Genomic DNA, 57,671 nt, shown 5'->3' with positions numbered 1-57,671 from the left:
CAAGGCTTTCACTAGCAGCTGCTTAGGCGGCTTTTTTTAGTGTTTTTACAGAATAAGTTTGTTAAACAAAGCTTGAATGGGAATAATATACAAAACAATGACGCATGGAGTGACATTAATGCTATATGAGTTTGTTTTAACTTTTATTTTTACATTAGTATTAGTTATTACAATCAACTTTATAGTAAATAAATTCCTACCAAGCAAGTTAACAAGAGAGCGAAATATTAATTTTCTAATGGGACAAATTCTTTTTATCACTACACTACTTACCTGGGTTATTTAGCTTTGTTTAACCTACTTTTTGGAGGTGAAATAATAATTAGCGTACAAGTAAAACTAAGAGATATTATTGAGGAAATGGAGTTGCAGTTCGAAGAGTCACATTCATTCCTAAATAATAAAACGGGTGAAATAGTGCTCATATCATGCGAAGACTTGAGTGCAGCCGAGGATGAAGAACCATTTGAAGATTTACCTGAATGGGAACAAGAAAATAGATTGGTTGCAAATGATGTGGTTGAAAACTTTGATAATTATATAGAGTTACCTACTAAATATGAAGTGAATGAGTATGAAATAATGGAGAACTTTTGCTTATCCGTTAGTGATGATCGTAAGCAAGAATCCTTATTAAGGGCCATTAAGGGTAAAGGTGCTTTTAGAAGGTTTAAGGACAAAATAATTGACCTTGACATGGAGGAACAATGGTACTTATTCCGTGACGACTGTTTTAAGCAAATTGCGATTCAATGGTGCCAGGAACATAAGATAAACTTTATTGAATAGATTAAAACAGAAATTCAAAGTGAAGAAAATGCATATGAGTATAACAGGAAGTAAGATATATGTTCGAATGCAAAAAATGTGGTAATTGCTAGATATTTGGAATGGTATCCAAAAAAATGATACTGGGATTTAAATATCAATATTAGCCCTCAACCAGAAATGTAGGTTTTAACTTCAATTAACTGGGGGCAAGATTGGAAGATCAGAGCTGCCAGAAATGGCAGCTCTCTTCTTGAACTAATGGAAGTTTAGTGAAAGAAGGTAATTTATTTTCAGCGGTCATAAAACAACCACCAAATGTTAGATCAATGAGGTAGAAAATTATTAAGAAAAGACCCTTATCGAAAATTAGAAATTAGTGAGAAATGTACTTACGCAAACGGTGTGACGCTTAAAAGAGATGACACAGTTTTTGCGGATAAATTGGGACACTTTTTTTCAGTATAAAACGTACGTTTTCCAATAGAAAGGCATACATGAAGCCTTGGTTAATCAAACAGACCACCGTTTGGCTGTTTTCGGAAATTGTTTAGGAAGCATGAAGTATAAGGAGGTAGTTGAATTGGAACAACGAGTTGATTATTACAATGTGACACCAGAAGCACTTAAAATAATGATGGAAATGGAGAAGTATACGAAAACAACGGGTATAGACCGTAAAGATTCGTGAACTTATAAAAATTCGGGCTTCTCAAATAAATGGGTGTCATATTGTATTAACATGCATACAGCTGATGCTAGAAAAATGGGAGAAACGGAATAACGTCTATATTGTATTAGTGCTTGGAAAGAGTGCGAATTCTATACAGAAGCAGAAAAAGTAGCTTTAGAGTTAACTGATCATGGGACAATGATTCCGACTAAGCGTGTACCTGATGTATTATATAATCGTGTACGTAGACACTACACAGAAAAAGAATACGTGGACCTAGTTATTCTAATAAACCAAATAAATAGTTGGAACAGGATTTCAATTTCTATGGGAAATATTGCAACTTTAGCGAAATGATATTAATGTCTTTTTAATAAAAATACCCTATCTATGAAGATTGGGTATTTTTATTGTACTAATGTGGATTATGTTAACTTAGATTGATTATTGTTTGACAAACAACGTTATGTGAAGGAATGTACTTAAACTAACGGATACTTTACTTAAAGAAACTGAATTTCCGGACCTAAATGTGGTCTTTTTTTGCTGTTTTCTTTTTTCTTAAAGAATTGTATTTTTTCAAACTTCAAGGTTAGAATAATCATTCTATACCAATTTTTCATTTCGCTCTTTTTTTCATTATCTTTTGATTGCTTGATTTTGCATTTTTTTAGGGATACCTAACCCAAATTGTTTTACCGGTATGATTTACTTAATGTTTGCGTCTTCATCTTAGATTTAGGCTATATTAAATCCTGATGTTGATCTTTACGATAAGAAAACCGCCTCGTTAAAGAGGCAGCTTATTGAGCTATCGTATCCGTCGAATCTGCTTTAGGAGAAAAGGTCATCTAGCCGTCTGGTAAACGAGGGCTATGGCTCCAGAATCAAATGTCTTGTTTTCGATCAGTTTAAGATTGATCTTCTCTTTGAGACCTTGGAATAACGGCAACCCGCTGCCGATCAATACAGGAGAAACCGTAATTTTATACTCATCTATTAAATCAAGCTGCATAAGGTAGTGAGCTAACCTAGGACTGCCGAGGATGACCATATCCTTGCCTGGCTGCAGTTTGAGGTTCTTGATTTCTTCCTCGACATCTTCTTTCACTAGTCTGGAATTGTTCCATTCGACTTTCTCCAACGTTGTGGAAAAAACGACTTTGGGTGTCTTTTCGATCCACTCGGCATGATCCCGTTCGTGCTGCGAAGCAGAAGGGTCAGAAGGCACAGATGTCCAGTAACTGTGCATCATCTGATAAGTCTCACGTCCCCATATGACAGTGTCTGCAGAACTCAGAATTTCTTTCGCGTGTTTCTCCAAGTCAGCATCGTATGAAACCCAGCCAATGTCCATTTCGCCGTTCGGACCTTCTACAAAACCGTCAAGCGATGCGTGCAGAAATAGAACGAGTTTTCTCATTTTTAGTCTCCTTTGTCCATGAGGGATATTTTTTCATACTTCTTTACCTCCAATGTAAGTATAACCAATTTTTTATAAATTTTGGTAAGAAAGTTCTATAAGTAACACTAATTAAAATAAAATGGGACAGTGCCAGCATCAGAATAGGTGTTACCTTTAATTGGTAGCACCTTATTTGAATGACCTGTTCAACTAACTGGGTTCTTTTGTTTAGGATGAGGATCGCTGAGGTGGTCATTTTTTTGTTGAATTAACTGTGCAGGTTAGTTACATATTTCAAGAAAAATAATCTTTCATAAATCGGGAAGAATACTTATTAAAAGGAGAAAGAGGGCGGATGGAACATTGAAGAAAAGAATTAACTTTATTAGTTTAATACTCTGTATTGCTTATTTTGTACCAACTAATGATATAGCCTTTGCCCATCCAAACGATACTCCTCCTTCATTTGAGGAAATGTTCACTCAAGGTGGATATAAATCTGCTGATGTAGCAGTTAAGGAATTTGAAGATCACTTTGAACAAAATGTAAAATTGCCAAAAATCAAGCCTTCAATTCCTTTCACCCATCAATTCGGAAGATTTTATGAAGATAAGAACTATGACACAAATGATTTTCTAACAATCCATTTTGTGAATGAAAAGTCACGCGAAAATAATTATAAAGTTGATATCCGCCCCTTAAAAAATAAAATAAATTTTAAGGATAGAGGCAATCAAAAGGTCTATACACTTGAAAATGGTCAAAAAGCTATTTATATGGATGATGCTCCAATTATGAATTTTCTTGTTTTTGAAAAAGATAATTGGCAATATATGCTCGGGATTGACAAAAAGGTATCAAACAAAGTTACACCCGAAATATTAGTAAAGATCGCTAACTCAACTGATTAAATTTAATAAAAAACAACCGAGCAGGGGCGAGGTTGTCTTTTTTTGTTAGTTAATAAAGATTATTCACTTAAACTAACGGGTGCATGATCCGAAGACGGAATTGCTGCGCCGGTCTTTTTTGTTTACGGGGCAGGTTAGTAAAATTTATTAGATGAATTAATCGTGATATATTAAGAGTTATTACTGATTTTTGGAGGCTTTTAATGTGCAATTTAGTTGGTATCGGTATAGGAGTGTTTTTTGTTTTACTAGGTTGTTTATTTCTATATTTGAATACAAAAGAACACCCTAAGCATTTGAAGTTTCTTTCTCTTATTTCTACTGAAGGAGGAATGGTCCTATTAGGGTTGTTAATAATCCTAATATCTTTCCTTTCATTGTTAGGGATTGGAACAGGAAAGTGTGAAAGCATTTTTGATTTAAAATAGGTTTGAATTACGAAGTGATTGTAAAATATTATACTTAAAGTAACTGGTGGTGCGATATTCAATAAGAACAATTGCACCATTCATTCCACTAACAAGCATGTTATACCGAGTTATTGGTTGTTTTGGATAAATTGGTCAGCCAGAAATATCTGGCTGACCTTATAATACGAAGTGGCAGGTTAGTAGACACTCAATCAAACGGGACTTTAGTAAGAATACATTTCATTCTTTGCATTTATTACAATTTTCCTATTCCTTCTTAAAACAAACCTTTAAATCCTCTACATGGTAACAATTACCACACATAACACTACTAGCTCATCATACCTATAAATTGAAGTAATTCAGATTTTAAGGGGGATTTTATGCAAAGAGAATATTTTTGTTGTGGTTGTGGACTTTTTCATTGGCTTGAAATGGACACTATTAAATCTGAAACAGGTAGAATAAAGCCTGCTTCTATAAAAGGTTGTCCAAACCCAAAATGTAAACGTCAATCTCCATTTCAATCAAATTTTCAAGTATTTGCGATAGACACAGTTGATTGGGTTGACTTCAGTGAAAGTAATCAAGATTTCATAGAAAAAATTAAATGGAGTTCTCCAAAATATGCTCCCGAATTTGCTATAAAAATATACGAAAAACAAGGAATTAGAATTGAAACTTAATGCGTAGACCTAATATTATATGTAATTGAAGTAAAGGGCTTCTTCAACTATCGGGTGCATTAGCTAACTTTGATGATCGCTGCAGCGGTCTATTTTTCTTCTTGAAGTAACGGACAGCATTCCTGTAATGAAGAAATATGAGGTTTGAATATAAACATACTAAGATTAGTTGTGCAGACCAAGGCATTGGTAAGCACAACTATTTTTTTTATATAGTTGAAGTGAAGCATAGGTCGGGGGCTTTTTTGGATCTTAGAATTCGTAACATAAACTGACCTACTTCACTTACCTTATTTGAATCAGGTTTGAGTATGTTGGATCCTTGAGATCGTGTATAAGAAATGGGAATCGATAATTGTAAGGTGAAGACTTCCGAAACAAGTTAGGAGGATAGATTTATTTTGAAACATGTTATAGCGCTTGATGTAAGCATGGGAAAGAGTTATCTCGTGATATATAACGCACTAAAAAAGTGTATTTTTGAAGGTGAAATTTATCCCTCTTTTCCCATCCTTTATTGGAGTGTTGTTGTTTCAGCCAATTGAATATAGTCTTTTTCCAAATCTATATATACAAGACCACTTAGGTGTAGGGATTCTTATGTTTATGATTGCTTTCCCACATTAGGCTGCTATGATCCTTTCTTTTTGGTTATCGGATATTTTTAAAAAGCGATAAATAAAAGATTGAATATCCTGTACGATACTTTAAGAAGAAGGTCGCCATTTTTCCTTTTTCACAAGTAAGATTGTGACTTGTTGTACTTAAACTATCAGACAGTTTAGCTCAATAAGAAAATTTATAAATTAAGCTCTGTTCTTCATATATGCAGACTACTTTATGAATATATTGAGAATTGATGGATAAATTAAGAAAGTATAAATTGTGATATATGGAGTGTAAACTTTTGAAATATCCGACTTTTGAAGATGTCAAAAAGGTAAGAGAAACTCTGAGGGATATTTCAATTAATCACTGGTTCCATGATGACCTATTTACTTGGCAGTGGTGGTTACTGCTGATCTCAGCTACAATACCATGGCTTATATGGATAAGATTTCGTGATAAGGAAAGAACTTTTGAAATCCTCAGTTATGGCTTAATTTGGGCAATTTTCGCTTCGATAACCGATGTAATTGGGGGAGACATGATTTTATGGGGTTATCCAGATAAGTTGTTACCGACAGTACCTCCTTTATTGCCTGCTGATATGACAGTAATTCCAACTTCTTTTATGTTTATGTACCAGTACACGAAAACTTTTAAAACCTACTTGGTTTTCTCCTTTTTACTATCTGGATGTTTTTCATATATAATAGAGCCTCTATTTATAAAAGGGCAGATGTTTGCTTTACATAACTGGACACATACTTACTCATTTATTGGGTTTTTTGTACTCTCCCAAATAGTTTATTTTATAATAAAGAAACTTACTCCAATATAGAAAAATTCTTTTTCAAACTGGGTGGTTTAGTAAAAGAAAAAAGTGAAGAATGCCTATGGGAACAAACAAAGTAAAAAGTTTAAACTAAAATAAGTACGGGGGGTTAAAAAAATATGAAACAATTAGGGACGCTATCCTTTTTCAGTGTGAAAAAAGGAGCTGGAAAATCAACTAAATCTAATGAGAGTTTCTTTGTCCTCTCTCCAATCCTCGACGGTGTAATTTAATTGGTGTATAGTTTTCGGGGGTCTTCACAATCCTTCCCATTAACTCTCTGCCAGAAGGCATAAGGATTCTCGCACTTATCGATGAACTCTCCTGCTTTTGCGATTCTGCTGTCGTGTACAAATGTACACAGCCTTTCAGTCCCCATCTCAGAAGGGAAATCAAAGGAATAACGATCAGAATGAAATAGCGGATATTTTCATTCCTTTTCTTTTTTTGCTTTCTCATTCATAAATTCTTGAAGGAAGTCTCGTTCTCTGTACGGTACATCGGTGGTGATATTCTTTTTCTTTTCCTTGAATTTCATTATTCATCCCCCTAATAAAATCCAAAGGACAGTATAGCAGTATAGCATACTCTCAGAATCGGGTGGAACTTTTTGTTATTCGACTGAGGGGGGCTTTTGTGTAAGTGAAGGTGGTGCTGTGGCAGCATCTTTTCCTTACGTAACTAATGAGGCAGGTTAGTTCAACAAAATATCAATTAATAGAGGATTTTTAGCTTTCATAAAGAAAGAATAAGTAATTAAGTAGTGAGGGGATGAAGGAAATTTGTCAACAAGTAACAATATCATTCAGATAATGCCTTGGGAGGATAATAACCTTGATTTACTTTTTCGTTTAAACGCTCCAGAAATGATGCAGCATCTTGGAGGTTCAGAGAGTAAAGAGCAAATTTTGAAACGACATAAACGCTATCTTGAGCTTGGTAATAGAGGACGTATGTTCAGCATTATATTGTCGCCAAAATTAGAACCAGTAGGTTCTGTGGGTTATTGGCAAACTACTTGGAATAATAAAAGTGTTTATGAAACTGGATGGAGCTTTCTACATTAAAATAATAGGAATTAAATACAACATAATTCTCTATCTTATGTAAATAACCTGCTAAGTTTAAGGAGTTGCAACGCCAACTCTTTTTTTAATTTTAAATAAAGGTAGAAATATTTTTTGTATAAAATGTTTGTAAATGTGAGTATACTTAATGATTTAAAATAGAAGCTGATTATCATGCTGACCCGATTTGGTGCAACGGATGTGGCTGGAACTTAGATTTTCCACTAACGTTGCAGAATAGTTTAAGTTCATTACATTACAAACATGCACTACAGTAGGTAAAAAATACTTTAAAATACTTAAATTTCATTAAACATTCATAATTCTTATCTGAAATGATTAATTATACGTCTGATGGCACTAATAAAAGCAGAAGGAAACTAACCCCTCGATTATAACACCTCAATTATTATCAATTCAGCATGGATACAATAAAATAGGATAAAATAAGCCTTCAAGAGAGCGGTTTTTATTCCCTAAAATATTGAATGGTGATAATTATGAGTGTAATTTCTACCCCGTTATTAATTTCTATAGGAGTAACCTTTTTAATAATTTTTTACATTTTCAAAATAATGAAGGATTCATAATGGAGAAATTAATCTCCCCATAATTTAGATATATGAAGTGGAACATGTTCATTACCCTTTATTTGTTTGTGAATTAATGGATTTTTAAAAGGGTCATAATTTTTATTGTCTAGATTTTTATGACGTGCCCGTACATCAACCCCCAAGATACTTTCAACTTTTTTATAAATTGTCATTTTAAGCAACTCCTATTTTAAATTATAAATTTATTATGTAGATTTTTTTGCCAATAATTCAAATTTAAAAAGAAAACTTTTTAGGAAAGGTACCTAATTTCAAAACCTGTGTATTATATAGGGCGAATACCTATTCTTGGAGGTAATCAAATGAAGATAGAAAAATTGATTGCAGACGAGTTACAATGTATGTTTCTTGAAGAGAAACTAATTGATATTAATGAGAGATATATAAATCTTATCACCAAGCAATTAAGGACTGGGGAAATTAAATTAATGGAATTAACAAGGGATGATTTTGATTTGAAGGAAAAAGTGTTAGAGGCTTTACTTCGGATCTTAAACAAAAACTTTAAGCGACACATTTACGATAGTCTGTCATAGCTGTAAGCAGAAATGGCAGGTTGATTGGTTTGATGGTGGGTGTTACACCGCTAAGTATGGCTAAAGAAAAATAAAACTATTCTAGTGTAAGGCTTCCCTAGTGGGGAGTCTTTTTTGTCCTAAAAAAGTTCCCACCAGGCTTTTTTCAAAGTTAAAAAATAACCGATAGCAGATAATTTACCGAGAAAAGGGGAATCTATACTTTAAGAAGGGGTGATGAAACTATGACAATAAAAATTCAACGATTAGTTAATGTTGTTATGGTTTTACTATCATGGTTAACACTACCCTTATTAGGGTCACGCAACATAAAAAAATTTCTACCTGCATCCATCCTTATTTTAATCGTAGAAATGCTTCATGCACGATATGGGAAAAAACAAAGGTGGTGGGTCTTCTTTAATAAACCTAAATCCACTCTCTTTGGGGAATTTCCATTCCAAATTGGTCCATTTTTAGCAGTCTCTATGTGGTCTTTGAAATGGGCAAACGGATATTTTATATGGTTTATTTTAATCAATGGAATTATTAATGCTACCTTTGCTTATCCAATCACATATTTTTCAAGAAAATTTAGGTATTATACATTGGTTCGATTTAATAACTTTCAATTTTTCCTTTATTTCTTTTCTAAGGCATTTTTACTGTATTGGTTTCAATACCTTTTTGAATTAAAGGGTAAAAGAAAATTTTAAACTATTGCATTGGTAAAGGAATCATAATGGTTCCTTTTTTGTTGCACTAACGGGTCAGGTTTGTTAACAAGGAATAGTTTATGAATTGACTTAAAGTGCATTATAATAAATAAAGACCTCCATAGAGGTCAGCTGGTTAACTGCTTATTTTTAAACTCAACTTTTCGGGGTTGCCTTATTCTTACTCCTAAATGAATGGGTGTTGCTTTTTTCAAAATTCTTACGGGTTCATTTGGTTTGATTATTTTTTATAAAGAATGTGTCTTGTTCAAATTACTTTAAAGGTATCTCTTTAAAGTTTCTTGTAATGTGCCTCTAGTTTCAGCATCTTGTTGAAATCTTATTCCAGAATGAACCATTTTCTTCACAAGGTCAGGTCTGATTCCAGTAAGTATAGCTTTACATCCCATCATAGAAATACCAGCTAATATTTTTTCAAAGTAACCTATGACATCCCTTTCCATCATGGCTATTCCTGAAAGGTCGATAACAAGTGTCTGGATTCTAGATTTAGCTATATCATTTAAAATTTTTTCCTCAATTATTTTAATCCTGTACGAGTCAATGGTACCAATCAAAGGCAAAACAGAAAGCATTGAATTTACAGGAATAATCGGAACTGACAAATGTTCTACCATTTCTCTTTGCTGAAGGATCATTTCATCTTTGTAATCTGAATAACTAAGGAAAAAATTGTTTAGGAATTGATCGACTCTGTCATTTATTAGTTTTTCAAGTATTGAATATTCCGTTTTCCCTGTTATTATTGCCTGTTTTTCATCTATTGAATTTATAATCTGCCATACCGTTCTTCTAATTACAGATAACATATACCCTTTTTGTGATATTCTAAACCTAGTAGAATATAAAAGGTTTAATTTTTTGTTGATTAACTGAAGAAAAATATTAGAGAAAGTTCCAATTCGGCTAACGGTGCAGGTTAATAGAAAAACGCTTTAAGACGTACCAACAATATTTCCGAAATTTTGTCCGCTACGCAGAGTTCAACCCAAAAAAGTCGATTCCTCCTCACGATTAAGGAATAGACTTTTTTAAATTTGTAGAATATTTATAAATCAATTGTATTTTTAAATAATAATTGATTATAGATTAGAAACATTGATACAAAGATGTCTTTTTTACTTTAATGATAGGATTTAAACAATAGTGGATTGTATTTCTTTTTTTCACACATATCAGTGATATAAGTTGCTAATTGTTGAATACCGAGATGTATCTTATCTTCATTTACTTGTGAAATGCTTAGTCGAATGGCTTGTTGTTTATTTTCAGGTAAGTACATTCTAGAAGCGTTGTCTACATAAATATGTTTTTCATGTAATAAGTAAATCAATTTATTGACATCTATATGTGAAGGCAAAAAGAGGGTGAGATAAAAACCACATTTTGGTTTTGTAAAATGAACATAGTTCGGTAAATACAATGAACAGGCTTTTAATAATGTTTTCATTTTTTTTAGGTACAATTTCTTTACGCTTTCTAAATGATATTGAAACATACCATTTTTTAAGTAGATTTCTAATGCTCCTTGTGAAAGGGTCGATGAAGTGAAATCTGTGCTAAATTTATAGCTTACGAAGGTGGGAATCATTTTTTCAGGGAGCACAACAGTGGCAATGCGTAGCCCTGGCAAAAATACCTTCGAAAAACTCTTTACATAAATGACCCTTCCGTTCGGTTCATACGCAAACAAAGGGTCTGCTTTTAAATCAGGATCTAACTCTGCTAAGAAATCATCCTCTACAATGTATACATCGTATTTTTCTGCAAGAGCAACGATTTTTTTCTTTTCTTCATTTGTATAATGATGCCCAAGTGGATTATGGCATCTTGGAATGATGTAAAAGAATTTAATATCATTGGTTCGAAATAAGTTCTCAAGCCTTTCAAAATCAATACCCTCCATTGTTAATTCAATTCCCAACGTTGTAATCCTATTTAACTGTAAGGTATCTATCATACCAAAGTAAGTAGGCTGCTCAATTAATACATTCTTTTTCCCATTTGGAAACGGCATGATGGATAGAATGTGAAGCGCTTGTTGTGAGCCAGAAGTAATAACAAGTCGTTCAGGTTTCGTGAATACTTGTAAATGTTGTAAATACGTTGCAAGCTCCTTTCGTAAAGAAAAAAGTCCTTGTTGCTCACTATAAGTAAATAATTGTTCTTTATAATGGTCAATTGCCTGATTCATACAATGCTGAAAATCCTCATAAGGCATGATACGTTTATCCGGACCAGCAGATAAAAAATCAATATCATTTTCTTGTGGACTAGGTGTTTGGTAATAATCAACAACGTAATAGCCACTTTTCGGTTTAGCATAGATAATATGTTGTTGTTCCAATTCAAGTAATGCCTTTACAACAGTATTTTTACTACATTTAAATTGTTCAGCGAGCAGCCGAATAGAAGGTAATTTATCACCTGTTTTTAACTGCTTATCCTTTATTTGTTGCATCATCCATTCTAAAATACCTCTATATTTTGTAGTCATATAGATTCTCCTTCGTATCTGTACCATGACAGATGTGGAATTTTACTGTATTAAAAAGAGTCGATACCCATTACAATCATGTTTAATAAGCTTATTAAACATGATTATGGAATACATTTGAATGTTTGTGAAGGGGGAATTTGAATGGAAAACAATATTAAAAGGGGAATGCTGATCGGCTTTATTGGCATAGTTTGTTTTAGTCTCACATTACCAGCTACACGTATTGCTGTCCCTTATTTCGGTGAGACAATTGTTGGGTTGGGTAGGACAGTTATTGCGGCAATAATCGTATGTTTCATTTTTATTATAAAAAAAGAATCATTACCTAATAAAAAACAATTGAAAAGTTTAGGAATTGTCGCCGCCGGTGCTGTACTTGCCTTTCCGTTATTAACAACATTTGCAATGAAATCACTGCCCGTTTCGCATGGTGCAGTTGAACTGGCTCTACTACCACTTGCGACAGCTGGTTTTGCTATGTGGCGTGGAGGAGAGCGCCCATCGAAACGCTATTGGATTTCGAGTATTATTGGTGCAATAGCAGTGCTTCTTTATGCCGTGTATTTAGGTTTAGGTCAATTACAAAATGGAGATGTTGCACTCATTGTAGCTGTTTTAATACTTGGATTAAGTTATGCAGAAGGCGGAAAACTATCAAAAGAGCTTGGTAGTTGGCAAGTCATCGCTTGGGCTATATTAATTGGAGCCTCGTTTTTTATATTTCCTGTTTGCTTAAGCATATCAGTCGATATGTTACAAGCACCAATCGAAGCTTGGATAAGTTTGTTCTATTTAGCTGTTGTAAGCCAATTTTTAGCATATGTCGCTTGGTACGGTGGAATGTCCTTGGGAGGGATTGCAAGAGTTGGACAGATTCAATATTTACAGCCCTTTTTAATGATTGGATTTTCTGTATTTTTCTTAGGAGAATCGATTAAATGGCTTACGATTGTTTTAGCGATTGTTGTTGTAATATGCGTAATAATTGGAAAAAATGAAGCTGTGATAAAGAAGGAGTCACATGATAATAATAGTGCTTTTCATGATAAAGGTAAAATTTTGTGAATAAATATACTTAAGCTAACGGGTGCTTTTACACAATAAGGAATCCTATTTAAGTGCTTAAAAAATAGGTGACAGGGAAAAGGGCAGTTATTTTTTTCGTACATTCATTGGCTAATAGCACAAGCAGAACATGCCGTCTGTTTTCAGTCTAAAGATGGAAAACAGACGGCATGTGATTTTTTTATAAACGTTCGATGATAAACCCAAAAATCAGATCCAATAATTCCTGACTCCAGAAAGTACCCTCATGCGGTCCATGATCAACCTCAATCATTTGGGCATCTGCTCCACAGTCACACAATTTATGGAACATCATAAGACTCTGCTCATATGGGACCGGCTCATCGTTATTTCCTTGTACCAGCAAAAATGGCGGATACGTCATTCCTTCCTTTACTTTGTAAATGGGACTCATATCCTTAAAAACATCCAAATTTTCTTTTGGATTTCCTCCCGCCAGAGCAATATCGACGGGAGTAGGATTTTCAAGCCGAGCTTCCCGCTTTAGCAAATCTGCAGGACCAAAGCAATCCACGACCAGCTTAACTCCATCCGAATAATCGGCATATTCCTCCGTTCGATAGGCAGGATCATCAGCTGTAAGCCCAGCCAGCAAAGCCATATTTCCCCCGGAGGAAGTACCCCAAATCCCAATTCGCTCAGAATCGATATGATATTCCGCGCTCTTTGCTCTCATGAATCGGATTGCTGTTTTTACATCCTCAAAGCAGGCCGGCCAAGAATTTCCTTCCAAACTGTTCCGGTGAGTAATGGTGGCAATCACATAGCCTTTTGCAGCAAGTTGGGAGAGCTGTGGAATTTGATAATACATATTGGGATAAGTCCAGCCACTGCCTTGCACGAAGACAATACATGGGTACTTTTCCTGTGAGTCTTCGGGAAACTGCGGCGATATAATCGTCATCTTCGTACCTTTTGGTTGGGAGAGTGAATAAATAATATCTGGGAATATGTGTGCCAAGCCTTTCAAAGACGGATTGTAATCAATTTTCTTAATTACTGGATATGTCATATTCAAATCACCTCTATTAATATTTCGTTGCATTTTGTATTTCCTTACAAATCCTTGATTGCCATTTCCAGATTGATCGTTCAGCCATCACTTTTCCGGTGCTAAGAAACCCGCAGAAAGGGGACGGAAGCCTACACTAGTACATCTGTCTGGATTAGATTTAGGATCTGTACATTTTCAGCATCTTTATCTAATTGGAAGTTTACTTTTTTATCTCCACAAACCAGCTCATAATCACCAAGGAATCCTTCAAAGGAAACCATTCCGTTGTCATCTGTCTTGCAGCACACTTTTGTCGACCAGTCTTCTTTGATTAGTTTCTGCAGGACTTTGTAAGACGGTTTTAAACTATTATCTTTTCTGATGAAGCCTGAAGGAGCACCAATCCAGGCCCCATCATCACTGAACTGCCACGATGAAATGGCTTCAACTCGTGGATGTTTAAACAAAATCGAATACATTTCTTCTACTTCTTTTGCCTGGCGTTCTTCGTCTTCTGGGGTAGAGGGCCAATCTGGAATCTGGTAATCATTCAGGTCGCCAATTTCAGACGGCATAAGATGCCCGGATAACAATGAGTTTTCCGTAAAGTGAATCGGAAGACCAAAGCGGGAGAAACGGTCTAGTACATCTTCTAATTTCTCACGTCCCCAATAACCCTGATGTTGATGAGACTGAATTCCAATCGCATCAATTGGAACCCCAGCTTGTAAACATCCATCAATTAAGATTTCATAGTTAATCGATGTATTAAAATCATTTAATAATAGAGTCGAGCCGGGATTAGATTCACGTGTTTTCGCAAACATTTCTTTAATCATGCCAACACGGCCAAGCTCTTTGCAAATCCGGGTAATGCCGTTGTCATATTTATCATAGATGGGCATGATCACTACTTCATTGATGACATCCCACATATCAATTAAGCCTTTGAAGCCGGTTACTTCACGTTCAATTCTCACCAGCAGTGCTTTCAAGATTTCCTCATTGCTCATATCAAGAAGCCATGGAGCCGTTGCGGTGTGCCAGACAAGAGGATGTCCTTTCACGGTTACGTTTCTTTCTTTTAACCATTGTGCAGCAGCCTTTAATTCGTTTGTCCGCGGTTTTCCTTTATCAGGCTCAAACCCACCCCAATAGTCAGGAAAAACTCCCCAATAGAAGGGCAGGGTGGCAAAATTAAAAACATCTAAGAATTTATCCAACTTATCTTCCAAAAAGGCAAGTCTGTCTGCTGTTACACTTTTATTTGCTACTTCGATCGTATCAAAAATACCGCAGCCAAATAAAAACTGATGGTTTACTAGTCTTAGTGAGACATCCTTTCCTTTAACAGGATTTCCTGATTCATCCACAAGTTTAATGGTCTTGCGTGCCATTCGGTGTGCAAATTCATTTGTCTGGCCCATTCTATCCCTCCAATAGTTCATCCATGTTTCGCATAGCCTGCTAGAGAAAACGCTTTCGTATTTCTATTAAATTTTACCAGACTTACTTTATCCAGTAAACTAAGTATCTAGAAATATAGTTAATTTTTTCACTTTTTTGCCTTCCATATGAATAATTGATGAGGATCTAGCTCTTCCATTCAAAAACTCATAAATAAGGCTTTTTTCGCATACATTGTTGATGAATTTGTGATCGTGACTTATTTTCTACATTGATTACCCGAGCCAACCAAAGGGGAGTGTTTAAATGCCTAATTCATCTCAAATTAACTACTTGGATTTGTTTAAAGAACATACTGTCAGTTCCCATGATGGGACCACGATTGGTTACAGAAGTTTGGGGGAGGGGCCTGGAATTCTCATTATACATGGTGCATTTAGCGATTCAGAAGATTATACGGAATTGGCAAAGCATCTGGCCCAAAACTTTTTGGTGCACATCATGGACCGAAGGGGACGGGGAATGAGTGGGGCACAAGGAGAAAATTATGGGATAGGCAAAGAACTTGAGGATATTCAGGCCGTTCGAAATAAAACGAAGGCCAATTTTATCGTGGGGCATAGCTACGGTGGATTGGTCGCACTCGAGGCTGCACGACAAGACCCTGCCATTGAGAAAATAGCTCTCTATGAGCCAGGTGTTTTCATTGACCCACAGCAATGGCAGTGGTTGACCGATTACGAACTGGCCATAAAAAATAAAGATGATCGAGAGGCCTTCGCCCATTTTGTTCGAGGGATTGGACATACACCACCCCTAACAAAGCTGCCGAAATGGTATGTGAAAGGTTTATTAAAACTAATGGTACGCGGACAACGCTGGGAAAGAATAGTATCCTTGCTTCCAGAAAATTTAAATGAACATCGAGAAGTGATGCGGCTTTCGGGCACTTATAGAAATTACCAGGGCGTAGAGGTCGATACACTTTTAATGGTGGGAGGCAAAAGTTCTCCCCGCATAAAACAAATGATTCTAGAACTCGAAAGAACAATTTCAAAATGCCGCACTTTGACCATTCCTAAAACAGATCATTTTGGACCGGATAACCATCATGTGCCTAAGGAGAATAGCAAGCCATCTTCATTCATTTTTTGCCTATAAATAAGAAAAATTCTCTTTATTTCACATTGCGACTCCTTTTATTTTCAAACTTTTTAAAAAATAATGATAATAATTATGTAAGCAATTAGTTGATTTAGTAAACAAACTATCATAAGGAAGAGATTTGATAAAAAAGCTAAAAAACTAATAAACTCTAAGCCAGATCTACTAGGTTGTGAATAGATACTGATTCCACTCTCTGTATATCAATTTAATCAGTAAAAAACATAGTTCCTACATAAAAATTTAAGAATGAAAATCAATGGAATTTCGTATTTAGGGAAGTCGGGTTTAGCTTTGGCGGAAAACGAAGGCTGGGGCGAGTCCTGGAGCAATTATACTAATGAATCTACTTGGCAAGTCTTAGAGACGTTATATGCGGTGGCGAAGGAAGCGGAAAAAACGCCGGCTCAAGCGGCCATTAACTGGCTATTAAATCAACCAGCTGTAACATCTCCAATTATTGGTGCAAGAACGATGGAACAACTGGAAGCAAACCTAGGTGCATCCGGATGGTCCTTAACGAAGGAGCAAATCGTCCGATTGAACAAAGCCAGTGATTTATATGTTACCTACCATTTAATGAGGATGCTATAAACCAACGAAATGAAGGCAGAGAGTAACTTGAAAATAGGATACACTAATTTCTAATTCTACTAATAGCAGGAGAATGATGGGATGGAATATCGTAATCTAGGATGGGTTCTTACCAATCTGGTAAGCATGAATTCTTTATCGGGATCAGAATGAAAATATTCCGATCGAAGTGGAACTTTATTTTCTGAATTAGGAAGCAATTTTATCGGAATAAACTTGCCAATAGCTGTTTGGGTTCATTCATTTTATCCCTTCTGTGTAGAGATTATAAATCCTGCATTGGAGGGATAATTTCACCTTCTCCCAGTACAGGTTCATCTAAATTTTATTTCCTCCAACCAGTGAATAAAAGGTTGAAATATCTCTCCAGGATTTTTCTCATAAAGGAATCTCCGAAAAAAAGAGAACTTCGTCTCCTTAACCACTCTAATCCATTTTCAATAGTGGAAGCCACATGATAAAAGCACTCCTAATGTAAGAAGAAACAGTACCAAGGCTTATTCCCCCATGATTTGTTTATATGGAGAATTGAACAGCTTAGTATCATTGAACCTTGTTGAACCTTGTTGACAAATTGTCAACAAAATAATATAGTTTACTAGCTGAGTATATACTCTAGTATATGAGGCCCCAAGTTATACCCCAAAACGTGATGAGGCGTAACAGGTGTAGTACGTCCCGTCATATAAAGGTCCTCCCCTTACATAACAACTCATTAATGCTTGGTTTAATGTGCTGTACTGATGATTCTTCATAGAAGATATAATGTCAAACTTATTAATATCAGTCTTTTTGTTGTTCATGGCTTTCTATTTTACATCTAAAGAAATAGAAGCGATCAACGCAACTGATTGAGGTGATGAAATGTTTATTGAACGGATTAGAAAGACAGATTATTTATTAGTTTTGACGATTATTTGTATTTGTTTTTTTGGCATGCTTATGGTTTATAGTGCAAGTTATCCATACGCAGCCATGAATTATGATGATCCTAAATATTTTTTCCATAAACAATTCCACTCGTTATGCATCGGATTGGTATTAATGGCCATTACATCCGTTATTCCTTATCGTCTTTATGGAAGACTTAGTCCAATCTTAGTGGTACTTTCCATTTTGGCCTTGCTAATGGTCTTGACTCCAGGGGTGGGGGTTGAAAGAAATAACTCGCAAAGATGGCTCAGCGCAGGTCCGTTGATTGTTCAGCCTACAGAAGCGGTGAAACTTGCCATGATTATTTATTTCGCCTATATCTACTCCAAAAAACAAGACTATTTAGATCACTTTTGGAAAGGTGTCATGCCTCCACTTTTTATACTAGGCTTAGTGTTTTTCCTCATCTTAAAACAGCCTGATTTAGGAACAGCTACTTCGATTCTATTACCCTGTGGTTTCATTTTACTTTGTACAGGAGTAAGAGTGATCCACTTAGTGCTTTTAGGCAGTATCTCAATAGGAGGAATTGGCTATTTAGCGATTTCAGCTCCCTATCGTTTGAGAAGGATTATGACTTTCCTAAATCCTTTTGAGGATCCGGATGGTGAAGGGTTTCAATTAATAAATTCGTATGAAGCAATCGCTTCCGGTGGTGTATGGGGGAGAGGATTTGGACATAGTGTTCAAAAATTGGGGTATCTTCCTGAAGCACATACTGATTTCATTATGGCAATTATTTTAGAGGAATTTGGGGTGTTTGGTTTGTTGTTTATTACCCTATCTTACCTCGTAATTATGTATTGTGGTGTACGCATTGCACTCAAAACCTATCAACCATTTGGCAAGTTATTAGCGATAGGACTAACATTACAAATGATCGTACAAGCGGTATTTAACTTAGGTGCAGTTTCGTGCCTTCTACCCGTTACAGGAATACCGCTCCCTTTTGTAAGCTATGGAGGATCTTCGTTAATATTCATGTTAATTTCTTCAGGGATATTATTAAATTTATCATGGGATGAAAAGACCAATATACATAAGAAGCCCAGCTAAAAATAAGATTTTAATAGTTCTAGTATGAAAGGGTCTAATCAAAAAACTGCATTCAACAAACTAAAATACCATTCAAAACAGGAGATAGGAATATGAATAGAACAGAAAGAATGAAGAAAAAACAAAAAACATGGAGAAACATTCTATTAAGTTGTTTTTTACTATTGGGGTTAATAGTTGGTTATTGCATTTTTCAATATAGGTATGGACTATTGGAAGCAAGTGTTGGTCCCTATACGGAGGATCAAAGTTTAAATGCTGACTTCCAGGGTGCTGAACCTAAATTTGGAGAGATCAATATTTTATTAATTGGGAGTGATTCAAGAGGCGAAGATCATGCCCGTTCTGATTCATTGATGATCGCTCATTATAACCAACACACTCATGATTTTAGAATTGCGTCCATTATGAGAGACACTTATGTGAATGTTCCCGGTCACGGCAAACAAAAAATAAATGCTGCTTTTGCCTATGGCGGACCAGAGCTAATGAGGAAAACGATAAAAGAGAATTTTAATGTAGATGTCAACTACTATGCAATGATTGATTTTGAAGGATTTTCAAAATTGGTTGACATGGTTGCCCCGGAGGGAATTGAGGTTGATATTCCATATGAAATGTCTTATGGAATTGGGATGACCCTAATGCCCGGCAAACAAATGTTACACGGTGATAAGCTGTTAGGATACGTCCGTTTTCGTCACGATCGGTTAAGTGATTTCGGCAGGGTTGATAGACAGCAGGAAGTAGTTTCTAAGCTTAAGGAAGAAGCAGTCAGTGTTCAAAATTTCCTTCAGATTCCAAGAATTCTTGGAATGGCCGACCCTTACATTGTTACAAATGTAGACACACCGACACTGCTCTCCGTCGGCAAAGGTCTGTTTGAGGCGAAATCAAAACCAATCGAAACCATCCGAATACCTATCCAAGGGTCATATAGTAATGAGACGGTTAATGTCGGAGCTGTGTTAAAAATAGACATAGAAAAAAATAAACAGACCTTAATAGATTTCTTATCTGCCAACGGAGAAGAAACAAAATAAATCAAAGAAGTGAGTGGGATCTATGAATTATCAATGGTTTCAATCCATTAACCAATTTGCAGGCAATCATCCTTTTGTAGACCAGCTGATGATGTTTTCTACTGAAAAGGCAGTGTTTATTTATGCTGTAGTGCTTGCTATGATGTGGATTTTTGGAAAGGAAAGGGATAGATTCACCGTGTTTCTAGCAGCTATTACTGGTGCATTTGGTTTATTCATCAACTTTGTTATTGGACATATTTATTTCGAGCCGCGTCCCTTTGTAACACATAACGTTCATCTATTACTCTCTCATGCAGCCAATGCATCTTTTCCTAGTGACCATACAACCGGTGCTTTTGCACTTTCTATTATCATTTTTTTACGTCAACGGAAAATAGGAACTGGGATGATTTTTTTAGCATTTTTAACAGGAATCTCTCGTGTTTATGTTGGGCACCATTATCCACTGGATATATTCGGAAGCATAGGTGTTGCTATCATCGTTACTATACTCATCTATAAAGCAGATAAGTTTTTAAAAATGTTTTTTACATTGATCCTATCTATTTATAATAAAATTCCATTCACTTCCAATAGGGAGGAGAAGAAAGAACACTACGTTATAGGAGAGATTTAGGACCGTTGATACATACTTGTAGAAGATAGACTTAAGGGCGATTCTGTCACAAGGAAGCATTATGTTAACTAGAATACAACTATTTCATAATCATAAAGTAGGGAAAAGCAGGTGTAAACAATGAATGATATAAAACATGATTGGTTGGAACATACCGGTGAATTAAGAAGAAGATTAATTATTTCAGCTATTGCTTTTCTAGTATTTCTCGGTTTAGCCCTTGTTTATGTGAAGGAAATATATTATTTTCTTATGGGAAATCTGCATGATAAATTAATGGTTTTGGGGCCAAGCGATATTATGTCGATTTATTTTCATATTGCAACTATTGCAGCATTAGCTGGAACTATTCTAATTGCTGCATGGCAAATATGGTTATTTGTAAAACCTGCTTTAAAGTCTTCGGAGAGAAAAATAATGCTGGCTTATATCCCTGCCTTATTCTTGCTTTTTGTAGGAGGGATTACATTTGGTTATTTTTTTATATTTCCGAATGTCCTCACCTTTCTTACCAATATAGGTAACAACCTATTAGTCACGTCGTTTACTGCAGATAAATATTTTAGTTTTTTAATTTATATGACTGTCCCCTTTGGGATTGCGTTTGAATTGCCTCTGGTTTCAATGTTTTTAACGACTATAGGGTTAATGAATCCGTATATTATTGAAAGACTTCGAAAATATGCCTATTTCATTCTCGTAATCATTGCTGCAATGATTTCTCCACCAGAATTTATTTCAAATATTTCAGTTGCTATACCACTGATTCTGTTGTATGAAATTAGTGTTTTATTTTCCAAACTGGTTTATAATCGAAATCAAAAACTTCTGGCACCACTTGATGAAAGGAATCCTGAATAGAGAGTGAGCTTTTTACAATATTATTGACATATTGTCAATGAATGTGTATATTTCTATTAACTCTCATCATATTACAAGGAAACACTTAAAAATACTATACTTAATAATCACCTAACAACTACTATTTTTAATGGAACCATAAAACATAAATAGCTCTGTCAGTATAGGAAGGGATGAACAAAAGAGATGCCAGTTAAAGGAACAGAAACTGATCTTGGTTTGTATTTAAAAAGATTATTAAAAGAACGTTCTCTATCTATGAGAAAGCTAAGTGAACTTACTGATATTGATACAGCAACAATCTCAAGGATTATAAACGGTAAACGTAAGGCTACTCCCGACCACTTACAAAAATTTGCTGAACATCTTGGAGTCCCTTTTTCAGAATTATTTGCCCTTGCTGGTTATCCAATGGAAGAAAAGGTGCAGCAGAGTTCCGAGAAGTTTACGACGGTAGAAAGTATTCAATTCTTATTGGAATCCACCAATTTAATAGATGGAGAATTTAATATTGAAAGTGTGGAACAGCATTTAGCTAAATATGAGCAATATGTACAAACTGAAGAGGGGACAGAAAATATTCTCAAGAACTTTGGAGAAAAGATTAAAAAATTAGGCAGTGTGGGTCCATTTATAAATCAGATCAAGGGTATGTATGAGAAATTCATCACAAAAAATGGGACTCCACGAGAACTTGTCTTGATTGGCAGTGCGCTGATCTATTTTATTATCTCAACTGATGTGATTCCTGATTATTTTTTACCACTAGGTTATATTGATGATGCAATCGCCATTCAAATTGTAATGAAATGGCTATCAATAAAGACCCTTTAAACTACAATAAAAGTTTATTGAAAAGCAGCATTTGCCATTGGAGACCCTGAGTTCGTTCAATCGGGGTCTTGTTCCTATTTATTCAAGGTTCCTTCTACGATTAGGTCTAGAGGCAAGCCCTATAACGGAGAGACGTTTGCAGATGAAGGCTATCAGCAGACATTCGAGTCCACACGAGCCCAACAAGGCAAATCAGGAATTCTTGCTAACTTTACAGGAGGGCAAACGGCTGCCAAACTGTTTGCGTTAACAAATGATAAAATAGAAGAAAGGACTAACGAATTTTTGGACAAGTTAACCCAAGTGTTACCAGGATGTAAAAAGAATTGGAATGGACTAGCCACTGTTGATCACTGGCTTAGCAGCCAATGGACCAAAGGCTCCTATTCCTATTTGAAGGTTGGCCAGCATACAAAATTTGGTGGAGTTTTAGGGGAGAGGGAAGGAAATGTTTTCTTTGCGGGCGAGCACACTTCTACTAATTACCCAGGGTATTTAAATGGAGCAGTGGAGTCTGGAGAAAGAGCTGCACGAGAGATTTTTGAGGACTTTTTTAAAAAATAAATAAGCTGCCAAAGATGAAAGATGGTCCATGAAATAACTATAAATTTATTATAAATAAAAGTACCCGATAGGAGTGACCTTTTTATAGTGTCTACTCTATCGGGTACCGGTTAGGGCAGCATGTTTGCCCTTTTTTAGTTAGCTCAAATTTTATAAGCTTTATTTTTAGGCTCGTTTGATTTTGGCACGAGCAGCATCGAGTTTCTTATTGATATCTACCACGTCTTTATCTGAAAGTGGATAAAGAGCCATAACAATCATCGAAACAATCGCGAGTGCTGCTGGAATCCAGATCGCTGTGATATTGATACCGCAAAGAGCACTAGCTGTTTGTTTAGCCGCATTTCCATCGAAACCGAAAGCAGCAAGGAACCAAAGCGGAATGGCACCACCAAGAGTGAAACCAATCTTAAAGAAAAGACCCATGATCGCGTTGATGATCGCAGCGTTACGTTTTCCAGACTTCATTTCACCATAAGAGACAACCTCAGGAACGAGTGCCCACATGAAACCAGTTGCAGAAGTAAGACCCCATTGCTTAATAAAAGTTGAAACATAAGCAAGGAAAAGTGAATCATGCATGCCATCTAACGACCATACCCAAGTAAGGATTTCACCAACAACAAACATACCAAGGAAGAAATGGAAGAATCCCTTTTTACCAAAGACTTTTCTTAATTTTGGCCAGAAGACTGGGAAAGCGATACCAGGGATAGAGGCGATGAGACCTACTGCACCCATCCAGTCTGAGTGATTGACCGTGTACTGATTAAAGAATCCATTTACTGTGTTCATGAAGAACATAAAGGTGAACGCAAGCATAAAGAAGAACCCAAGAATAATGAGTGGCTTGTTGTTCTTCAATTCAACGAACAGGTCTAAAGCTTTTACTTCTGCAGATTGTTCAGCAGTGGCAACAACACGTTCTTTTGTGAGACGGTAGCAGAAGAACAAAGCCAAAGCGCCAAGTATCATATAAACCATGTAAACCCCAAACCAAGCATGACTTGCAGATGCATCGGTATAAGTACCCATGTTGATCTTGAGACCAAAAAAACCTGTGTCTTTCATGGAGCGGTCTTTTGGGGCTGCCATTTGGACAAACATTGGAAACAGTGTGTAAACCAAGAGATTAGCAATGTTAGCCAGCATCATACGAGTGGTTGTGATTTTATCTACGGATTCAGGGTCACGTGTAAGTGAAGCATTTAATGAACCGTAAGGAATGTTTATGACAGAATAAACCAAGTCGAGCAAAAAGTAAGTGATAAAGGCGATGGGTACTGAACCACGAATGGCTGGAATGGGAACAAAGAGCATCGCTGCTAAGATAACAAGTGGAACACCAGCAATCAAAAGCCAAGGACGATATTTACCGTTTTTGAATGTATGTTTATCGACGTAGGTACCAACCATCGGATCCCAGAATACGTTGACGATTCGGACAAACAAGAAGATGAACCCTGCTGCTGCCGTACCAATGGCATTTACGGTAGTAAGATAGAGAGCCAGGAAACCTCCGACAGTACCAAATACGAGGTTTTGGGCAAAGTCCCCAAGACCGTAACCGATCCGTTCAGAAAGGCTGAGCTTATGGTACTCATTTTGTTGAATGTTTTGTGTGTTTTTGTTCATTTGTTTAACGGTTGATTCCATTAAAGCCATGTCATAAATCTCCTTTACGGTTAAATTTTCAATCGGTTTATCCGCTTACATAATAGACATTTAAAAAAAATCTAGTTGAAAAAATGAGCCAATCGATCCTTTATAGATTCAATAGTAGGGTTAACCGCTTTCACCAATGGTAAAAAATTATAAGTAACTCTACTAAAAGTTGAATACTTTATGAAGTGAACGAGACATTCACTAACTAACTAGAAATCTTTCAATATAAGGAATGAAAAAAATTATTTACCCGCTTAGTTTGTTTGTTTAAATAAACAAAGAAGATACTTTATCTAATCATCCTAAACAATACTTAAAATTCTCTAAAAAGTAAATATGTTGTATTTACTTTCCTGTAAAGCCTTTTTTCACCTCTTTAACTAGTAATTTTAACGTGAAACCTTCACTACTTTAGCACAAAAAAAACAAAATTACTTTTAACTTAGTTTGTCCATCGGATAAACTAAATTGTGTGTCTATACTAACACATCTTTTTTAATTGAACAATATACAAACTTATAAATTTTTACGATATAATAAAAAAATAATCAAATACAGGAATCGGCCGTTAGATTGAAAAGATAAACAGCTAAAGAGATGAGGAGAATAGGTGAAACTAGCAGAACAAAATGATAACAAAATGCATAGTCTAAAAGTTATTTTGAGTACGATTATGAAACACTACCCGATCTCCAGGGCAAACCTCTCGGAAATAACCAATCTGAACAAAGCAACCGTTTCTTTGCAAACGAATACATTGATCGAAAAACAGCTTGTTTCCGAAATTGGGGTGGGAGTGTCAAACGGGGGCCGAAAACCTATATTGCTAGTTTTTAATAAAAATGCCGGCTATGCTATCGGAGTTGAACTTGCTGCCAATTATATTCAAACGATTTTAAGTGATTTAGAGGGGAATTTGCTTTTCTCTGACTTATTTGAATTTGCAAACGAGTCATTGGAAGCGCTTAAATCAATTTTAATTGATCGAATTAGGCTGGTGACGAATCATGCACCGGAATCTCCATATGGCATTATTGGGATCGGGGTAGGGGTACATGGATTTGTGAATGAGAATCAAACGGTCTTATATACTCCCCATTCAAATTGGGACAAAGTTGACATAAAAAATTTGCTCGAAGCCCATTTTACCTTTCCTGTTTTCATTGATAATGAAGCAAATGCCGGAGCTATTGCCGAGAAATTGTATGGTGCCATTAAGAATTCCGATAACAGCATTTATATAAGCGTAGGAACTGGTATTGGCCTGGCCATCATGGTAAACAACCAGCTTTACCGCGGATCAGGTGGAGTTTCGGGAGAAATGGGGCATATGACCATTGAATTCAATGGGAAAAAATGCGGCTGCGGAAACCAAGGCTGTTGGGAGCTGTATGCATCTGAACGTGCATTTTTTACGAATCTCTCCAGAATAAAAAATGGAAGGGAACTGACATTTGAAAAGGCCACTAAGATGATTCAGGAAAACGATGGCGATCTATTGATGGAAATAGAAAAATTTGGGTATTACTTTGGAGTTGGTTTAACGAACTTGATTCATACGTTTAACCCTGACTCGATTGTCTTGAGAAGTAACCTGATTGAGGCGAATCCCATCATTTTAAAGTCGATTAAGAAGACGGTTTCAAGTAGGATATCAAGGCATATACCGCTAAAAAGTGAGATTTTCATCTCCCAGCTCAACAAAAATGCCGCCGTCCTCGGAGCGGCTTCGTTTATGATCAAAAAATTCCTTGAAGATTCCATGATGGTTAAGGACTAGGATGACCAGTTGCAAAATCAGCTAACATATTCGGAATGAAAAACATAGTTTGGGAGCGAAATAGTGGGGAAGGGTTAATGAAAAGGGATACCCATTTTTCGGCAGAAATCTTAGTAAAAAAGACCTTGGAGGCTAATAAAGCTTTTCAAGGTCTTTTTATGTATTTATCGACTTTCCTATGCTTTGTCTGAGTAAGGATCGATGGTTTGAATGGTTCCGTCTGCATTGTATTTTAGTTCGGTATATTTTACACAGCGCTTGTGGTCAACCCCGTCAGACAGGGAACAATCATGATAAAATAAATACCATTTATCCTCGAACTGAACAATTGAATGATGGGTGGTCCAGCCGATGACAGGGGTTAAGATTTTCCCTTTGAAAACGTATGGACCCAGAGGATTTTCGCTGATTCCATAAACAATGGTATGGGTCGTACCCGTAGAGTAAGAAAGATAATACTTTCCATTGTATTTATGAACCCATGGGCCCTCAAAATATCTTCTTTCCTCATCTCCGGCAAGAATTGGCTTGCCATTCTCGTCTACAATTGTAATCTCTTGCGGTTTGTCCTTAAAACGAAGCATGTCCTCAGTTAATTCTGCGGCCATTGGTCCTAACGCCGGCTGTGACGGATCAGGCCCCTCGGCATCAGGAATAAATGTACCCGTCTGCCATTTCTCTAATTGTCCACCCCAAAGTCCGCCAAAATACACATAGGATCGGTTGTCGTCATCCACTAAAACGGCAGGATCAATACTGAAGCTTCCTGGAATAAAATTTTCTTCAGCATTGAAAGGACCCGCAGGATTCGTGCCAGTCGCAACACCGAGTCGAAAGATCCCATCCTTATCTCTTGCTGGGAAAAATAAATAATACTGGTTATTTTTAAAAGCAGCATCTGGTGCCCACATCTGTTTACTAGCCCAAGGAACATCTCGAATATGAAGTGCTTCGCCATGGTCTACACAGGGGGAATGGAAATTATCGATCGACAAAACATGATAATCTTCCATCGCATATTGATCACCACTACCATCATCAATCGTTTTTCCACTATGTTCAATATCATGGGAAGGATAAATATAAAGTTTCCCTTCAAATACATGTGCAGAAGGATCTGCCGTATAAATATGTTCAACCAAAGGTTCATTTGGTTTGACGATTTTATCCATGTTTTATTCTCCTCTGAATACGTAGTTTAATTGGCTCATAAAGTTCATCCATGCAACAACACAATCATCAGTACTATCATGTCCGGGGACAAACGTTGGCATGTATCCAAAAAGACGCAAAATAGATCCTCTGATTAGGTAGTTTTATCAAACCAAGTAATATCACTCTATTATGCTAAGTGCTTTCACTCTGCCTCATTAAAGATATAGTTATTCAAAAAGGTATTGCGAAACTTGCCATTTGGATCATACTTCATAAGCAATTGCAAAAAGGCAGGCATCTTTTCATAAAGTGACTGTATGTTTGCAGGGGAGGTAGTAAACAGTTTTCCCCAATGTGGTTTAGCTTGAAAAGGTTCAAGTTGGGCTTCGATGAGTGGCAGCACCTTCTGAACATCCGCCCAGTTATCCTGCCAAGTAAAGTGAATAGCAACAGAATCCTGCATATAGGATGGGCTTAACCACAGCTTGTCCTGTGCAATGGTCCGCACCTCGCATATTAAAAGATGTGGTGCGATTTGTTCACGGATTTCACTAACTGCACAAAGAGCGTCATAGGCATGCTTACGTGCCAAAATATATTCACTTTGCAGCTCTTGACCTTTACTAGGAGTAAAATCCATTCGGAAGTGTGGCATCCGATCAAGCCAGTCCCCTGGGACCCCTAACTGCGCTGTGCAATTCTCTGCTCCAACCCCCGGTACGGGATGGAGATTTTCTTTGGCCGCTTTTGCTCCATAAAATTCCTCTTCAAACGAAACAGTCTGATCATCCGTCAGTTTCCTCTTCAGCCATACCTGGTTGAACCTTTCATCCTGCCAATCGGTAAACAAACTAACGCTATAGGCACTAGAAAAAATAGTGTCAAAATGTTCATCTAATTGTGCTAACGGAAGGTTCTCGTAAACATCCTGCCTCATTTGATGTGCTGGATGGACATCTAGTGTAAGCTTTGTCACTACACCTAATCCACCTAGGCCAACCACGGCGCCATGTAATTCTTCTTCCGATTGTTCTTTTGAAAAAGTGACAATACTTCCATCAGCAGTGACTACCTCCATCGCGCGGACCGCTGCCGCTAAATTTTGATTGCCATTACCTGAACCATGTGTGGCTGTAGCAATTGCCCCAGCAACCGAAATGTGCGGAAGGGAAGCAAGGTTATGCAAGGCATAGCCATGCTGGTGAAGTACAGGACAAAGTTCTCCATACTTGATTCCTGCTTCCACAGTTACAGTTCGCTTCTCTCGATCAATGGATAATACCTTGTTGAGCTTCTTTAATGAAACCATATTCTCATTCGAATCTGCGATACTATTAAAAGAGTGACGCGATCCGACCACACGCAGCTTTTTTAAACTTGAAACCAATTGTTGAACTTCTTCAACCGTTTCCGGTTCATGCCAGTTATTCGTACTATATTGATAATTACCTGCCCAATTTCTCTTAGCCATGAAAATCCTCCATTTTTACTTTTATCACTATTTGCTTATCTCTTACTATACTTAAAATGAAAGAGTTTTCAACTATTATAGCTATCAACATAGCAGCATGAGTCATAAAGGGATGTAGACGTTTGCTTGCCTACTTTTATCCGTGAGTAAACTAACTATCTTACAATATAGTATTTTTTTATTAATTTTTTGCTCTCCAAAAGAAAATTTTACCGCATCCTAATCGTTTATGTGAATGAATTTATAATTTTAATGATTTCAAAAATTAGGATGTTTTTGCTTAGTTAGTTGGCGCTATTCGGGTGCAACTATTTATTTGTTTCTGTGTTTAAATAGTTATCCAATGGAGAAATATGGTAGGTGTGCTGGAACTTATAGAAAGCAAAGGAGGATGGATAATGTTACTTGTACCTCGTGAGATTGACAAGCTAATGATTGTGGTGGCAGCTGATCTGGCAAAAAGAAGAAGAGATAGAGGCTTGAAACTAAATTATCCCGAAGCAGTGGCCCTTATTACTTATGAAGTGCTCGAAGGGGCAAGAGATGGGAGAACGGTCGCAGAATTAATGGAATATGGCGCAACCATTTTAACACGGGAGGATGTAATGGAAGGAATTGCGGATATCATTGATGATGTTCAGGTCGAAGCCACCTTCCCGGATGGAACAAAACTAGTAACGGTGCATGATCCAATTCGGTAACGACAATGGAGGGATTTCAGGTGGAATGGGAACCAGGGCAATTGTTTTTAAAAGAAGAACCCATTATTTGCAATGAGGGAAGAGACGTTTTAAGGATAAAGGTTACGAATACGGGCGATCGGCCGGTTCAAGTGGGTTCACATTTTCATTTCTATGAAGTGAATGAATCGTTGAAATTTATGAGGGAAGAAGCGTATGGTAGAAGGCTAAATATTCCATCAGGCGCTTCTGTCCGCTTTGAACCAGGGGATGAAAAAGCAGTCGATTTGGTCCCATATGCAGGTGAACGAAAAGTATACGGCTTTAACAACAAAACCGACGGCTCGATCGAAGGAGGGCATCGCAAATGAGTTTTGAAATGCCAAGAAAACAGTATGCCCAGATGTTTGGCCCTACGACAGGAGATTCCATTCGCCTGGCGGATACGGGTTTAATCATTCAAATCGAAAAAGACCATACCACCTATGGTGAGGAAGTCGTTTTTGGGGGCGGGAAGGTGATCCGCGACGGAATGGGCCAAAACCCACTCGTCACACGCGGTGATGGAATACCAGATGTAGTCATTACAAATGCCGTCGTTTTGGATTATACAGGCATTTACAAGGCAGATATCGGAATTCGCGACGGGAAAATATCCGCAATCGGTAAAGCCGGAAATCCATTGGTCATGGATGGAGTCGATATAATCATCGGTGCCTCCACGGAAATCATTGCCGGGGAAGGGATGATTGTGACAGCTGGTGGAATTGACACACATGTGCATTTTATTAATCCTGCACAAGTGGAAGTGGCCTTAACTTCCGGGCTGACCACCTTAATTGGTGGTGGTACCGGTCCTACTGCGGGTTCGAGAGCAACGACGGTTACCCCGGGGGAATGGAATATTCACCGAATGCTTGAGGCAGTAGAGGGGCTTCCCATCAATGTGGGATTAACCGGTAAAGGTCAGGCGGCGGCTGAAGAGCCATTAGCGGAACAAGTTAGAGCAGGGGTTATCGGCTTGAAAGTACATGAAGACTGGGGGGCAACACCTTCAGCCATTGATCATGCCTTACGGGTTGCCGACCAATATGACGTGCAGGTGGCTCTTCATGCCGACACCTTAAATGAAGCAGGTTTTGTTGAGAACACGATGGCAGCCATTAAGGATCGGGTTATTCATATGTACCATACGGAAGGGGCAGGGGGAGGCCATGCGCCTGACTTAATCAAATCAGCCAGCTTTATGAATGTACTGCCATCCTCCACCAATCCAACACTGCCCTATACGATTAATACAGTAGATGAACATTTAGATATGCTCATGGTTTGTCACCATTTAAATCCATCGGTTCCGGAAGATATCGCGTTTGCCGATTCACGGATTCGAAAGGAAACCATTGCGGCAGAAGATGTGCTCCAGGATATGGGGATTTTCAGCATGACCAGTTCGGATGCGCAAGCGATGGGCCGGGTTGGCGAGGTTATTCTCAGGACATGGCAAGTAGCCGATAAAATGAAAAAAGAAAGAGGCTCTCTAAAAGGAGATAGCAAGCTATCCGATAATAATCGGGCTAAACGATACATTGCCAAATATACGATTAATCCTGCGATTACACATGGAATTTCTGACTATGTCGGTTCCATTGAGGTTGGAAAAATCGCGGACCTAGTCATTTGGAATCCAGCATTTTTTGGTGTAAAACCAGAATTAGTTTTAAAAAGTGGATTGATTGTTCATGGAATGATGGGAGACGCCAATGCCTCGATTCCAACACCGCAGCCAGTGGTTAGTCGTCCCATGTATGCGGCGTTTGGTAAAGCCTTGTCAAAAACCTCCATTACGTTTATTTCACAGGCAGCATATGAAGGGAAAGTGCATGAGAAACTTGGCTTGGAGAAAATGATCCTGCCTGTACATGGGATCAGGAAATTAACGAAAAAAGACATGAAACTAAACTCGGAAACACCTGAGTTAACCGTTGACCCGCAAACCTATGAGGTCAGGGTAAATGGGGAGCTTATTACAAGTGCTCCAGCAAAAGAATTGCCGATGGCACAGCGTTATTTTCTATTTTGAGGTGAAAGAGCATGTTAATTGAGAGAATTGAAACAAATATTGAAGAGATGGAAAAGGAAGAAATTATCAAAAGGCATATCGAAAAGGTTTACCTGGAGAGTGATCATTTAGTAAAACGGATTCAACGGGTTACCACAGATCACGGCAGGGAAATCGGCATACGGTTAAAGGACCCGCGCGATCTTATTGCTGGAGATGTCCTGTATATGGACGAAAAAAACATGATTGTCATTGATGTCATTGCGGATGATTTATTGGTGATCACCCCTCGCAGTATCAAAGAAATGGGGACAATTGCTCACCAGTTAGGAAACCGGCATCTTCCGGCCCAATTTGTAGAGGATATGATGATGGTTCAATATGATTATCTTGTGGAAGAACTGTTACAAGAGCTGGAAATTCCCTATAAACGAGATAATCGCAAAGTAAAGCAGGCGTTTCGTCATATTGGACATAGTCATGGATGAAAAAATGCTGGCCCTGTTTCAACTCTGTGATTCCAATTTTCCAACTGGTGCTTTTAGTCATTCCTATGGCCTTGAAAGTTATATTCAAGAGAACACCGTACATAACCAGGAAACCTTTTCGCAATGGCTTCGGGTATATATTGCTGAGCAGCTGATTTATTCTGACGGATTGGCATGCCAAATAGTGTACCAAGCCTTGGTAGAGGAAGACTTCCAAAAGGTTTGGAAGATGGATCGATTGTTGATGGTACAAAACCTGCCTCGTGAAACGCGGGAAGGCGCGACGAGGATGGGGGAACGGATGCTTGAGCTTGTCCAATCCTTATATGAGATCCCGATTCTTTCTTTATATAGGGAACGGATTCAATCGAAACAGTCTTTTGGCCACCCGTCCATTGTTTTCACAATGGTCGCCCATCACCTTGGTGTTCCAAAGTCCACGGGGATCTTATTTTACCTTTATTCCGTGGTATCGAGTATTGTTCAAAATGCCGTAAGAGGCATCCCTTTGGGGCAAACAGCTGGTCAGAAAATCATTCGTGAAGTCCAAAGTACCCTAGTGGAGGCTGCCGGGGAGATTGACAAGTTGGACGAAGAAGATTTTGGTATTGTCTCACCCGGTATTGAGCTGGCACAAATGAGACATGAACGTGTTAATATTCGAATTTTTATGTCGTAAAAGAAGAAAGGAAGTGTTTTTAATGGAACCTATTAAAATTGGAGTAGGTGGACCTGTCGGTGCAGGCAAGACGATGTTGGTTGAAAAATTGACGCGCCGTTTAAATGGTGAAGTGAGTATGGCCGTGGTGACGAACGATATTTATACAAAAGAAGATGCAAAATTTTTAATGAACAATGGGATCCTTCCTGCTGACCGGATTGTTGGCGTGGAAACAGGGGGTTGCCCGCATACTGCCATCCGTGAAGATGCATCGATGAATTTTGCAGCCATTAATGAATTAAAGGAAAAACATCCTGACGTCGAATTGATTTTTGTGGAAAGCGGAGGAGATAACCTCGCTGCTACCTTCAGTCCGGAGTTGGTTGATTTTTCAATCTATATTATTGATGTCGCACAAGGAGAAAAGATTCCGCGGAAAGGCGGCCAGGGAATGATTAAATCCGATTTGTTTGTGATCAATAAAACGGATTTAGCACCGCATGTAGGGGCCAGCCTTGATGTGATGGAATCTGACACAAAAGTATTTCGCGGGGATAAGCCGTTTACCTTCACCAATTTAAAAGAGGAAGAGGGACTCGATAACGTCATCGATTGGTTGAGGCAAAATGCGTTATTAAAAGGACTGGCCTAATATGGGAGAGTGGACAGGTGTTTTACATTTAGACGCAGAAAATAGAAAAGGGAAGACTGTGGCGAAGAACGTTTATTTTCAGGGTGCATTGAAAGTGATGCGCCCTATTTACCATGATGATTCCGGGAGGGCCTGCTATTATTTATTAAATCCCGGCGGCGGCTATTTGGACGGGGACCGTTATCAAATGAAGTTCACTTTGGCGGAGAATGCAAAGCTCACCCTGACAACACAAGGGGCAACAAAGGTCTATAAGACACCAAAAACCTTTGCCTATCAAGAAGCGGAGATCATATTGAAAGCTGGAAGTTACCTCGAGTATTTCCCCGACCCGCTCATCGCCTACCAACATGCCCATTACAAACAAAAAAATGTCATCCGGATGGATCGTACGGCTACTTTGATTTATTCGGACATCATTACTCCAGGCTGGTCACCGCAAGGAGAGCGGTTTTCCTATAAAACCGTCCAATTGCTGAATGAGATCTACATGGATGACGAATTGGTGGTATATGATCACTTGAAATTAAACCCTGCATCTCAAAATCTTGGCGGGCTAGGGTTTTTGGAAGGATTTACTCATTTGGGATCAATGATGGTGGTGGATTCTCAGGTGGATAATTCCTTGCTTGACAGGTTATATACGATTATTGAAAAGAATACATTGGATAGTAAAGTCGGATTGTCTTTACTTCCAGTACCAGGTTTTACGATTCGTGTATTATCAAATTCAACACAGGTCATCGAGAAAATCTTTTCGGAAATTAACCTCATGATCAGTCAAGAATGGTATCAATCCAAACCATTTTTTTTAAGAAAATATTAGTTTTAAAGCCCGGCAGGTTCATTGAAGCTGCCGGGAATAGATAAGAATAAAGAGATGTTTGGGGGAGGACGAAAGATGGAGATTACATTGTTTTCAGTTTTAGCACTGGGGTTTATTTTGGGGATCCGGCATGCCATGGAACCCGACCATATGATTGCGGTCTCTACGATTGCAAGCCAGAGTAAAAAATTATGGCAAGCGTCGCTGGCGGGTGTTTTTTGGGGCATTGGGCATACAGCCACCCTTTTTGTCATTGGGACTATTCTTATCTTGTTGAAAGACGAAATACCGGCGCAATGGTCACTAACGTTGGAATTTTTGGTAGGGATTATGCTGGTTTACCTTGGGATCACTGCGATGTTATCCATTCGGAAAAAACAGAGACAACCTTCACATCACCATCATCATGAAAACGAACAGCATACGTATAAGGCAAATAAAGGTACATATTATAAATCTCTTTTTATCGGTTTGTTCATGGGATTGCCGGCAGCGGCGCCATGGTTTTACTGACGATGAGCACCGTTCAATCTGTATGGCAGGGAGCACTGTATATTTTCATCTTTGGTGCGGGAACGGTTGTGGGAATGTTGATTTTTACAACCATTATCGGGATTCCTTTTATTTTAAGCATGAAAAGAAAGGTTACAGGCAAGTCCTTAATCTTAACGACCGGAGCTGTTAGCACTTTATTTGGAGTTTACTATATGTATAATCTTGGTGTAAACGATGGTTTATTTCGGCTGTGGCTGTAGAACTGCATACTCGTTCATTATATAGGAGAAACTCCTTTTATCAGGAAAGGAGGGGATTAAATGTTTGAAAACTTTGAAATAATCCCTCAATTTGAGGGGACAGCTAGAGAACATCCGCATTTTTCTTTAAGCGTCAATGGCAGCGAATATAAAGGAATGATTCAGCATGATACAGTGCACTGGTACCAGCCCCATCCGAAAGAGACGCTAGCAGAGGAACAGCTTGAGAAAATAGAATCAAAGGTAATCGGCATGATGAGTGAATATAAGGAGCAATAACTAGATGGCTGTCTCAATCATTTTGAGGCAGCCATTAAATTTGGGACATCACTTTTCGAGCCGCTAAGAATATCCATGTACAAACCACAAACGGCAAGGTAAGTGCAGGAAGTCCATAGGGCAAAAGCCAAGTATCAATGCTTGCTGTAATAGGAATGGTTAAACATGCGGCAAAAATACCTGTTACCACGCTATATCGATGGTTTTCCTTGAATACTTCAGATACCGCCAGCATCGTTAAAACCGCATTGTAACCATAAAGTCCGTGGGAGATCAAGGTGTGTTCACCTTTAAGAAAATAGGATGTTAACAATGCGGCAATGGTTCCAACTATCGCATAAATCCCCCATCTCCACCCCGCCAAAAATACGGCAAGGAAAAGCAAGATTCCGGACAATGCATAATCAAGGAAGAAAATTTGCCCCATACTATCCAAAGCTCCAGTAAGCAAATTAATTTGTCCTTTAATATCCGGTGTCCAATGAGATAAAGATTGAGGGATAAGGGCAGAACTGATTTTAAAAGTGACCAGTCGGTACGTAGAAAGCAGTAAAAACCAGGTAATAACAATAAACGGAAAGGTAAGAATGGGAATAGTAGTTTGCCGCATAAAATGCATCATCGCTGCCGTCACAATGGCAGCAATCGCGGCACCGACCGCTGCAATCAGCCATCGGTCATTTCCTGTTAAAAACAAGGAAAGGGCCATTCCCGTTAAAACCGAATTATATCCAAATAAGCCTTGATTAATACTTTCATTGTCCGCACCGCCGATTTTAGCTACTAAGGTCCCCACCATGCTCGAAATCAAAGCGATGATGCCTAAGGGATAGGAAGCAAGAGTGATCGCTATCAACATAATAAATCCGGAAGCAGCATTATCAATGAAAATGACTTGGGAGATTCCCTTAAAGGAAGTGATAAATAGCCACCCCCATTTATTGTTAATAATCGTCAATTCCTCCCTGCTTTATGTTCTAATAGAAAGACATTTATTGCGGATAGCCTCCATCCACGTTTTGATCGATAAAAAGATACTCATATAGTTTTTTTAGGAATTTAGTTCAAGAGTGTATTTTCCGTGTAAGGTCTGATGAATAACGTTATGGCTGTAGTATTCACTTAAATAGGTATTCCAAAACGAAATATAGCAAAGAATTTGAAGATCGAATGGCTGCTGGTACAACGTCAAATGTTCATCTATTTTTGTCGAATAATTTTCATGTCCAATAAATTTCTATTAAGCCGATAGTACAAGTTGTTTCCTTTTCAAAACAGCTCGCATAGTAATAATAATACCAGAGGAGGTGTAGAAAGGTGTGGTAAGTAGGATGAGCAAAAAAATGGCAAGTCCATTGTTTCTTAGAAAAGGAGTGAGTTAATTTGTTAGAAAATGTTTCGATCATTATTCCTTTCCAGACAGACTACGGGCCAAGAGCGGATGCATTTGAATTGGTTAAAGGGTTTTACGCTCATTTTATGCCTGAGACGGAAATATGTTTAGGAATCATAAATGGCGAGGAAATTAATAAAGCAAAAGCCATTAACCTCGCTGCAAAAAAAGCAACAGGAAAAGTGTTAGTAATAGCGGACGCAGATGTGATTTATGACCCCAAACTCATTGTTAAATCCATAGAGTTACTAAATAAAGGAGCATCATGGGTAGTTCCGTTTACTGCTGTTTACGATGTGGGGAAAGAAGGGACAAGAAGATTAATCAAAACAGGACCAGATTCTATTACCATAAGACCTAATGAATGTACGAAATCCGACTGGTTATATGAAGGATTTGCAGGAAAGTTATTTGTGATTCCTAGAGAAAATTTCGAAGCAGTAGGAGGTTTTGATGAAAGGTTCATTGGGTGGGGTGGAGAAGATGATGCTTTTTCACATGCAGTCCGTACTCTTTGTGGAGAAATCGTAAATGTAGAAGGGCGAATATTTCATTTATGGCATCCGAGTGCAAACTACGAAACAAATCCCAATGGTAAAGCAAATGGTGATCTTTTAAATCGGTATAAACGAGCAAGCGGGAATAAGACGGCCATGTTGAAACTGATTAAGGAGAGAAATTCTAATCTAAAAAATGATCGGGACAATAAGATAAATTTATTAAAAAGTGAGGAAAATAGAAAAGCAGAAACACCTAAAAGCAAAATATGTTTTGCTATTCTGGTTCACGAAGATAGAGAGTTAGTCAAGCAACTAATTGATAATGTTCGTTACTACTGCCCCAACAGCGCAATCGTATTATACAATGGCGGAGATGATCCCCTGCTCTGTAAGGATTTAGGTGTTCCCGTCTGTCCTTCTAGTCGTAAGTTGGAGCGGGGATGGACAACCATTTATTTTCTAGATGTAATGGAATGGTTAGAAGAATTGGGACTTGAGTACGAATATTTTATTAATATTGATTCGGATGCATTGTTCATAAAAAAAGGTTATGAAGAATTCATCCAAACTGAAATGGAAGATACGGATTACATGGCCGTTTTGCTTAGAATCCCCGAGGATGATTGGTATATTGGTAACGAACTTAAGAAAGACATTGATAGATGGAAGAAATTTTTTAATGTTAAGCCCTTTTATGGAGTTTTCAACGTTGGACAAGTTATTTCCAGGCCCGTAGTAAAATCATTGATTGATCCAGAAATAAGCCAAAGGTTAAAGAAGGCCTTAGTAAAAACGGTTTCCTTCGGCATGGATGAGGTAGTTTTTGTAAACATGGCAAAGGAACTAGGGTTTAGGTTAAAGAAGTATCCCAATGCTTTGGACTCAAAAATGATCCGTTATCGGCCTTATGCCTCGGTGGAAGAAGTAATTTCCTGGCTTAATAATAAGGAAGGCGGCGGCTTAGTTCATCCTGTAATACGAGAGAGAGATGAACCTGTTAGGAATCTAATTCTTAATATTAATGGTGAAATAAATAAAAAACAGTACCATAGTAAGGAGTTCCCATGGTATAAAAAAAATCCAGATGAATATTCCGTTTCATTGCCAATCAAAAGTACATTTGGTAATTTAGAGCTTATTGTCCAGTCAGATTCTACTTTGACTCACTATTGGCAGCAACCGAAAGGCAAGTGGTACAAAGGCGAAACTTTTGCTAAAGGTGTTACGGGAAATCCATTATTTTTTCAAAGTAAAACAGGACAATTTGGAGTAGTCTGTAAAATGGAAAATGGTCAAATGGGTTTTTGGCTGAGAGACAACAAAGAAGATGGCTTTCCTTGGTATGGGCCAACTATTCAAGATCTTGGGAATGCAGAACCAATACTGGTAAGAAACTTAGATGATGACAAGCATATTATGGTGTTTAGGGAGGATGATCACTACTTTTATGGGTTGATCAATAATAAGGAAATGGAATAAGTTTTCCATCCGTAACCTATTTCTATTTTTCGTCCACTGAAATCTATTAAAGCGATCAAAGACTAACTGCCCCCATGCCCCTACTTTGCTTCATTCGAAAAAACTCTTCATAAATGAGATAGTACAAAAGTCCAAAAATAAATGAAAATAAGGCGCCCCTATACCCCGTAATGTTTCATTCCATACTCTGCGTATGAGCTTGCTGAAGTAAAATCTTATGATTGGCAGCCTTCCTAAAAACTCTAAGTGCATTAGATGATTTAACATCAAATCAAACTGTACACTCATATTCCAAGCTACGAAATCAGCACCAATTTTTTTCAAGAAACACGTCCCGATCATCTATTTAAGGACTGCAGCTATTACTGTGAGGTTGTGACAACCGCTCACCAAATGCCCCGCTCCGTACTCGTCGCCATGCAGAATGCTGTTTCGCGTAAAGGGGTGTCCGTTCTTGTTCTACCTGGGGACGTCGCTGGATATGAAGCAGACGATACCCCCGTACCAGAACATGTCCTTCATTGTCCAGTGTTGGTTGATGTCATTGTTAATTGCCAGGAATTGTCGTTTCCACCGAAAATCACATTTGAACAGGCCCATGGATTTAGCCTTTGGATGATGAAAGCCGTTTTGAACGGGCGCGGTAACGAGCTCTTATTAATCTTGCCAAAACGAATTTTATCCGCTAATAAACCAGGGATAATCTTTATAAGAATATCGGTGATGAAGAGCCTGTGTTGGGTGCTTGAATTCAAGAGAGTAAGGCTGTTGCGGCAGCCTTTTTCCTATTCAACTAACGTTTTATAAGATATACTAAAATGGAAATTAAAACCTTTTTAAAGAGTAATTACACGATTTCATTGTTAGGGGCGAAAGATGAGTATTAGTTTTTGGTTATTTGTAATTGGGACTATACTTGAACTTCTAGGGTTGTGGAACTAAATAAAAGTCTTAAAGAAATTAAAAGGTAAGATTATAATACAAAGACCTGATGATAACTTTTTAGATTAAGAAGAAAAACGATTGTTACAACTAAATGTTTTTGGACATCTTTAGTAGGTTTAGGAACGATATTAGTCCTTATTGCTTACATTCTAAAGAGCTAGTATTTCATAAAACTTTTATATTAGTGCAATATTGTGAAGAAATGTACTTAAAATAACGTGTGAATTACTGGAACAACGGTAATGCTTTTTCTTATGGAAGTAACGGAGCAGAATCGTTTAATGAATCAAAGAAATGATGGAAATGCTATGTAAGTAACTATTACATAAGAAATCAGAAAAAGGGTGGATAATATGAATAAAGAGCAATTAGTGGAAAGTGCACGTAAGACGAAGGAAAGAGCCTATGTACCATATTCTAAATTTCCAGTTGGAGCAGCATTACTACTAATAGATGGTACTGTTATAAATGGAGTTAATGTGGAAAATGTTTCATTAGGTGCAACAAATTGTGCGGAAAGAACATCTATATTTACTGCAATAACAAATGGTTACAAAAAAGGTGATTTTCAAGCTATAGCTGTTGCGGGTGATACGGTAGATTTTCTCCCTCCATGCAGTATTTGCAGACAAGTTCTAGCAGAATTCTGTTTACCAGATATGCCTGTTTATTTAACAAATGAGAACAAAGATATATTAGAATTAACATTAAAAGATTTATTACCTTATGCTTTCACTGATTTAGATATGTAGACTAAAATACTTAATCAAATTAATGAAAAAGAGGGGAAAGTTTGGAAAATCATATTTCGATACTTTCCCCTCTTTTTTCATACAATAAAGCTTTTAAAACAAAATTTTTGTGAAATAATTCACTCTAAACTAACGGGTACGATTGTTCAATAAGAGCAGTCGCTTTTCTAGTTTTGCTAACGCCCAGTTTAGTTTAAATATATTTCCTCACAAATTTAAATGAAAAACGATTTTCCAATTACGGAACTCGGCGGGTTAAGAAGTCTTTCCACTATCAAGAAAGGTGGGGTGTACTAAACCTTGTTCTTAAAATAAGGTTATTTCTATCCACTACATTATTGGATCTTGGATACGTTTATAAATTAGATCAGGAACTTCTTGAAGTGAATCTACTGTTATAAAAAGACTACTATGCTCAACGTCAACATCAACCAGGTTATATTTCCATTCACTTTCTGCTGGAATGTATATTGCATGGATACCCGTTTCCAGTGCCGGGACAATATCCGTTCTTAATGAATTTCCAACCATCCATGTTACATTAGGGTCAGCCTTAATGGTTTTTAAAATATCGGAAAGAGCTGTTGTATCCTTATGTTCCGAAATAAAAATGCGATGTTCAAAATAGGTAGTCAATTCTAACTGGGTAATTTTTCTGTGTTGATTAGCCTCATCTCCTCCAGTATGCAAATATAATTCATGTCCCTCTTCTTTTAAACGTTGTAGAGTTTCATTCATATACGGAATAGGTTCAACAGGAATCTCGAATACCGTAAAACCCAACTCTCTTAAATATTGGATTTCATCTTTTTTCTTTTCCCTTCCAGTTAAGTCACAATAGTATTTATAAGTACCAACAAATGACTCAGGAAACCGATCTGACTTTAGTCCGTGCTCACTAATCGCCGCAACATCAAGTTGAAGCTGCTTCTGTTTTATATCTTCCTCGGTAATCGATTCAAACCACGCCATCATTTGGTCAGCGAACTCATCTATTACTAGGTTAAAATATCTATTACAGTATGATAATGTATCATCAAGGTTAAATAAGATGTTTTGTTTTTGCATTTTTAACTCCTTTTCAAGTATATAGCTTTGACTATTGTTCCACTTTTACTAAGTTAATATTACTGAGATAAGTAAGCAACTAATGGGGCAGTTTAGTTCAATAGGCAGTTAGATTTTTTTTCTGAAATTTGGATAAATTAAAAAAGTATTATTAGGTGAGGTGAAATTTACACATGGTTTCAAAGAGACACAAATTTTTTAATTTATTTATAATACTGATACCTTGGTTAACGATGGTATTCATAGGGAAACGCAGTATCAAACGTTATTCTGTCGCAGGTATTTTTATAGTTATTTTTGAAATTCTAAATCATTTATATGGGCGTAAGAAGAAGTGGTGGAAGTTTTACGATATGCCAAAATCATTTATAAGGGATGAACTTCCGTTTGATATTGGACCTTATATGCCTATGTCTTTGTGGATACTTAAGTATTCGTACGGCAACTTTATAAAGTTTGTGTTACTTAATGTTCTTGCTAATGGATTCTTTGCTTTTCTTTTCTTGCCATTTCTAAAAAAAATTAAAATTGTTCGTCTAAATAGGTTAAACTATTTTCAATTCTTTATATATATACACTACAAAGCGTATATATTGTATGCGGTACAGTATTTTTTTGAAAAAGTGAAAGGATATGACGGTGTAATTGATAAAAGAAGAGAAAGTAATTACTTAACTAACTGGGTGCGTTACTTGAAAATCCGGCTGCCATTAAAGCCCACTCTACTGTATATCTTTAGAAAAAGTTAAGCTGAAAATAGTTTAATAATAATTAAGTTAATATTATGATTTTTTGACATTTTTACACATTAACGCTTTAAACTATTGAAATAATATTCAGAAAATGGTAATATACACACATGTTTAAATTCTTCGGAGTTTAGACCTCCTAATTAGGCTTAGACTAGACCACTAAGCCCCCAATTTACCTTTGATCATTTGGTCAAAGGTCTTTTTTGCATTAAAAAAGAGTGACGTTAAATCACTCTTAATTATCCGAATTTTGGATAGTAACTAAGATACCATCTTCAAAATAAAGATTTTTATAACCAGGATAAACCCACTGTATAAATGAATCCCAAGGCTTCTCTAAACCTTTGAAGTTTTTCGCATTATTTATTGGATTTACGGTAATTGGACCATTTGTTGCAATTTTATTGTCAAGGTTATTTGAGTACCTGCGTGTATGATTCTTCAGGGACTAAGAGTCACCTACTTCTTATTCAAGTAACGGAGAAGGTTAGTTCAAGAACAGAACTTGGATGTTGTCTAGCATTCATATCCTAAAAACTTTCTATTTAAAAGGGTGCATCACTATTGTGATTGCACCATTGTAATGGCTAATCCCAGATACGAATTCTTGGAACGCCTGCTGTTCTTAAATAATCCAATAACTGACCAGTATGAACTGATTCATGATAGGCAACACGTAAAAGCATATCACCCAAATCTCTTATGTACCCTGAATCGGAGCGGTCAATCTTTATATTTACCAAGTCTTCTTCAGTAAAGGACTTGATTGTATCTAAGAATTCATTTCGAAATGGTTCTGCAAATTCCAATTCTGCTTTTACAGAAGTGAATGCTCTATTTTCGAAAGGGGAGTTGAAAACAGATAAACTCCCTCTATTTTTAATCGCCAGGTGGTAATAATGTTCGCTTTCCAATACGTGTCTAATCATTTCTATGCAATTCATAGCTTCATCATCTGGCTTCCATTGGAGTTTTTCTTTAGGAATAGATGTCCAAACCTGTATGCTTCTTCTTCTAACTTCATTAAAGTTTAAAATAATTAAATCAATTGAGTTCAAAATAATTCCTCCTTCGATAGGCATATCATAATTATACACGAATGAATGTTCGTTCTAATATAAAAGAGGAAAATTTTACATATATTTTTGAAACTATGTATTTACGTTGGTTATAAGTTTGGGGGCTAGATCCGAATCGAAGATTCTCACCGTACCCGACAATTCGGGTTTTAACAATTCTAATGGATATGGATTGTTAATTTGGAATAATCCCTTTATAAGTGCATCCTTAACTAAGGGTCCAGTTTAAAGAAGAATTGCCATAATTATTCGCTGGTACCTGTACAATTGGCGCTCAGAAACAACTCAGACAATAGTCATTGTTGTTTCTGAGCAGCCTTTCTAATTACTGTCATTAAAAATCTAACCATTAAGAAAGTAGAAGCAATAGAAAAAAAACTATGTACCGAGGTCCAAGACTTTTTATATCTAATTAATTTTGTGTTTTTCTCTAGCCAATGTTCAGCTAATGCCGATGGAAGACTAAATAATAAGCACTTTAATAAAATCCCTTTAGTTGTTGAATTCTTAGTAACTTGATTGAAATAAATACAAGAAATAGGAAAGATTAAGTAACTAAACAAAGCACTTATATCAAGGGTTTTAAATAAGTTAACTGGATACTTAAAATATCCTTTTTTCACAAGTAGATTATCCAAAATGGATGCAATGTAACTTTTTAACAAAAAAATTATTATCCAATCCTTCATTGGAGGCTTTCTTATTAAATTAAAAAAAGCACCGATTCCAAAGATGAATAAAATTCTTAATGTGTTTTTTTCGAACTTATTAACCATTGCTCCTCCTTTTCCTTACCTTTAGTTTGACCAAAGGAGGAGATTAAATATTTATATAATTGTTATGCTTTAACATTTTCTTCTGGGATCATAGCGTCCGTCTTATTTGTAGTTGTGGTAAGGGAAGCATTCCTGTTTTGAAAACAATGTAAAGGACAAGTTTGTGAGAAAATGTACTTAAGCTAACGGTGCTAGAGTTTAAAATTGGGACTGCTGCGGAAGCCTTTTTTCGTTGTTCCACTACCGGGCAGGTTAGTAAGAGCGACATGAAAAGTTAGTAATCAAGAGGGTTCTGAATAAGTTTCAGAACCCTCTAAATAAATTAACCACCTTGTAAATAAATTAGTATCCTCCACCCATGAAGGATGCTCCAACAATGATTAAAAGGATGAATAGTACAACAATTAAAGCAAAACTTGTGCCCATTCCGCCGCCTTGGTAGCTCATGTAAGCTCACCTCCTTTTTAAGAGGTAATACATTTTATGCTAAAGGGGATAACTTGAAAGGGACAAGCATGTAATTATTCTTAAAAAGTTTTTCCTTTACAGCTGCACCCAATTTATCTGAACCAATTAAAGGTGGGGCAAAATTAGTCGCTGTTGATTTAAAAACCAATACAATTAGAAGTGTATATAACTTTACAGAAGATGTTGTCCTTCCAACAACTTATCTGAATGATGTCCGATTTGATTTTCGTGAAGGAAACGCAGGTTATGCCTATATAACGGATTCTTCTTCCAAAGGACTAGGAGCTATTATCGTCGAAGATCTAGAAAATGGAAACACGTTTAGACGGTTAAATGGAGTTAATTCAACTTCACCCGATCCCTATTTTATACCGAAAGTAGAAGGGAAAGTGTTGATGAATCGAAATAAAGATGGAGGGACTTCTCCATGTTGCTTTTTGTGTAAGTATGAGATTTAATTAGCGGAGAATTTCCGGCTAATGGATTTAGAGGCAGCATAAGAAGCAGATATAAACGGAGATATTCCGATTAACTGCTCAAAATAAGGCAAAATCCAGAGATTTGGGTAAAATAAACGGAAAAACTTCTTTTATTTTTAAGGAAATAGGAGTATTTCTCATTTTAAACGGAATTTTACCGCTTATTTTCAAACACAGTAAATCTACAATGAGTATTAATAGAGTAATTTAAAAAAATGCGCTTGTCCACCGTCATGGGACAGGCGTATTTTTCATAACATGAAATACCGGCCCTAGGGTAGGCACTAAATAAGAATTTACTTGTTAGAGGAAGGAGTTACTAGTGATTATCTGGAAAAATTTTCAAAAAATCTACTATTCATGTGTCATATCTTGTTTTATAGATTCAACCAATCCCACGCAATTTTTCTCCATTAACTCCAGAACAACCTAAATGTCCAAACTAATAAACAGAAGGAATTATAATATGGTATAATTATCCAAACGAGAGGGGGTTAGTTATGTCAGAGAATATTCTTTTTTCAGTATTTCCATTTGTGAGTATCCTATTTTATATTGGTCCTGTTGTGTTTATTATATGGTTCTTAATAAAAATCCTAAAAATACAGCAGGAAAAGAACAATATCTTAAAATCTATTTCTGAAAAACTAGATCATCTAAAAAATTAAAAACTAGGTGTTTGTTCAATCTAATTAAATTAAGGGGTTATATGTATATTTTTCTAACAAGATTTGCAAGAATAGGGGAATATTTTGTTAAGAGTTCTACGTAAGGCTTTATCAATAGTAACTTTTTTATTGGCTTCTTATGGATTAATTACGAAAAATTTTGAGTTTAACTATTTCATGATATTTCTCTTAGGTCTAACAATGTTAATTTTTGGGTTAGAGGAATTTCGAAAAGAGCGAAAAATGTATGGTTGGCTAATGGTTGTTGTTTTCCTATTTTCATTATTCGTATCCATTCAAGGCTTTTTATTGAAATAAGGAAGCTTGAGTTCTTAATTGGGGGCTTTTCTTCAATGTTTGGATAGTCTCTTTTATTAGCAAAGTGAAATGTTTTGAAAAATTGTACTAAAGTAACGGGGTACGTTATTTTAGCAATTGGGCGGGGTCGGCAGTTAGTTGATATGGTAAAATTATACTATGTTTATAATTTATAGGAGGTATATTATGGCTGACATCGTTTGGGGTAGTCCTGCTAGTTTGTTTTGTTTAGGGTTTTTCTTAGCTGGTTTGGGAGTTTTTATTAAACTATCAAGAATGCCAAAGAAATGATAACAGTATTTAACCATAATAGAAATGAGCGGATAGGTTTATTGAAAATAATTTCTTTTTCCAATAAACAAAAAAAGGGACAATACCGCAATCATTAGATGTGGTAGAAATCTTAGAAAAGTCGTTGATTTAAATATAAATTAACTTTATTAATCCGATATAAGGGCCATATTAATGGATACTTAAATGGTTGGAGAAATATTAGAATAAAAAGCAGGGCCAATGAGCCTTGCTTTTTACTAGTACGGAAAAGTACTTATATTTTGTGTCACTATTTCCATGTGTGAGTTATCCTATTTATATTGGTCCTGTTGTGTTTATTATATGGTTTTTAATAAAAATCCTAAAAATCCAGCGGGAAAGAAACAATCTCTTAAAATCTATATCTGAAAAACGAGATCATCTAAAAAATTAAACACGAAGTTATTTTACTGGACCTTTAGTGATCGCAGTAAGTTTAGAATTAATGGCAAAAATCTTTGAGTTTACATCTGTTATTCCAAAATCAGATAATCTTTTAGAATGCATATCCATATATTTTTTAGCTGTTTCTTTTGATTCGAAAATATAAATTCCACCAGCTTCGTTTGTTTCCCGGCTTTCTGTCCATATTTTCCAAGCAAAGCCATCTTCTTCATTAATACTTTTCGCTAAATCGGAAAACGCATCTGCCATTTCATCTCCGAATGGTCCATTCATTTTAAAATCTACTTGTAATACGTAGGCCATTTTTATTCTCCCTTTTTATTTTGTCGTTGTATAATATAATTCACCTAGAATTTCCTTCGCTTTATAACTGTTTGGTGATAGCTCTTTTTCAATAAAAGCGTCAAGTTCCGATTTCTCGACATCGTACATCACTTCAATTTCTTTTGAAAACAGAAGTTTCTCTTTTTTAAGTAAATAGGAAAGGGGTGGTTGTGGTTTTGGTTGTACTTCTTCTAGATTTAGGACTTGCTTTAGCCCCACAACATAGTTTTCTAAAGGGCGGCCACCAACGATTTTAACCCCTTTATTTTCTTCATTCAACAAGATAATCGTAGGAAATCCTCTAGCACCAAGTTTTCTAGTTAGTTCGAAGTCTTCATTTAATAAAACGTGACCAGTTGGTTCGTCAGCTTCTTTTACCATTTCTTCACCATCTAGTTCCATTTCATTACAGATACCTACTAGGACAGATTCCTCACCAATGTTTTTATTGAAAGCAAACAAAGCTTCTCTAGAACGACGCAGGAATTCAAATGCTTTTTCATCACCATGATGTTTTTGAATAATTTTAAAAACACGAGATGATGGGAAAGAGGACTGAACCGGATTGTCAATCATTAGTGAACCATCAATAGGCATGCGATAATGATTGCCTACTTCTCTCCAGTGACCAGCAACGTCAGCAGGTTTATAGATACCATTTGCTGGATCAATGGGTCCATCATGCCATTTTTCCAGCAATCCACCCATAACGGTATGGAAGTTAAAATAATGACTATACTGCTCGACAAAACGGAGAAGAACGGGTTCGAGTGCCCAGCAATGTGAGCATATAGGGTCTGTCACATAATATAAATCCACCGTTTTCTTCGGTTGATTCAAATCAACAATCTCCATATCTTCATCGCCAACTACACCACATAGACCTGTTTCTAAATCACAAATCATGTTATTATTTTTATTCACGTAAGAATCCCCCTAGTGTTTGTTACTTTAAAGGGCAGGCAAAAAGAGCTGCCCATTTAGTTTTGATTTATCAGTTGTTGTACAATTGCATTGTAGTACATAATGAAAAACACGAATACCGATAATTAACTGGATTTATCGTATATACAACACTTTTGAAAAATTGTTGAAAAAGTTGGAGGGACTTTTGAATGACTCAAGAAAAAACGGACCCCCGAATTCTTCGGACACGTAAATTAATCATGGATTCTTTTATTGAACTTTCAGGAAAAAAAGAATTCAAGGATATTACCATTAAAGATATTACAACAGAGGCTATGGTCAACCGTGCGACGTTTTATTATCATTTCGAGGATAAATATGACTTATTAGAAAAAGTATTATCAGAAGTCCTGTTGATCAATTTGGATTCCGATCAGGTTGAGCAAAACGAATTAAATGAAGAAGTGATTGTTAGTATCTTTTTAGCCATTACGAATTTTCAAAATTCCTTATCCAATCGCTGCCATAGAGGTTACGAAGACACCATTGCTCGCATTATTAGGGACCAATTGGAAATTATTTTTTACAAAACGTTGTTAAAAAGACGTTTAATAGAAGAAAGTCAAGCACATAAGAGAATAGCTGTCATGTTAAGTTGGGGAATCTACGGAGCATCCGTAGAATGGAGAAGAAGTAATGGGGAACAACCTGAAGAATTTATCAAATCACTAATTCCTTTTATTATGCATGGGATTGATGGTGAATCTATAATCCAATAGGTACCACCAAAAAAGATTGTGAAAAAATTGTCCTTATAGTAACGGGAATTAAGCTAAACAAGGGATTGCGAAAGTAATTCTTTTTCTATTTGAGCTAACCGTAGCAGAAGGCTTGTTGAAGAAGGATATTTTCTGTTTTAAGCGAACTAGAATTTCAAACAAATAACAGGAATATAGGTGGCATGAGATAGGAAGATCAATCGAATAGATCATGTAAGTATAAACGTAAATGATCTTTCGGAGGCTAAAGCGTTTTTTTTGATTTAGGACTTGAAGTTCAAGCGGAATGGAATTGGATGGAGAACAGTTGGGCTTAAGGATGTTAAAACGGGAGGTGTAGGAATGGGAATGCCTGATGATCAGGCATGGATAGAATTAGTTAAATTTTATACGCTGTCGGATGAAAAAGGAGAATGAATTCGATATGAAATCATCCCCTCAACTAGTTTGATCATGCGTAAAGTGATAGTACTCCTCAAAGACTAGCTAAACGTTTTTCAAAATCCGCCTTAAACAACAAAATAGCATCAATATTTACAGCAAAATCATGGTCACTGATATTAAAATTAGTTATAAACTCATCAGACTTCTCACGAACCATAATGGACGGACGGACATTGGCTTCAATAGCGTCCTGAGTAACGCCACTTCCATAAATATACCAGTTAGTTTCAGTAGGCTCATTTGCTGCATTTTTCGAAAAGTCTTTTTTTATGATTTCGCATAAATCATCCATAAAATCTTCTTTAAGATTAATGGTTTTTCCATATTCACCATCAACAGTTAAATCAGCATCTCCATACCAAATATTCCTGCTTGATCGTTTCCCGTCAGTTGAAGTATAAGTTTCATCAAATAAAATCTTCATTTTTATTACCACCCCGTTAAAATACAATTTATTCACACTATTATACACCAATTAAACTAGTTTCCAATAACTGGTCGCTTTTCTTCTTCTACGAAAGGGCCAGGTTACTTCAAGAAGGATTTTCTAAACAGTGTATAGAAGTGATGTAACAGGGAGTGATTTTATGAACTAAGAATATAAAGAGAAAGAAAAGAAAAATGGTCTATATGTTTCAATTAGGGATAAAGGTGAGAATTCATTATTAGAAGTAGAAAGAAAAGGGAATCAGGTAGAAATAGTAACATATGTACGTAACGACAAAACGACCAAATTTACAATCTCTGTGAAATGTCCAAAGGATTAATACAGAATTGACGCAATGTATATTGCTTTATCAGGGTTGTGACCGCTTGAAAGACATGACACAGTTTTTGCTTGAAAAATTGATACACATTTTTCCAGTTAGTGTCTAGCATTTTTTACATGATTTGTAAGTTCTAAGCATTTTAATTATGTAGGTCTTTGCAGTACAATACTCAAGAAAAAAAGTATATATGCTAATATTTATGGGGATTTGGCTTGTTTCACTAACTGACAGCTTAGTTGAAAAGAAAAAATTGAAAGATGACCATTTGATGCAAAGGTTGACAAAAAAAAATAAACCGAGTATCTTTTGGCTTATTTCAAGAAATGTTCTATAAGGTTGTATAACCATCTAATTCTCTTCTTCTCCCAAGACTTCACACGCTTCAATTAATAATTTTATATCACTTTGAATCGTTTCTTTGACTTGCGAAATATCGCATTTTGAATAATCATTTTTTAATCGTTCAAGTTCACGGAGAAAGATAGGAATTAGGTTCATTACAAATAATCATCCTCGGTAAAAAATTAGCCAAGAGCTTCAATCCCCTGACCAATTTTAATTGTAACACGCAAACTCTCCCCATTGTAAATATTACTAATAATATATGGAAAAGAAATAGGAACTAATCATTTAAGTATATATTCAACTAACCAAGAGCTGAAGATTTGGGACGACTGCTGGATCCCCTTTTTTATTGACTTCAGGGGAGAATAATTGAATATCGAAACAGAAAAGGAGAAGCTACAAGTTCCGAAGTTGTAATAGGAATACAATTGAAAAAATTCTTAAGAAATTGATAGAATTGTTTTATTCTTTGGGTATGTATTATTAACAGGATTTAAATATGCTTTTTCTAGGCGGTGATTTTTATACATGGCTGCTCCAACACAAAAATTAATGGAAATAAGCAGTTTTGTTAGTAAATTATTAAGACAAAACTTTGGTAAGGGTCCACTTTCCTGCTATCCTTTCTCTAGAAGTCGTTTTCTTATTTTCTACATACGAGGGTTTCTATCACCAATTGAAAATGTTCTAATTGAGAACCAAGACATAGACAATGCTAAAATTTCACGAAATGTTGTTATGAAAACAATCCTTACAGAGTTGAAGGGAATTCTCGAATTAGAATTTCAACAGGATGTCCAAAGCCTTTATCATGACTGGAACTATCTTAATAATACTGGCATGATCACTGCTGTTTTTGAAAAAGAAATCCCTTCCTTTAAATCAGTTGAACAATTTCCAGAGTATAAGGATTTTATTGGTGAGGTTGAACGTATAAGTATTTTAGTACAAAAAAAACCAGATAAAATCGAAGCTTTTCAAATAACTCCGAAGCTGTATCTGGTAAAACGTTATGGAATATTAGTTCCGATTGAAAAAGCACTGATTGAAAACGGTTATGAACAAGCACTTCTAGTAACAAAGGATAAGTTGGAAAAAAAATATTTCTACCAACATGGACATTTTGATGAAATTTTTAAAAAGCCAGTTACAGATATTTTTGTGGATTGGAATTTAAAAGACGATAGAAGTCTAACTTATTTTTTTCTTCACTAACTGGATGTATTGTTCTATAAGAGCAGGGCTTTTCTTGTTCCGCTAACGTGGCAGGATAGTTTAAGAAGGGATTTATTTTTTTAGGTCGTATTTAACACAAATTGTGTAACAACGGGGTCGTTCAGTATGTGTCACCACGATTTTGAATTACTGGACGAAAAAGAAACAGTTTTAATTTGTATGGTTTCTGAGAAGAACAAAACAGATGGTAAGTCGTAACACAAACAAAGGCAGGCTTCTAGATCCGCGTTGAGGTGAAGAGGGGGAGTTTGGTGAGTGACTTTCGAGGCTGTTACCCAGGTTACAATCCATAAATAATTGTTAGTACAGATTCAAGGTTATGATAATGTTGGATATTTTGAGTCTTGAGATAGGTTATTTCATATTCATTATTTTTAAAGCACACAGACAAGATTGGGGTTTGATCTTCTTTTTTGAAAGTTAAGTAAATCTCAGTATTATAGTATTGTCTCAAGGTCTCTAACAAAAGTTTCGTATGGGCTAAAGTCAAATTCTTACAGCCTCTTTTCCTTAATAGGGAGGAAACTAAGAAAAGTCGAAAAATTCCCAATAATTTTATTGTAATTTAATCATAACATGGAAAATGTTGTATTTATATAGGGAATTAGAAGCGTTTATTTCGAATTTGAAAAAATCACCCGTTACTTGAACAACGTACCTATTAGTTTTTTCTCTTGTTCACCTAAACAATTCGTGGACAATGTGTTGTTCAAAATCTTGTGGCTTATCCAACAACAGTATTCCTCTAGAAGCAGGTTAATTCAATAAAATAAAGGCGGGAGAAAAATGAAACGAGGAATCAGTTTTGAAATTCCCAATGAATACGGAAGGTTTCTTTGGGAGGTATTAACACCCGTTGAACTCACTAAATTCATTTGGCGAAGTGGGGGAGAGGAATCATATTTAATCGAGGATAATGAGTTAGGAAAACCACTTTTCACAGATGAGGTAAACTGGATAGATTGCTTATCCCTTAAAGAACATTTAGAACATAATTTATATTATCTTATTTTTGTGGACTTAAAAGCCTACTCAAAAGGAATAAATCCATCAGTAATTGAGACGTATAGCGATTTTTTGAATAGCGATTGTGAACTCGTATTATTAGTCGTTGATTCTGACTTTGTGACAATTTATTGTAAGGACAGTGAAAAACTTGAAAAATTATATAGTAATGCAAAGACAAAAGGGTTTGAAAATCTCCATTACATTACAGATAAGAATGACACAAGAACAAACTTATCAGCTTGGTAATGGTTGATTTATAACTTTACCTTTTTATTCCACTAACGGGATTTCAAAATGATGATATTGAAAATAAGAAACTCTTACCCATAGCTTATAATTTCGAGAACCTCCTTCAAATGATGAAATCCGATACTGACGAAGATTTGGAAGACTATGAAGTAGAAGAAGTATGGGTTGACCCTGAATTTTTAGCCGAAATGAAAAAGAATAGATTATTGAAGTAACAGGTGCGATGCTTCAACAGTGAAGGATCGCCTTTCCTGTTTAAAAAATATCCAAGATAGGTGGCGTAATCACTGTGATGGATTGGCGGTGGACTGAAGTTGATATACTAGAAAGCCAAGGCAAATGGAATGAAGCAAAAACTATCCTGATAAAAAGTTGGACCCAAAATCGTGATGACTTAAAAACTGTTATTCGCCTTGGGTTCTTTTGCTGGTATGTACTAGCAGAAGAAGGTCCCTTGGATATAAAAGGTGTAGATTTTGATGAATTAGAGACAGTGTTACGTCAGGTTACGGATTTTGGATTGGATAATTTTATGACAAACGAGGATTTTCTTTGGTGTTTTGGTTATATGATTTCACTTTTCCCATATTATTTTGGTGACTACGGACATTGGGAAGAAATAGGTAATTTAATGTTAAAGAGGGCATATGAACTTTGTCCCGATGATCCTGTTTATAAATATTCTTACTTGGGGTCCCTTCCCAATACTTACGGCAAACTTAAAGATGAATATAAGCAGGTTCAAGCTGTTCTTGAGGACAGATTTCAAGGAGAAGGGGTATTATCGGGATATTTCAAAAGTGTTTGGCATCGTTTGAACGGAAATTGAATTGGAAAAACGGGCTGCATCAAAGGTCATTTTCTTCTTCAGCTAACGAAGCAGGATAGTTTAAGAACTGTATGCTAAAATACCAATAATAAACGAAAATTAGGAGTAGTTGTATTGAAGGATGTAATATGTTCCTTATTAGTTTTAATTATAGGTGGTATCTTTCTGTGGGTAGGTTAAGGGAAAACTGAATGAAGACATCTTAGATGATTACGATATAATTTCTGACTTAACGGCTATGGATGTTCGAGATAAGTTTGGTCAAGAATATGATATTTGGGAAATTACTAAAGAAGATTTTGATAGCAAAGTAAAGCCAAAAATTGAATAATGTGTCAATAACCTTATTAATCTTACGGGTGCATTAGGATAACAAGGATAGAAAAGGAGTAGTGAGTTTTTATGACAGAGGGAGAAGAATATTTAAAAATGTATCTCCAACTTAGAAAATGGATTAATCAATGTGTTGCTTGTCAGGATATTGGTTATAAACCTGAATTACCCTTTGAACTATCTACTTATGGTAATGAAACTTCTGCTGCCGCTAAAAATCTAAGAAAGTATTTCAAGCCACTAGCTTTAAACGAAAGTGGTCTTTGTGAAGTTTGTAGAAAATTTATTTAGATTAAACAATGATTGTTCTTCAACTAACGGGTGATTAGCTAACTTTGATGAACGCTGCGGCGATCTTTTTTCTTGTTGAGCTAACGGGGCAGGTTAGTTCAATAACAACAGGAATTTCCTTTGAAGAGAACTATTATTGTATTAACTTAAATATTAATTATGAACCTTATTAATTCCATTATGGAATTAAAATGGTGGTTATTATTTATTAGAACAATAAAATCTTAAATGGTAAGATTAATTTATTGAAAATTGCAATAAGTTCAGGGAAGGGGAATCATGTTTGGATACAAAAATGGCTCGAAATCGTGCTGAATTATCTGGAAAGTTAACAAATGTATTAGATTCCAGAACATTAAAAAACTCACACAAAAGGCTTGCAGAAATTATTACAGAAGGCATGGCAATTCTGGATGTTGGATGTGGAACAGGGGCAATTACTAGAGGTATAGCAGAAGCTGTGGGTCCAAATGGACGTGTAGTGGGAATTGACAGTAATCCAGCCTTAATTGAAAAAGCACGTCAATCATATAGTGAAATACCAGGATTATCATTTGAAACAGGTGACATTTATAATCTTCCTTATGAACAACAGTTTGACATTGTTACCTGTTCACGGGTTTTAATATGGTTATCCGACCCATTAAAAGGATTGAAAATGATGACATCTGCTGCAAAAATTGGCGGTCGCATTTTAATAACGGATTATAACCATGATAAGATTTCATGGAATCCCCTGCCACCTTCAAGTATGCTCAACTTTTACGCTGCCTATTTGAATTGGCGTGCAGAAGCAGGTATGGATAATAAAATTGCAGATAACCTTCCTGGACTTTTTCGAAAAGTTGGTATAGAAGATATTACTATAACGCCCATTCATGAGGTAACTAACAGAAGGGACCCTGATTTTCAAACTCGCATTGGGATATGGGCTGATACTGCTTCAAGTAGAGGTGTACAAATGGCGAGAGACGGTTTTATTTGTGAGCAGGATTATGTGAGAGCTGAAAACGATTATCGAGAATGGATGATTCGTGATGCTGAATCTTTAAGGATGTATATGTTAGCAGTTGAAGGAGTACGGCTCTGTTAACCCCCACTCAAAACTAACAACTATTACATACTTATACTATGTTGTTAATTAATTATTGAGAGCATTACTTGAACAACGGTAATGCTTTTTCTTGTTCCACTAACGGGGCAGGTTAGTTCAACAAGAAAATGGAAATTTTTTATATTAATACCTTGCATTATATAGTATTTATATTTATAATCAGTAACAAGAGGTGGACAAAATTGGAAGTAAATAAAGAGGTTTTAAAAGGTCATATTGATACGTTAATTCTCTCGCTATTGAACAACAGGGATATGTATGGATATGAGTTAGCAAAATATGTTCGAGAAAAAAGTGAACAACAGTTTGAATTAAAAGAAGGTACACTTTATTTGTCATTAAAGCGATTAGAAAAAAATAAATGGATTGAATCTTACTGGGGTGATGAACAAGGTCCTGGGGGAAGAAGAAAATATTATAAACTTACGCCTTTAGGTGAAGAAGGCTTTGAAGAAAAGCGTTCGGAGTGGCAATTTGTTAAAAACATTATTGATTCATTTTTAGAAGGGGGAAAAAGTAGTGAAACAAATAGATGAATTTGTTAATTCGATTTATTCCGATGTTAAAGGAAAAGAAGCGAAAGAGTTAAAACAGGAAATGCGTTCCCATTTATTAGAAGCTGTTTCAGAACTAAAAGCAGAGGGGAAATCAGAAAAAGAAGCGATAGATATTGCCATTAGTCGCTTTGGAGATGAAAAACAAATTACAAAAGGATTATTCACTTTATTTAAAGCCCAAAACAATGTCATTAGAAACTTATTTCGAACATCTATGGCTGCATTCGTTTTAGGTTTAATTGTTTTGATAGGATTGATATCGTTTGAAAATAACAATCAAAACAAACTTCATAAGATTGACCAAACAGTAAATAGCGTTTTTGAAAAATTGGCTGATGGTACATTTTCAGAAGAGAAGAATAAAGAAATACTTTCTCTTGTTAAAGCAACAAAAGAAATTGAATACTTTGTTATATATAAAAATCCTGAACCAGGGAAAGGCGTGCCAAAGCAAGAAATAATGAAAAAGTGGGATGTAGCCGTTGAATCTGGAGATTCATCAATCAAAGGTTCTACTGAATACGTTTGGAGAGACATAAAAGACCCATATGAAAACTATTATATGGTTGCTGGTTATCATCCAATTTCAACTTTGGACAACTTTTATTCGATTCCTATCGGTCTATTTATTGCTTTTGCTGTGCTTGGGTTAACTTCATTTTTCTTAAAAAATAATACAAATAGAAAAATGTTAAATGCTTTTATTAAATGATTAGACTAAAGGGTTCAATCTAAAACAATTATTTAATTTCTTCTTGAACTAACGGGTGCGATTCTTCAATAACGGGAGGATCGCATTTCCATTATTGAAGTAACGGAGCAGGTTACTTCAACAAGACCTCTGCTTAGTTTGCATATTTACTTAGCAGGTTATTTACATAAGATAACGAATAATATTGAATATAAATATTTCTTGGGGGACTCTTATGTTAATCAGAGAGATAAAACCTAATGATGCTGAAAACTTAGTGAATTTAATTAAGCAAGTTGAAAGTGAGTCCCAATATATGCTTTTTGAATCAGGTGAAAGAACCATTGGAACTGAACAACAAGAAAAAAGAATAAAAGCTATGAAAAAAGAGGGTAATTCGACTATTTTTGTAGCCGAAGAAATGAGGAATTAATCGGATACCTAATTGCTATGGGTGGCAATGCCAATAGAAACAAACATTCTGTATATCTTGTTATTGGTATCTTAACTCAATATAGAGGGCTTGGGATAGGAACAAAACTATTTAAACAATTAGAGGAGTGGGCAACTGAACATAGTGTCCATCGATTAGAATTATCTGTAGTAACTCGTAATGAAGCTGGATTTCGGTTATATAAAAAAATGGGATTTGATATTGAAGGAACAAAAAGACATTCGCTTTACATTGACGGCGAATTTGTTGATGAGTACTATATGTCTAAACTTTTATAAAAATATCTTGTGAAGCTAACGGGTGCGATACTTAAAGAAGAAGGTCGCCTTTTTTCTTTTTCAATAAATTAGATTGTAAAATGTTGTACTTAAACTATCGGGCAGCATTCCTGTAATGAAGAAATATGAGGTTGAATATAAAAAGCCCCTTGGTAAGATATGAGTGTCCAAAGCTTGGCGGCAAAAAGGACACAAATATAAAACCAGGAGGCTATTTAAATGAATTATAACCAAAATGAAAAGATTGCTCAAATTACTTCTCAAACATTAATTATAGGTGTTGATATTGCCAAATACAAGCATGTGGCAAGAGCACAG

General features: G+C 36.2%; 55 protein-coding genes and 5 pseudogenes. 42 read left to right on the top strand and 18 right to left on the bottom strand.

Annotated elements, in window-relative coordinates; genetic code table 11:
- Positions 1-288: 288 nt before the first annotated feature.
- Both J7E81_RS11535 and J7E81_RS11530 read left to right on the top strand, forming a co-directional pair.
- Positions 289-789, top strand: a complete 501-nt coding sequence (locus tag J7E81_RS11535; RefSeq protein WP_251028599.1) for a UPF0158 family protein — start codon at positions 289-291, stop codon at positions 787-789.
- Between the two features lie 562 nt (positions 790-1,351).
- A pseudogene (locus tag J7E81_RS11530) lies at positions 1,352-1,798 on the top strand (carboxymuconolactone decarboxylase family protein).
- 490 nt (positions 1,799-2,288) lie between these two features.
- Here the strand turns inward: J7E81_RS11530 and J7E81_RS11525 are convergent.
- Positions 2,289-2,864 carry a dihydrofolate reductase family protein gene (locus tag J7E81_RS11525; protein WP_215042343.1) on the bottom strand — a complete coding sequence of 192 codons (576 nt, stop codon included), beginning with the start codon at positions 2,862-2,864 and terminating at the stop codon, positions 2,289-2,291.
- A 345-nt stretch (positions 2,865-3,209) separates the two neighbouring features.
- Here J7E81_RS11525 and J7E81_RS11520 point away from each other — a divergent pair, with 345 nt between their 5' ends.
- The 5 genes and pseudogenes from J7E81_RS11520 (at position 3,210) to J7E81_RS11505 (ending at position 7,359) form a co-directional block, all read left to right on the top strand.
- On the top strand, positions 3,210-3,758 hold the full coding sequence (locus J7E81_RS11520) for a DUF4367 domain-containing protein (RefSeq protein ID WP_251028598.1): 549 nt from the start codon (positions 3,210-3,212) through the stop codon (positions 3,756-3,758).
- Between the two features lie 793 nt (positions 3,759-4,551).
- On the top strand, positions 4,552-4,854 hold the full coding sequence (locus J7E81_RS11515; RefSeq protein ID WP_215042342.1) for a hypothetical protein: 303 nt from the start codon (positions 4,552-4,554) through the stop codon (positions 4,852-4,854).
- A 401-nt stretch (positions 4,855-5,255) separates the two neighbouring features.
- Positions 5,256-5,348, top strand: a pseudogene (locus J7E81_RS30535) (transposase); the annotation flags it as partial.
- A gap of 413 nt (positions 5,349-5,761) precedes the next feature.
- On the top strand, positions 5,762-6,298 hold the full coding sequence (locus J7E81_RS11510) for a CBO0543 family protein (RefSeq protein ID WP_251028597.1): 537 nt from the start codon (positions 5,762-5,764) through the stop codon (positions 6,296-6,298).
- A 776-nt stretch (positions 6,299-7,074) separates the two neighbouring features.
- Positions 7,075-7,359 carry a hypothetical protein gene (locus J7E81_RS11505; RefSeq protein ID WP_251028596.1) on the top strand — a complete coding sequence of 95 codons (285 nt, stop codon included), beginning with the start codon at positions 7,075-7,077 and terminating at the stop codon, positions 7,357-7,359.
- Positions 7,360-7,957: 598 nt separating this feature from the next.
- Here J7E81_RS11505 and J7E81_RS11500 read toward each other — a convergent pair.
- Positions 7,958-8,125 (bottom strand): hypothetical protein, encoded by a 168-nt coding sequence (locus tag J7E81_RS11500; protein ID WP_215042339.1) that lies wholly within the window; start codon positions 8,123-8,125, stop codon positions 7,958-7,960.
- A 150-nt stretch (positions 8,126-8,275) separates the two neighbouring features.
- Here J7E81_RS11500 and J7E81_RS11495 point away from each other — a divergent pair, with 150 nt between their 5' ends.
- Positions 8,276-8,509 carry a hypothetical protein gene (locus J7E81_RS11495; RefSeq protein WP_215042338.1) on the top strand — a complete coding sequence of 78 codons (234 nt, stop codon included), beginning with the start codon at positions 8,276-8,278 and terminating at the stop codon, positions 8,507-8,509.
- A gap of 973 nt (positions 8,510-9,482) precedes the next feature.
- Here the strand turns inward: J7E81_RS11495 and J7E81_RS11490 are convergent.
- Both J7E81_RS11490 and J7E81_RS11485 read right to left on the bottom strand, forming a co-directional pair.
- On the bottom strand, positions 9,483-10,034 hold the full coding sequence (locus tag J7E81_RS11490) for an STAS domain-containing protein (RefSeq protein ID WP_215042337.1): 552 nt from the start codon (positions 10,032-10,034) through the stop codon (positions 9,483-9,485).
- Between the two features lie 314 nt (positions 10,035-10,348).
- Positions 10,349-11,722, bottom strand: a complete 1,374-nt coding sequence (locus J7E81_RS11485; RefSeq protein WP_215042336.1) for an aminotransferase-like domain-containing protein — start codon at positions 11,720-11,722, stop codon at positions 10,349-10,351.
- A gap of 144 nt (positions 11,723-11,866) precedes the next feature.
- Here J7E81_RS11485 and J7E81_RS11480 point away from each other — a divergent pair, with 144 nt between their 5' ends.
- Entirely contained in the window at positions 11,867-12,790 is a 924-nt protein-coding gene (locus tag J7E81_RS11480; protein ID WP_215042335.1) for a DMT family transporter, read from the top strand.
- 181 nt (positions 12,791-12,971) lie between these two features.
- Here J7E81_RS11480 and J7E81_RS11475 read toward each other — a convergent pair whose 3' ends face one another.
- Positions 12,972-13,823, bottom strand: coding sequence for a prolyl oligopeptidase family serine peptidase (locus J7E81_RS11475; protein WP_215042334.1), 852 nt, complete (start codon positions 13,821-13,823; stop codon positions 12,972-12,974).
- A 131-nt stretch (positions 13,824-13,954) separates the two neighbouring features.
- A complete protein-coding gene (locus J7E81_RS11470) occupies positions 13,955-15,232 on the bottom strand; it encodes an endo-1,4-beta-xylanase (protein ID WP_215042333.1) in 1,278 nt (425 codons plus the stop codon).
- A gap of 286 nt (positions 15,233-15,518) precedes the next feature.
- Between J7E81_RS11470 and J7E81_RS11465 the strand changes: the two genes are divergently transcribed.
- The 8 genes from J7E81_RS11465 to J7E81_RS11430 all read left to right on the top strand — a co-directional run bounded on the left by J7E81_RS11465 (position 15,519) and on the right by J7E81_RS11430 (position 22,880).
- Positions 15,519-16,373, top strand: coding sequence for an alpha/beta fold hydrolase (locus tag J7E81_RS11465; RefSeq protein WP_215042332.1), 855 nt, complete (start codon positions 15,519-15,521; stop codon positions 16,371-16,373).
- Positions 16,374-16,670: 297 nt separating this feature from the next.
- Positions 16,671-16,970, top strand: a complete 300-nt coding sequence (locus J7E81_RS11460) for an aldo/keto reductase (protein ID WP_215042331.1) — start codon at positions 16,671-16,673, stop codon at positions 16,968-16,970.
- 864 nt (positions 16,971-17,834) lie between these two features.
- A complete protein-coding gene (ftsW, locus tag J7E81_RS11455) occupies positions 17,835-18,959 on the top strand; it encodes a putative lipid II flippase FtsW (RefSeq protein WP_215042330.1) in 1,125 nt (374 codons plus the stop codon).
- Between the two features lie 92 nt (positions 18,960-19,051).
- Positions 19,052-20,002 (top strand): LCP family protein, encoded by a 951-nt coding sequence (locus J7E81_RS11450; RefSeq protein ID WP_215042329.1) that lies wholly within the window; start codon positions 19,052-19,054, stop codon positions 20,000-20,002.
- 22 nt (positions 20,003-20,024) lie between these two features.
- Entirely contained in the window at positions 20,025-20,621 is a 597-nt protein-coding gene (locus J7E81_RS11445) for an undecaprenyl-diphosphatase (protein ID WP_215042328.1), read from the top strand.
- A 120-nt stretch (positions 20,622-20,741) separates the two neighbouring features.
- Positions 20,742-21,482: a twin-arginine translocase subunit TatC gene (gene tatC / locus J7E81_RS11440; RefSeq protein WP_215042327.1), complete on the top strand. Its 741-nt coding sequence runs from the start codon at positions 20,742-20,744 to the stop codon at positions 21,480-21,482.
- A gap of 186 nt (positions 21,483-21,668) precedes the next feature.
- The gene (locus tag J7E81_RS11435) at positions 21,669-22,316 is read left to right on the top strand and encodes a helix-turn-helix domain-containing protein (protein WP_215042326.1); all 648 of its coding nucleotides are present in this window, start codon (positions 21,669-21,671) and stop codon (positions 22,314-22,316) included.
- Positions 22,317-22,352: 36 nt separating this feature from the next.
- A complete protein-coding gene (locus J7E81_RS11430) occupies positions 22,353-22,880 on the top strand; it encodes a flavin monoamine oxidase family protein (RefSeq protein WP_215042361.1) in 528 nt (175 codons plus the stop codon).
- A 165-nt stretch (positions 22,881-23,045) separates the two neighbouring features.
- On the opposite strand, the gene J7E81_RS11425 is transcribed toward J7E81_RS11430, so the two are convergent.
- A complete protein-coding gene (locus J7E81_RS11425; protein WP_215042325.1) occupies positions 23,046-24,545 on the bottom strand; it encodes an MFS transporter in 1,500 nt (499 codons plus the stop codon).
- Between the two features lie 610 nt (positions 24,546-25,155).
- Here J7E81_RS11425 and J7E81_RS11420 point away from each other — a divergent pair.
- Positions 25,156-26,325 carry an ROK family protein gene (locus tag J7E81_RS11420; RefSeq protein WP_215042324.1) on the top strand — a complete coding sequence of 390 codons (1,170 nt, stop codon included), beginning with the start codon at positions 25,156-25,158 and terminating at the stop codon, positions 26,323-26,325.
- A 176-nt stretch (positions 26,326-26,501) separates the two neighbouring features.
- On the opposite strand, the gene J7E81_RS11415 is transcribed toward J7E81_RS11420, so the two are convergent.
- Positions 26,502-27,497: a glycoside hydrolase family 43 protein gene (locus J7E81_RS11415; protein ID WP_215042323.1), complete on the bottom strand. Its 996-nt coding sequence runs from the start codon at positions 27,495-27,497 to the stop codon at positions 26,502-26,504.
- Positions 27,498-27,682: 185 nt separating this feature from the next.
- On the bottom strand, positions 27,683-28,951 hold the full coding sequence (locus J7E81_RS11410; protein WP_215042322.1) for an FAD-binding protein: 1,269 nt from the start codon (positions 28,949-28,951) through the stop codon (positions 27,683-27,685).
- Between the two features lie 398 nt (positions 28,952-29,349).
- On the opposite strand from J7E81_RS11410, the gene J7E81_RS11405 reads away from it, so the two are divergent.
- The 9 genes and pseudogenes from J7E81_RS11405 (at position 29,350) to J7E81_RS11365 (ending at position 35,351) form a co-directional block, all read left to right on the top strand.
- The gene (locus J7E81_RS11405; RefSeq protein WP_215042321.1) at positions 29,350-29,652 is read left to right on the top strand and encodes an urease subunit gamma; all 303 of its coding nucleotides are present in this window, start codon (positions 29,350-29,352) and stop codon (positions 29,650-29,652) included.
- Between the two features lie 20 nt (positions 29,653-29,672).
- Positions 29,673-30,002 (top strand): urease subunit beta, encoded by a 330-nt coding sequence (gene ureB, locus J7E81_RS11400; protein WP_308162201.1) that lies wholly within the window; start codon positions 29,673-29,675, stop codon positions 30,000-30,002.
- On the top strand, positions 29,999-31,711 hold the full coding sequence (ureC, locus tag J7E81_RS11395) for an urease subunit alpha (protein ID WP_215042319.1): 1,713 nt from the start codon (positions 29,999-30,001) through the stop codon (positions 31,709-31,711). The genes ureB and ureC overlap by 4 nt, the downstream gene beginning before the upstream one ends.
- A gap of 11 nt (positions 31,712-31,722) precedes the next feature.
- On the top strand, positions 31,723-32,178 hold the full coding sequence (gene ureE / locus J7E81_RS11390; RefSeq protein ID WP_215042318.1) for an urease accessory protein UreE: 456 nt from the start codon (positions 31,723-31,725) through the stop codon (positions 32,176-32,178).
- Positions 32,171-32,857, top strand: coding sequence for an urease accessory protein UreF (locus J7E81_RS11385; protein WP_215042360.1), 687 nt, complete (start codon positions 32,171-32,173; stop codon positions 32,855-32,857). Before ureE ends, J7E81_RS11385 begins: the two co-directional genes overlap by 8 nt.
- Positions 32,858-32,879: 22 nt before the next feature.
- Positions 32,880-33,491: an urease accessory protein UreG gene (ureG, locus tag J7E81_RS11380; protein ID WP_215042317.1), complete on the top strand. Its 612-nt coding sequence runs from the start codon at positions 32,880-32,882 to the stop codon at positions 33,489-33,491.
- A 1-nt stretch (position 33,492) separates the two neighbouring features.
- Positions 33,493-34,317 carry an urease accessory protein UreD gene (locus J7E81_RS11375; protein ID WP_215042316.1) on the top strand — a complete coding sequence of 275 codons (825 nt, stop codon included), beginning with the start codon at positions 33,493-33,495 and terminating at the stop codon, positions 34,315-34,317.
- Positions 34,318-34,392: 75 nt separating this feature from the next.
- A pseudogene (locus J7E81_RS11370) lies at positions 34,393-35,072 on the top strand (urease accessory protein UreH domain-containing protein).
- A gap of 60 nt (positions 35,073-35,132) precedes the next feature.
- Entirely contained in the window at positions 35,133-35,351 is a 219-nt protein-coding gene (locus J7E81_RS11365; RefSeq protein ID WP_215042315.1) for a hypothetical protein, read from the top strand.
- 34 nt (positions 35,352-35,385) lie between these two features.
- On the opposite strand, the gene J7E81_RS11360 is transcribed toward J7E81_RS11365, so the two are convergent.
- Entirely contained in the window at positions 35,386-36,309 is a 924-nt protein-coding gene (locus J7E81_RS11360) for an urea transporter (protein WP_215042314.1), read from the bottom strand.
- A 425-nt stretch (positions 36,310-36,734) separates the two neighbouring features.
- Here J7E81_RS11360 and J7E81_RS11355 point away from each other — a divergent pair, with 425 nt between their 5' ends.
- From J7E81_RS11355 to J7E81_RS11345, 3 genes are all read left to right on the top strand, one after another.
- The gene (locus J7E81_RS11355) at positions 36,735-38,723 is read left to right on the top strand and encodes a galactosyltransferase-related protein (RefSeq protein WP_215042313.1); all 1,989 of its coding nucleotides are present in this window, start codon (positions 36,735-36,737) and stop codon (positions 38,721-38,723) included.
- Positions 38,724-39,098: 375 nt separating this feature from the next.
- Entirely contained in the window at positions 39,099-39,530 is a 432-nt protein-coding gene (locus J7E81_RS11350; RefSeq protein WP_215042312.1) for a hypothetical protein, read from the top strand.
- 491 nt (positions 39,531-40,021) lie between these two features.
- Positions 40,022-40,420: a cytidine deaminase gene (locus J7E81_RS11345; protein ID WP_215042311.1), complete on the top strand. Its 399-nt coding sequence runs from the start codon at positions 40,022-40,024 to the stop codon at positions 40,418-40,420.
- A gap of 330 nt (positions 40,421-40,750) precedes the next feature.
- On the opposite strand, the gene J7E81_RS11340 is transcribed toward J7E81_RS11345, so the two are convergent.
- On the bottom strand, positions 40,751-41,488 hold the full coding sequence (locus J7E81_RS11340) for an HAD family hydrolase (RefSeq protein ID WP_215042310.1): 738 nt from the start codon (positions 41,486-41,488) through the stop codon (positions 40,751-40,753).
- Positions 41,489-41,661: 173 nt separating this feature from the next.
- Between J7E81_RS11340 and J7E81_RS11335 the strand changes: the two genes are divergently transcribed.
- Complete coding sequence (locus tag J7E81_RS11335) at positions 41,662-42,237, top strand: hypothetical protein (RefSeq protein ID WP_308162200.1); 576 nt, start codon at positions 41,662-41,664, stop codon at positions 42,235-42,237.
- Positions 42,238-42,827: 590 nt separating this feature from the next.
- Here J7E81_RS11335 and J7E81_RS11330 read toward each other — a convergent pair.
- From J7E81_RS11330 to J7E81_RS11320, 3 genes are all read right to left on the bottom strand, one after another.
- Positions 42,828-43,298 carry a DinB family protein gene (locus J7E81_RS11330; protein ID WP_215042309.1) on the bottom strand — a complete coding sequence of 157 codons (471 nt, stop codon included), beginning with the start codon at positions 43,296-43,298 and terminating at the stop codon, positions 42,828-42,830.
- Between the two features lie 317 nt (positions 43,299-43,615).
- Positions 43,616-44,095 (bottom strand): CBO0543 family protein, encoded by a 480-nt coding sequence (locus J7E81_RS11325; protein ID WP_215042308.1) that lies wholly within the window; start codon positions 44,093-44,095, stop codon positions 43,616-43,618.
- A gap of 342 nt (positions 44,096-44,437) precedes the next feature.
- Positions 44,438-44,542, bottom strand: a complete 105-nt coding sequence (locus J7E81_RS11320) for a YjcZ family sporulation protein (RefSeq protein ID WP_215002334.1) — start codon at positions 44,540-44,542, stop codon at positions 44,438-44,440.
- Positions 44,543-44,640: 98 nt separating this feature from the next.
- Between J7E81_RS11320 and J7E81_RS11315 the strand changes: the two are divergent.
- A pseudogene (locus J7E81_RS11315) lies at positions 44,641-44,991 on the top strand (L-dopachrome tautomerase-related protein); the annotation flags it as partial.
- An 896-nt stretch (positions 44,992-45,887) separates the two neighbouring features.
- A complete protein-coding gene (locus J7E81_RS30890) occupies positions 45,888-46,028 on the top strand; it encodes a YczI family protein (protein WP_285292006.1) in 141 nt (46 codons plus the stop codon).
- A 714-nt stretch (positions 46,029-46,742) separates the two neighbouring features.
- Here the strand turns inward: J7E81_RS30890 and J7E81_RS11305 are convergent.
- On the bottom strand, positions 46,743-47,048 hold the full coding sequence (locus tag J7E81_RS11305) for a monooxygenase (RefSeq protein WP_215042306.1): 306 nt from the start codon (positions 47,046-47,048) through the stop codon (positions 46,743-46,745).
- A gap of 15 nt (positions 47,049-47,063) precedes the next feature.
- The gene (locus J7E81_RS11300; RefSeq protein ID WP_215042359.1) at positions 47,064-47,975 is read right to left on the bottom strand and encodes a DsbA family protein; all 912 of its coding nucleotides are present in this window, start codon (positions 47,973-47,975) and stop codon (positions 47,064-47,066) included.
- A 209-nt stretch (positions 47,976-48,184) separates the two neighbouring features.
- On the opposite strand from J7E81_RS11300, the gene J7E81_RS11295 reads away from it, so the two are divergent.
- Positions 48,185-48,754 (top strand): TetR/AcrR family transcriptional regulator, encoded by a 570-nt coding sequence (locus tag J7E81_RS11295; protein WP_215042305.1) that lies wholly within the window; start codon positions 48,185-48,187, stop codon positions 48,752-48,754.
- Positions 48,755-49,229: 475 nt separating this feature from the next.
- On the opposite strand, the gene J7E81_RS11290 is transcribed toward J7E81_RS11295, so the two are convergent.
- Complete coding sequence (locus tag J7E81_RS11290) at positions 49,230-49,622, bottom strand: hypothetical protein (RefSeq protein ID WP_215042304.1); 393 nt, start codon at positions 49,620-49,622, stop codon at positions 49,230-49,232.
- A 694-nt stretch (positions 49,623-50,316) separates the two neighbouring features.
- On the bottom strand, positions 50,317-50,466 hold the full coding sequence (locus J7E81_RS11285; RefSeq protein WP_215042303.1) for a hypothetical protein: 150 nt from the start codon (positions 50,464-50,466) through the stop codon (positions 50,317-50,319).
- Positions 50,467-50,841: 375 nt separating this feature from the next.
- On the opposite strand from J7E81_RS11285, the gene J7E81_RS11280 reads away from it, so the two are divergent.
- The 8 genes and pseudogenes from J7E81_RS11280 to J7E81_RS11245 all read left to right on the top strand — a co-directional run bounded on the left by J7E81_RS11280 (position 50,842) and on the right by J7E81_RS11245 (position 57,353).
- Complete coding sequence (locus tag J7E81_RS11280; protein ID WP_215042302.1) at positions 50,842-51,528, top strand: Na-translocating system protein MpsC family protein; 687 nt, start codon at positions 50,842-50,844, stop codon at positions 51,526-51,528.
- 807 nt (positions 51,529-52,335) lie between these two features.
- Positions 52,336-52,803: a DUF2691 family protein gene (locus J7E81_RS11275; RefSeq protein WP_215042301.1), complete on the top strand. Its 468-nt coding sequence runs from the start codon at positions 52,336-52,338 to the stop codon at positions 52,801-52,803.
- A gap of 295 nt (positions 52,804-53,098) precedes the next feature.
- Positions 53,099-53,635, top strand: coding sequence for a hypothetical protein (locus J7E81_RS11270; RefSeq protein WP_251028595.1), 537 nt, complete (start codon positions 53,099-53,101; stop codon positions 53,633-53,635).
- A 402-nt stretch (positions 53,636-54,037) separates the two neighbouring features.
- Entirely contained in the window at positions 54,038-54,259 is a 222-nt protein-coding gene (locus J7E81_RS11265; RefSeq protein WP_215042299.1) for a hypothetical protein, read from the top strand.
- A 283-nt stretch (positions 54,260-54,542) separates the two neighbouring features.
- Positions 54,543-55,352 (top strand): class I SAM-dependent methyltransferase, encoded by an 810-nt coding sequence (locus tag J7E81_RS11260; protein ID WP_215042298.1) that lies wholly within the window; start codon positions 54,543-54,545, stop codon positions 55,350-55,352.
- A 203-nt stretch (positions 55,353-55,555) separates the two neighbouring features.
- On the top strand, positions 55,556-55,909 hold the full coding sequence (locus J7E81_RS11255; RefSeq protein WP_215042297.1) for a PadR family transcriptional regulator: 354 nt from the start codon (positions 55,556-55,558) through the stop codon (positions 55,907-55,909).
- Positions 55,893-56,642, top strand: a complete 750-nt coding sequence (locus J7E81_RS11250) for a permease prefix domain 1-containing protein (RefSeq protein ID WP_215042296.1) — start codon at positions 55,893-55,895, stop codon at positions 56,640-56,642. Before J7E81_RS11255 ends, J7E81_RS11250 begins: the two co-directional genes overlap by 17 nt.
- A gap of 214 nt (positions 56,643-56,856) precedes the next feature.
- Positions 56,857-57,353, top strand: a pseudogene (locus J7E81_RS11245) (N-acetyltransferase family protein).
- Positions 57,354-57,671 lie beyond the last annotated feature (318 nt).

This window comes from Bacillus sp. ISL-18, assembly GCF_018613415.1.
GTDB lineage: Bacteria > Bacillota > Bacilli > Bacillales > Cytobacillaceae > Neobacillus.
Note: the sequence above shows the minus strand (reverse complement) of the source record. Positions and strands in the feature narration are given on the sequence as shown.

Coding starts and splice junctions, on each gene's coding strand:
- J7E81_RS11525 (WP_215042343.1), bottom strand. CDS start 2,864: ATGAGAAAACTCGTTCTATTTCTGCACGCATCGCTTGACGGTTTTGTA.
- J7E81_RS11515 (WP_215042342.1), top strand. CDS start 4,552: ATGCAAAGAGAATATTTTTGTTGTGGTTGTGGACTTTTTCATTGGCTT.
- J7E81_RS11500 (WP_215042339.1), bottom strand. CDS start 8,125: ATGACAATTTATAAAAAAGTTGAAAGTATCTTGGGGGTTGATGTACGG.
- J7E81_RS11495 (WP_215042338.1), top strand. CDS start 8,276: ATGAAGATAGAAAAATTGATTGCAGACGAGTTACAATGTATGTTTCTT.
- J7E81_RS11490 (WP_215042337.1), bottom strand. CDS start 10,034: ATGTTATCTGTAATTAGAAGAACGGTATGGCAGATTATAAATTCAATA.
- J7E81_RS11485 (WP_215042336.1), bottom strand. CDS start 11,722: ATGACTACAAAATATAGAGGTATTTTAGAATGGATGATGCAACAAATA.
- J7E81_RS11480 (WP_215042335.1), top strand. CDS start 11,867: ATGGAAAACAATATTAAAAGGGGAATGCTGATCGGCTTTATTGGCATA.
- J7E81_RS11475 (WP_215042334.1), bottom strand. CDS start 13,823: ATGACATATCCAGTAATTAAGAAAATTGATTACAATCCGTCTTTGAAA.
- J7E81_RS11470 (WP_215042333.1), bottom strand. CDS start 15,232: ATGGGCCAGACAAATGAATTTGCACACCGAATGGCACGCAAGACCATT.
- J7E81_RS11465 (WP_215042332.1), top strand. CDS start 15,519: ATGCCTAATTCATCTCAAATTAACTACTTGGATTTGTTTAAAGAACAT.
- ftsW (WP_215042330.1), top strand. CDS start 17,835: ATGTTTATTGAACGGATTAGAAAGACAGATTATTTATTAGTTTTGACG.
- J7E81_RS11450 (WP_215042329.1), top strand. CDS start 19,052: ATGAATAGAACAGAAAGAATGAAGAAAAAACAAAAAACATGGAGAAAC.
- J7E81_RS11445 (WP_215042328.1), top strand. CDS start 20,025: ATGAATTATCAATGGTTTCAATCCATTAACCAATTTGCAGGCAATCAT.
- tatC (WP_215042327.1), top strand. CDS start 20,742: ATGAATGATATAAAACATGATTGGTTGGAACATACCGGTGAATTAAGA.
- J7E81_RS11435 (WP_215042326.1), top strand. CDS start 21,669: ATGCCAGTTAAAGGAACAGAAACTGATCTTGGTTTGTATTTAAAAAGA.
- J7E81_RS11425 (WP_215042325.1), bottom strand. CDS start 24,545: ATGGCTTTAATGGAATCAACCGTTAAACAAATGAACAAAAACACACAA.
- J7E81_RS11415 (WP_215042323.1), bottom strand. CDS start 27,497: ATGGATAAAATCGTCAAACCAAATGAACCTTTGGTTGAACATATTTAT.
- J7E81_RS11410 (WP_215042322.1), bottom strand. CDS start 28,951: ATGGCTAAGAGAAATTGGGCAGGTAATTATCAATATAGTACGAATAAC.
- J7E81_RS11405 (WP_215042321.1), top strand. CDS start 29,350: ATGTTACTTGTACCTCGTGAGATTGACAAGCTAATGATTGTGGTGGCA.
- ureC (WP_215042319.1), top strand. CDS start 29,999: ATGAGTTTTGAAATGCCAAGAAAACAGTATGCCCAGATGTTTGGCCCT.
- ureE (WP_215042318.1), top strand. CDS start 31,723: ATGTTAATTGAGAGAATTGAAACAAATATTGAAGAGATGGAAAAGGAA.
- J7E81_RS11385 (WP_215042360.1), top strand. CDS start 32,171: ATGGATGAAAAAATGCTGGCCCTGTTTCAACTCTGTGATTCCAATTTT.
- ureG (WP_215042317.1), top strand. CDS start 32,880: ATGGAACCTATTAAAATTGGAGTAGGTGGACCTGTCGGTGCAGGCAAG.
- J7E81_RS11375 (WP_215042316.1), top strand. CDS start 33,493: ATGGGAGAGTGGACAGGTGTTTTACATTTAGACGCAGAAAATAGAAAA.
- J7E81_RS11365 (WP_215042315.1), top strand. CDS start 35,133: ATGTTTGAAAACTTTGAAATAATCCCTCAATTTGAGGGGACAGCTAGA.
- J7E81_RS11345 (WP_215042311.1), top strand. CDS start 40,022: ATGAATAAAGAGCAATTAGTGGAAAGTGCACGTAAGACGAAGGAAAGA.
- J7E81_RS11340 (WP_215042310.1), bottom strand. CDS start 41,488: ATGCAAAAACAAAACATCTTATTTAACCTTGATGATACATTATCATAC.
- J7E81_RS11335 (WP_308162200.1), top strand. CDS start 41,662: ATGGTTTCAAAGAGACACAAATTTTTTAATTTATTTATAATACTGATA.
- J7E81_RS11325 (WP_215042308.1), bottom strand. CDS start 44,095: ATGGTTAATAAGTTCGAAAAAAACACATTAAGAATTTTATTCATCTTT.
- J7E81_RS11320 (WP_215002334.1), bottom strand. CDS start 44,542: ATGAGCTACCAAGGCGGCGGAATGGGCACAAGTTTTGCTTTAATTGTT.
- J7E81_RS30890 (WP_285292006.1), top strand. CDS start 45,888: ATGATATTTCTCTTAGGTCTAACAATGTTAATTTTTGGGTTAGAGGAA.
- J7E81_RS11305 (WP_215042306.1), bottom strand. CDS start 47,048: ATGGCCTACGTATTACAAGTAGATTTTAAAATGAATGGACCATTCGGA.
- J7E81_RS11300 (WP_215042359.1), bottom strand. CDS start 47,975: ATGATTTGTGATTTAGAAACAGGTCTATGTGGTGTAGTTGGCGATGAA.
- J7E81_RS11295 (WP_215042305.1), top strand. CDS start 48,185: ATGACTCAAGAAAAAACGGACCCCCGAATTCTTCGGACACGTAAATTA.
- J7E81_RS11290 (WP_215042304.1), bottom strand. CDS start 49,622: ATGAAGATTTTATTTGATGAAACTTATACTTCAACTGACGGGAAACGA.
- J7E81_RS11285 (WP_215042303.1), bottom strand. CDS start 50,466: ATGAACCTAATTCCTATCTTTCTCCGTGAACTTGAACGATTAAAAAAT.
- J7E81_RS11280 (WP_215042302.1), top strand. CDS start 50,842: ATGGCTGCTCCAACACAAAAATTAATGGAAATAAGCAGTTTTGTTAGT.
- J7E81_RS11275 (WP_215042301.1), top strand. CDS start 52,336: ATGAAACGAGGAATCAGTTTTGAAATTCCCAATGAATACGGAAGGTTT.
- J7E81_RS11270 (WP_251028595.1), top strand. CDS start 53,099: ATGGATTGGCGGTGGACTGAAGTTGATATACTAGAAAGCCAAGGCAAA.
- J7E81_RS11265 (WP_215042299.1), top strand. CDS start 54,038: ATGACAGAGGGAGAAGAATATTTAAAAATGTATCTCCAACTTAGAAAA.